47 protein-coding genes are annotated in these 47,356 nt (G+C 74.1%); 16 read left to right on the top strand and 31 right to left on the bottom strand.

What is annotated here, in order from left to right; genetic code table 11:
- Window positions 1–66: 66 nt before the first annotated feature.
- From ahcY to SM793_RS29560, 6 genes are all read right to left on the bottom strand, one after another.
- Window positions 67–1,515, bottom strand: a complete 1,449-nt coding sequence (ahcY, locus tag SM793_RS29535; protein ID WP_320441365.1) for an adenosylhomocysteinase — start codon at window positions 1,513–1,515, stop codon at window positions 67–69.
- A gap of 317 nt (window positions 1,516–1,832) precedes the next feature.
- Window positions 1,833–2,810 (bottom strand): cation diffusion facilitator family transporter, encoded by a 978-nt coding sequence (locus SM793_RS29540; RefSeq protein WP_320441366.1) that lies wholly within the window; start codon window positions 2,808–2,810, stop codon window positions 1,833–1,835.
- Window positions 2,811–2,934: 124 nt separating this feature from the next.
- On the bottom strand, window positions 2,935–4,242 hold the full coding sequence (locus SM793_RS29545) for an SIS domain-containing protein (RefSeq protein ID WP_320441367.1): 1,308 nt from the start codon (window positions 4,240–4,242) through the stop codon (window positions 2,935–2,937).
- Window positions 4,243–4,336: 94 nt separating this feature from the next.
- Window positions 4,337–4,519, bottom strand: coding sequence for a Trm112 family protein (locus SM793_RS29550; RefSeq protein ID WP_030398084.1), 183 nt, complete (start codon window positions 4,517–4,519; stop codon window positions 4,337–4,339).
- Between the two features lie 98 nt (window positions 4,520–4,617).
- On the bottom strand, window positions 4,618–6,000 hold the full coding sequence (locus SM793_RS29555) for a phosphomannomutase/phosphoglucomutase (RefSeq protein WP_320441368.1): 1,383 nt from the start codon (window positions 5,998–6,000) through the stop codon (window positions 4,618–4,620).
- 174 nt (window positions 6,001–6,174) lie between these two features.
- Complete coding sequence (locus SM793_RS29560; protein WP_266311404.1) at window positions 6,175–6,540, bottom strand: DUF3499 domain-containing protein; 366 nt, start codon at window positions 6,538–6,540, stop codon at window positions 6,175–6,177.
- A 164-nt stretch (window positions 6,541–6,704) separates the two neighbouring features.
- Here SM793_RS29560 and SM793_RS29565 point away from each other — a divergent pair, with 164 nt between their 5' ends.
- Window positions 6,705–7,157: a metallopeptidase family protein gene (locus tag SM793_RS29565; RefSeq protein ID WP_320441369.1), complete on the top strand. Its 453-nt coding sequence runs from the start codon at window positions 6,705–6,707 to the stop codon at window positions 7,155–7,157.
- Between the two features lie 39 nt (window positions 7,158–7,196).
- Here SM793_RS29565 and SM793_RS29570 read toward each other — a convergent pair whose 3' ends face one another.
- The 3 genes from SM793_RS29570 to SM793_RS29580 all read right to left on the bottom strand — a co-directional run bounded on the left by SM793_RS29570 (window position 7,197) and on the right by SM793_RS29580 (window position 13,360).
- Entirely contained in the window at window positions 7,197–8,921 is a 1,725-nt protein-coding gene (locus SM793_RS29570) for a DUF5719 family protein (RefSeq protein ID WP_320441370.1), read from the bottom strand.
- A gap of 6 nt (window positions 8,922–8,927) precedes the next feature.
- Window positions 8,928–12,830 carry a glycosyltransferase family 2 protein gene (locus SM793_RS29575; RefSeq protein WP_320441371.1) on the bottom strand — a complete coding sequence of 1,301 codons (3,903 nt, stop codon included), beginning with the start codon at window positions 12,828–12,830 and terminating at the stop codon, window positions 8,928–8,930.
- 260 nt (window positions 12,831–13,090) lie between these two features.
- Window positions 13,091–13,360, bottom strand: a complete 270-nt coding sequence (locus SM793_RS29580) for a WhiB family transcriptional regulator (protein WP_030310813.1) — start codon at window positions 13,358–13,360, stop codon at window positions 13,091–13,093.
- Between the two features lie 628 nt (window positions 13,361–13,988).
- On the opposite strand from SM793_RS29580, the gene SM793_RS29585 reads away from it, so the two are divergent.
- From SM793_RS29585 to SM793_RS29595, 3 genes are all read left to right on the top strand, one after another.
- Window positions 13,989–14,660, top strand: coding sequence for a cysteine dioxygenase (locus SM793_RS29585; RefSeq protein WP_413816059.1), 672 nt, complete (start codon window positions 13,989–13,991; stop codon window positions 14,658–14,660).
- Between the two features lie 63 nt (window positions 14,661–14,723).
- Window positions 14,724–15,734: a 2-phospho-L-lactate transferase gene (gene cofD / locus SM793_RS29590; protein ID WP_320441373.1), complete on the top strand. Its 1,011-nt coding sequence runs from the start codon at window positions 14,724–14,726 to the stop codon at window positions 15,732–15,734.
- Window positions 15,731–17,023, top strand: a complete 1,293-nt coding sequence (locus SM793_RS29595; protein WP_320441374.1) for a coenzyme F420-0:L-glutamate ligase — start codon at window positions 15,731–15,733, stop codon at window positions 17,021–17,023. The genes cofD and SM793_RS29595 overlap by 4 nt, the downstream gene beginning before the upstream one ends.
- Window positions 17,024–17,042: 19 nt before the next feature.
- On the opposite strand, the gene SM793_RS29600 is transcribed toward SM793_RS29595, so the two are convergent.
- The 3 genes from SM793_RS29600 to SM793_RS29610 form a co-directional block, all read right to left on the bottom strand.
- Window positions 17,043–17,486, bottom strand: a complete 444-nt coding sequence (locus tag SM793_RS29600) for a PIN domain-containing protein (protein ID WP_320441375.1) — start codon at window positions 17,484–17,486, stop codon at window positions 17,043–17,045.
- A complete protein-coding gene (locus SM793_RS29605) occupies window positions 17,483–17,734 on the bottom strand; it encodes a type II toxin-antitoxin system prevent-host-death family antitoxin (protein ID WP_320441376.1) in 252 nt (83 codons plus the stop codon). The genes SM793_RS29600 and SM793_RS29605 overlap by 4 nt, the downstream gene beginning before the upstream one ends.
- 70 nt (window positions 17,735–17,804) lie before the next feature.
- Window positions 17,805–18,854, bottom strand: coding sequence for a DNA-3-methyladenine glycosylase family protein (locus tag SM793_RS29610; protein WP_413816058.1), 1,050 nt, complete (start codon window positions 18,852–18,854; stop codon window positions 17,805–17,807).
- A gap of 6 nt (window positions 18,855–18,860) precedes the next feature.
- Between SM793_RS29610 and SM793_RS29615 the strand changes: the two genes are divergently transcribed.
- Window positions 18,861–19,352 carry an SgcJ/EcaC family oxidoreductase gene (locus SM793_RS29615; RefSeq protein ID WP_320441377.1) on the top strand — a complete coding sequence of 164 codons (492 nt, stop codon included), beginning with the start codon at window positions 18,861–18,863 and terminating at the stop codon, window positions 19,350–19,352.
- A 40-nt stretch (window positions 19,353–19,392) separates the two neighbouring features.
- On the opposite strand, the gene SM793_RS29620 is transcribed toward SM793_RS29615, so the two are convergent.
- Complete coding sequence (locus SM793_RS29620; protein ID WP_320441378.1) at window positions 19,393–20,580, bottom strand: peptidoglycan recognition protein; 1,188 nt, start codon at window positions 20,578–20,580, stop codon at window positions 19,393–19,395.
- 104 nt (window positions 20,581–20,684) lie between these two features.
- Here SM793_RS29620 and SM793_RS29625 point away from each other — a divergent pair, with 104 nt between their 5' ends.
- The 3 genes from SM793_RS29625 to SM793_RS29635 all read left to right on the top strand — a co-directional run bounded on the left by SM793_RS29625 (window position 20,685) and on the right by SM793_RS29635 (window position 24,861).
- Window positions 20,685–21,476 (top strand): TIGR03089 family protein, encoded by a 792-nt coding sequence (locus tag SM793_RS29625; RefSeq protein WP_320441379.1) that lies wholly within the window; start codon window positions 20,685–20,687, stop codon window positions 21,474–21,476.
- Between the two features lie 36 nt (window positions 21,477–21,512).
- Window positions 21,513–22,979: an LCP family protein gene (locus SM793_RS29630; protein ID WP_320441380.1), complete on the top strand. Its 1,467-nt coding sequence runs from the start codon at window positions 21,513–21,515 to the stop codon at window positions 22,977–22,979.
- Window positions 22,980–23,196: 217 nt separating this feature from the next.
- Window positions 23,197–24,861, top strand: coding sequence for an LCP family protein (locus SM793_RS29635; protein ID WP_320441381.1), 1,665 nt, complete (start codon window positions 23,197–23,199; stop codon window positions 24,859–24,861).
- A 36-nt stretch (window positions 24,862–24,897) separates the two neighbouring features.
- Here the strand turns inward: SM793_RS29635 and SM793_RS29640 are convergent, their stop codons facing one another.
- Window positions 24,898–25,590 carry an acyltransferase gene (locus SM793_RS29640; protein ID WP_320441382.1) on the bottom strand — a complete coding sequence of 231 codons (693 nt, stop codon included), beginning with the start codon at window positions 25,588–25,590 and terminating at the stop codon, window positions 24,898–24,900.
- A gap of 147 nt (window positions 25,591–25,737) precedes the next feature.
- On the bottom strand, window positions 25,738–26,778 hold the full coding sequence (locus tag SM793_RS29645; RefSeq protein ID WP_320441383.1) for a glycosyltransferase family 2 protein: 1,041 nt from the start codon (window positions 26,776–26,778) through the stop codon (window positions 25,738–25,740).
- Between the two features lie 219 nt (window positions 26,779–26,997).
- On the opposite strand from SM793_RS29645, the gene SM793_RS29650 reads away from it, so the two are divergent.
- Window positions 26,998–28,698, top strand: coding sequence for an LCP family protein (locus SM793_RS29650; protein WP_320441384.1), 1,701 nt, complete (start codon window positions 26,998–27,000; stop codon window positions 28,696–28,698).
- Between the two features lie 194 nt (window positions 28,699–28,892).
- On the opposite strand, the gene SM793_RS29655 is transcribed toward SM793_RS29650, so the two are convergent.
- From SM793_RS29655 to SM793_RS36515, 4 genes are all read right to left on the bottom strand, one after another.
- The gene (locus SM793_RS29655; protein ID WP_320441385.1) at window positions 28,893–31,454 is read right to left on the bottom strand and encodes an ABC transporter permease; all 2,562 of its coding nucleotides are present in this window, start codon (window positions 31,452–31,454) and stop codon (window positions 28,893–28,895) included.
- A 22-nt stretch (window positions 31,455–31,476) separates the two neighbouring features.
- Window positions 31,477–32,265 carry an ABC transporter ATP-binding protein gene (locus tag SM793_RS29660; RefSeq protein WP_051741025.1) on the bottom strand — a complete coding sequence of 263 codons (789 nt, stop codon included), beginning with the start codon at window positions 32,263–32,265 and terminating at the stop codon, window positions 31,477–31,479.
- A 508-nt stretch (window positions 32,266–32,773) separates the two neighbouring features.
- Window positions 32,774–33,328: an NADPH-dependent FMN reductase gene (gene ssuE / locus SM793_RS29665; RefSeq protein ID WP_320441386.1), complete on the bottom strand. Its 555-nt coding sequence runs from the start codon at window positions 33,326–33,328 to the stop codon at window positions 32,774–32,776.
- A 175-nt stretch (window positions 33,329–33,503) separates the two neighbouring features.
- Window positions 33,504–33,590 (bottom strand): putative leader peptide, encoded by an 87-nt coding sequence (locus tag SM793_RS36515; protein ID WP_353612751.1) that lies wholly within the window; start codon window positions 33,588–33,590, stop codon window positions 33,504–33,506.
- A 273-nt stretch (window positions 33,591–33,863) separates the two neighbouring features.
- Here SM793_RS36515 and SM793_RS29670 point away from each other — a divergent pair, with 273 nt between their 5' ends.
- Together SM793_RS29670 and SM793_RS29675 are read left to right on the top strand one after the other, a co-directional pair.
- On the top strand, window positions 33,864–35,270 hold the full coding sequence (locus SM793_RS29670; RefSeq protein ID WP_320441387.1) for an LCP family protein: 1,407 nt from the start codon (window positions 33,864–33,866) through the stop codon (window positions 35,268–35,270).
- A gap of 144 nt (window positions 35,271–35,414) precedes the next feature.
- Window positions 35,415–35,936, top strand: coding sequence for a hypothetical protein (locus tag SM793_RS29675; protein WP_320441388.1), 522 nt, complete (start codon window positions 35,415–35,417; stop codon window positions 35,934–35,936).
- 22 nt (window positions 35,937–35,958) lie between these two features.
- Here the strand turns inward: SM793_RS29675 and SM793_RS29680 are convergent, their stop codons facing one another.
- Window positions 35,959–36,597, bottom strand: coding sequence for a hypothetical protein (locus SM793_RS29680; protein ID WP_320441389.1), 639 nt, complete (start codon window positions 36,595–36,597; stop codon window positions 35,959–35,961).
- 241 nt (window positions 36,598–36,838) lie between these two features.
- Between SM793_RS29680 and SM793_RS29685 the strand changes: the two genes are divergently transcribed.
- Window positions 36,839–37,372 carry an NUDIX hydrolase gene (locus tag SM793_RS29685; RefSeq protein WP_320441390.1) on the top strand — a complete coding sequence of 178 codons (534 nt, stop codon included), beginning with the start codon at window positions 36,839–36,841 and terminating at the stop codon, window positions 37,370–37,372.
- A gap of 69 nt (window positions 37,373–37,441) precedes the next feature.
- On the opposite strand, the gene SM793_RS29690 is transcribed toward SM793_RS29685, so the two are convergent.
- The gene (locus SM793_RS29690; protein WP_320441391.1) at window positions 37,442–37,741 is read right to left on the bottom strand and encodes a hypothetical protein; all 300 of its coding nucleotides are present in this window, start codon (window positions 37,739–37,741) and stop codon (window positions 37,442–37,444) included.
- Window positions 37,742–37,988: 247 nt separating this feature from the next.
- Between SM793_RS29690 and SM793_RS29695 the strand changes: the two genes are divergently transcribed.
- Window positions 37,989–38,396, top strand: a complete 408-nt coding sequence (locus tag SM793_RS29695) for a VOC family protein (RefSeq protein ID WP_320441392.1) — start codon at window positions 37,989–37,991, stop codon at window positions 38,394–38,396.
- Between the two features lie 6 nt (window positions 38,397–38,402).
- Here SM793_RS29695 and SM793_RS29700 read toward each other — a convergent pair whose 3' ends face one another.
- From SM793_RS29700 to SM793_RS29710, 3 genes are all read right to left on the bottom strand, one after another.
- Window positions 38,403–38,930 carry a barstar family protein gene (locus SM793_RS29700; protein WP_320441393.1) on the bottom strand — a complete coding sequence of 176 codons (528 nt, stop codon included), beginning with the start codon at window positions 38,928–38,930 and terminating at the stop codon, window positions 38,403–38,405.
- 1 nt (window position 38,931) lies between these two features.
- Window positions 38,932–39,363: a ribonuclease domain-containing protein gene (locus SM793_RS29705; protein WP_320441394.1), complete on the bottom strand. Its 432-nt coding sequence runs from the start codon at window positions 39,361–39,363 to the stop codon at window positions 38,932–38,934.
- A 148-nt stretch (window positions 39,364–39,511) separates the two neighbouring features.
- Window positions 39,512–40,000 carry a SitI3 family protein gene (locus tag SM793_RS29710; RefSeq protein ID WP_320441395.1) on the bottom strand — a complete coding sequence of 163 codons (489 nt, stop codon included), beginning with the start codon at window positions 39,998–40,000 and terminating at the stop codon, window positions 39,512–39,514.
- Between the two features lie 145 nt (window positions 40,001–40,145).
- On the opposite strand from SM793_RS29710, the gene SM793_RS29715 reads away from it, so the two are divergent.
- Window positions 40,146–40,670: a peptidylprolyl isomerase gene (locus tag SM793_RS29715; protein WP_320441396.1), complete on the top strand. Its 525-nt coding sequence runs from the start codon at window positions 40,146–40,148 to the stop codon at window positions 40,668–40,670.
- 38 nt (window positions 40,671–40,708) lie between these two features.
- On the opposite strand, the gene SM793_RS29720 is transcribed toward SM793_RS29715, so the two are convergent.
- Complete coding sequence (locus SM793_RS29720) at window positions 40,709–41,275, bottom strand: TetR/AcrR family transcriptional regulator (protein WP_320441397.1); 567 nt, start codon at window positions 41,273–41,275, stop codon at window positions 40,709–40,711.
- A 116-nt stretch (window positions 41,276–41,391) separates the two neighbouring features.
- Here SM793_RS29720 and SM793_RS29725 point away from each other — a divergent pair, with 116 nt between their 5' ends.
- Window positions 41,392–41,832, top strand: coding sequence for a DoxX family protein (locus SM793_RS29725; RefSeq protein ID WP_320441398.1), 441 nt, complete (start codon window positions 41,392–41,394; stop codon window positions 41,830–41,832).
- A 153-nt stretch (window positions 41,833–41,985) separates the two neighbouring features.
- On the opposite strand, the gene SM793_RS29730 is transcribed toward SM793_RS29725, so the two are convergent.
- Window positions 41,986–42,480: a peptidylprolyl isomerase gene (locus SM793_RS29730; RefSeq protein ID WP_320441399.1), complete on the bottom strand. Its 495-nt coding sequence runs from the start codon at window positions 42,478–42,480 to the stop codon at window positions 41,986–41,988.
- A 102-nt stretch (window positions 42,481–42,582) separates the two neighbouring features.
- Window positions 42,583–43,236, bottom strand: a complete 654-nt coding sequence (locus tag SM793_RS29735) for a class I SAM-dependent methyltransferase (RefSeq protein WP_320441400.1) — start codon at window positions 43,234–43,236, stop codon at window positions 42,583–42,585.
- 250 nt (window positions 43,237–43,486) lie between these two features.
- Here SM793_RS29735 and SM793_RS29740 point away from each other — a divergent pair, with 250 nt between their 5' ends.
- Entirely contained in the window at window positions 43,487–44,086 is a 600-nt protein-coding gene (locus SM793_RS29740; RefSeq protein WP_320441401.1) for a hypothetical protein, read from the top strand.
- A 62-nt stretch (window positions 44,087–44,148) separates the two neighbouring features.
- Here SM793_RS29740 and SM793_RS29745 read toward each other — a convergent pair whose 3' ends face one another.
- The 4 genes from SM793_RS29745 to SM793_RS29760 form a co-directional block, all read right to left on the bottom strand.
- A complete protein-coding gene (locus SM793_RS29745) occupies window positions 44,149–44,646 on the bottom strand; it encodes a GNAT family N-acetyltransferase (RefSeq protein ID WP_320441402.1) in 498 nt (165 codons plus the stop codon).
- A gap of 105 nt (window positions 44,647–44,751) precedes the next feature.
- Entirely contained in the window at window positions 44,752–45,999 is a 1,248-nt protein-coding gene (locus SM793_RS29750) for a beta-ketoacyl-[acyl-carrier-protein] synthase family protein (protein ID WP_320441403.1), read from the bottom strand.
- A 177-nt stretch (window positions 46,000–46,176) separates the two neighbouring features.
- On the bottom strand, window positions 46,177–47,043 hold the full coding sequence (locus SM793_RS29755; RefSeq protein WP_320441404.1) for an oxidoreductase: 867 nt from the start codon (window positions 47,041–47,043) through the stop codon (window positions 46,177–46,179).
- Between the two features lie 207 nt (window positions 47,044–47,250).
- The coding region (locus tag SM793_RS29760) for an acyl-CoA dehydrogenase family protein (protein WP_320441406.1) at window positions 47,251–47,356 on the bottom strand (106 nt) is incomplete at its 5' end.

Raw genomic sequence — 47,356 nt, forward strand, 5'->3', positions numbered from 1 at the left:
CCCGGGCCGGGCGGGGGCCCCCCCCCCCGGGGGGGGGGGCCCCCCCCACCGCCGTGGTTCGGGCGATCAGTAGCGGTACTGGTCCGCCTTGTACGGGCCCTCGACCGGGACGCCGATGTAGTCGGCCTGGTCCTTGGAGAGGACGGTGAGCTTCACACCCAGCGCGTCCAGGTGCAGGCGGGCGACCTTCTCGTCCAGGTGCTTCGGCAGCACGTAGACGCCGATCGGGTACTGCTCGGTCTTCGTGAACAGCTCGATCTGGGCGATCGTCTGGTTCGCGAAGGAGTTAGACATCACGAACGACGGGTGGCCGGTCGCGTTGCCCAGGTTCAGCAGGCGGCCCTCGGAGAGGACGATGATGGTCTTGCCATCGGCCTTGCGCCACTCGTGGACCTGCGGCTTGACCTCGGTCTTGACGACGCCCGGCAGCTGGGCGAGGCCGGCCATGTCGATCTCGTTGTCGAAGTGGCCGATGTTGCCGACGATGGCCTGGTGCTTCATCCGGGCCATGTGGGAGGCCATGATGATGTCCTTGTTGCCGGTCGTGGTGATGAAGATGTCGGCGGTCTCGACCACATCGTCCAGCGTGGCGACCTGGTAGCCGTCCATCGCCGCCTGCAGCGCGCAGATCGGGTCGATCTCGGTGACGATGACCCGGGCGCCCTGGCCGCGCAGCGACTCGGCGCAGCCCTTGCCCACGTCGCCGTAGCCCGCGACGACGGCGACCTTGCCGCCGATCAGGACATCGGTGGCGCGGTTGATGCCGTCGATCAGCGAGTGGCGGCAGCCGTACTTGTTGTCGAACTTCGACTTGGTGACCGAGTCGTTGACGTTGATCGCCGGGAACAGCAGCTTGCCGTCACGGTGCATCTCGTACAGGCGGTGGACACCGGTGGTGGTCTCCTCGGTGACGCCCTTGATGGTGGCGGCGACCTCGGTCCACTTGTTCGGGGTGTCCTTGAGGGTGCGGTTGAGCAGCTCCAGGATGATCCGGAACTCGTCGTTGTCCGCGGTGGACGGGTCCGGCGCGGCGCCGGCCTTCTCGAACTCGACGCCCTTGTGGATCAGCAGGGTGGCGTCGCCGCCGTCGTCCAGGATCATGTTCGGGGTCTGGCCGTTCGGCCAGGTCAGCGCCTTCTCGGTGCACCACCAGTACTCGTCCAGGGTCTCGCCCTTCCAGGCGAAGACCGGAACGCCCTGCGGGTTCTCCGGGGTGCCGTTCGGGCCGACGGCGATGGCCGCGGCGGCGTGGTCCTGGGTGGAGAAGATGTTGCAGGAGCACCAGCGGACCTCGGCACCGAGGGCGGTGAGGGTCTCGATGAGGACGGCGGTCTGCACGGTCATGTGCAGCGAGCCGGTGATCCGGGCGCCGGCCAGCGGCTGCGACGCGGCGTACTCGGCGCGGATCGTCATCAGGCCGGGCATCTCGTGCTCGGCGAGCTGGATCTCCTTGCGGCCGAACGGGGCCAGGGAAAGGTCGGCGACCTTGAAGTCACCGGTGGTGTCGGTCGACATGCGTCTGCTCCTCGCTGAGGGGTCGGGCGGGGCCAAGGTCCTGGGGTGCGTCACAACACGGCGGGCCGCAACGGTGTGCGGCGACGCCAGGGCGTCCGGCCCGCGGCCGGGTCCGGCGCGGTACGGCTGTCCTGTTGCTCGGCACAATCCGTCGGAGGACCTCTCTCCCTCGACCGGCGCGCCCCCGTGGGGGCGGGTCACCGATCGACCGCCATCAGCAGCGACGTTCTGGCTCTGGGGACGAATCTACACCGACGGCCCCGCGCGACGGCCCGGTACGGCCGTTTTTCGGCCTCCGGGCCGGGGCCCGCGCGGGCTCAGCGCGCCCCGCCGGGAACGGGTCCGCCGGGCGTCGCGTACGGGTCGTCGCCCGCCGCCGCCTTCTCCGCGCTGTAGATGTCCGGCTCCAGGTAGATGACCCGGGCGATCGGCACCGCCCGCCGGATCCGGACCTCGGCGGCGTCGATCGCCGCGGCGACCTCGGAGGCCGTCGAGTCGGCCGGGACGGCGATCTTGGCGGCGACCAGCAGTTCCTCCGGGCCGAGGTGCAGGGTCCGCATGTGGATCACCCGGTCCACGGAGTCGTGGTCGACCAGCGCGTCCCGGATCCGGGCCACCACCTCGGGATGGGCCGACTCGCCGAGCAGCAGCGACCTGGTCTCGACCGCCAGCACGAGGGCGATGACGATCAGCAGTACGCCGATGGACAGCGTGCCGATGCCGTCCCAGACCCCGTCCCCGGTGATCGCGGTCAACCCGACGCCGAACAGCGCCAGCACCAGGCCGATCAGCGCGCCGGTGTCCTCCAGCAGCACGACCGGCAGCTCGGGCGCCTTGGCCCGGCGGATGTACGCCGGCCAGCCGTGCGTCCCCTTGTCCTTGACGGCCTCGCGGAACGCGGTGAGGAAGGACCAGCTCTCCAGCGCGATGGCGAGGACCAGCACGCCCACCGGCCAGTACCAGTTGTCCAGCTCGTGCGGGTGGGCGATCTTCTCGTAGCCCTCGTAGACGGCGAACATGCCGCCGACGCTGAACAGCACGATCGACACCAGGAACGCGTAGATGTACCGCTCCCGCCCGTAGCCGAACGGATGCTGGGGGGTGGCCTCGCGCTGCGCCCGCTTGCCGCCGACCAGCAGCAGCACCTGGTTGCCGGAGTCGGCCAGCGAGTGGACGCCCTCGGCGAGCATCGAGGAGGAGCCGGAGAAGGCGAACGCGACGAACTTGCTCACCGCGATGCCCAGATTCGCGGCCAGCGCCGCGACCAGCGCCTTGGTACCGCCTTCGGTGCTCATTGCTCGGGGGGTCCCTCCGTCGGGGGCCGTCCGCGCGGCCCGTGACCGGTCGTCCGGTGGCCCGGTCGTCGTCGAGCGCATACGGTACCCGGCCGACCCGCCGCGGGCTCAGGACGCCGCCTGCTCAGGACTGCGCGGCGAGCCCCAGGTAGACGGCGGCGAAGTCGGTGAGCGCGATCAGCTCGACCAGCGCGTGCAGCGGCTCCGGGCGGCGGCTGGCGTACTCGGTCAGCCGGACGTCGTGGGCGGCCGCGAGCCGGTGCGCCCGGGTGGTGCCGAAGCTGCGCGGACGCGCGTCGTCGGCCGGGACCTCGGCCGGCCCGCCGTCCTGTTCTCCCGACGCCTCCCCGGCGCCCGGCCCGGCCTGCCCGGGAGCGGCGGGCGCCTCCTCGGCGGCCTGCCTCAGCAGCAGGACCTGGAGGTGCAGCGGGTCCGGCTCCTCGACCCGGTCGCGGAAGAAGTCGTCGGGGTCGGCGCCCGCGCCGAGCTGGCCGGTGAACATGCCGCGGTGCGCGGTCAGCACCTGCGGCAGCACACCCGCCAGGGCCGGGCGGCCGGCCCGCTCGGCGAGCTGGGCGGCGAACCGTCCGGCCGCGACGCCGGCGACCTGGCCCTCCGCCCAGAGCAGCGGGACGGTCCCGGCCAGCCGGGCGGCCAGGCTCTTCGCCGGGTTGGTGTACGCGGCGGCGTCCGGCCGGCAGCGGACGGCGGTGGCGTCCAGCAGGTCGGCGGTCTCCGCGAGCGCGTCGTACGGCAGCGGGGAGACGCCCAGCTTCTGGGTGAGCGCGAGCAGCGGGGCGAGGTGGGCCCAGAGCGCGGCCGGGTCCTCGGCGGGCAGGTCGGGCTCGGCGCTTCGGCCGCGTCCGCCGCCGCCGTCGTCCTCGGCGGGCGCGTCGGAGGTGTCGGCGGACGGCACGAACGGCAGTGGCAGCGCCCGGACCTGCAACGCGGCCTCGGCGAGCGGACTGCCCTCGGGGGCGGTGACCACGATCGCGCAGCCGCGCGCGTAGGCCTGCTCGGCGAGGGCGACCAGGCCGCGTTCGTCGCCGGCGGCGGAGCTGATCACCAGCAGGTCGAGCGGGCCGGCCCAGCCGGGGAGCTGCCAGGCCAGGCCGGCCGTGAAGGCGGCCGGGGCGGTGGCGCGGTCGGGGCGCGGGACGGGCGCGGCGTCGGTGGGCGGCAGCGGGGCGACCAGGCTCGCGGTGCCGGCCAGCGCGGCGAGCACCTCGCCGGCGGTCAGCGCGCTGCCGTGCCCGGCGACCAGGACGGCACGCGGCCGGCCGTCGGGCCGCAGCCGGTCCAGGCCGGCCGCCTCGGCGAGCCGGAGCGCGGTGCGGACCCGGGCGCCGGAGCCGGCCAGGGCGAGCAGGGCGCGGTCGTGGTCGGCGCGCCGGAGGGCGGCCGGGTCGTCGAGCAGGGTGTCGTCGAGCATGCGGCGGGCCTCCGGCTGCTGGCTGGGCGCTGAGGGCGGCGGACGAGCGGGGCGGCCGGCCCCGGTCGGGGACCGGGGAGGCCGAGCCCCAGGATCAGGCCGGGCGGCGGGCTTCGTCCACCAGCAGGACCGGAATGCCGTCACGCACCGGGTACGCCAGGCCGCAGGTCTCGCCGGCGCAGAGCAGCTCGGGCTGCTCCTCGGTGCCGCCCTCGGTGAGCGCGGACCGGCACTGCGGGCAGACCAGGATCTCCAGCAGGAAGGATTCGAGCTTCATGGGTTCGGTCTCCGGTCTCGGTACGGGTTCTCGGCCGTCGACACAGTGGTGCCCCGGCCGAGAGGAAACCCTACCGGCCGGGGTACCGGGGCCGTACGTCAGGCGCGGACGACCGCGAGCACGCCGTCGCGCAGTTCGGCCATCCTGGCCGGGTCCTCGGCCTCGACGTTGAGGCGCAGCAGCGGCTCGGTGTTGGAGGCGCGCAGGTTGAACCACCAGTCCGGGCCGGCCACGGTGAGGCCGTCCAGCTCGTCGACCTCGGTGCCCTCGACCGCGTAGGCGGCGCGGACGGCGGCGGTCCGGGCGGCCTGGTCGGCGACGGTGCTGTTGATCTCGCCCGAGGCGGCGTAGCGGTCGTACTCGGCGGTGAGCGCGGAGAGGGTGCCCGGCTGCCCGCCGAGGGCGGCCAGCACGTGCAGCGCGGCGAGCATGCCGGTGTCGGCGCGCCAGAAGTCGCGGAAGTAGTAGTGGGCGGAGTGCTCGCCACCGAAGACGGCGTCGGTGACGGCCATCTCCTGCTTGATGAAGGAGTGGCCGACGCGGGTGCGGACGGGCTTGCCGCCGAGCTCGCGGACCACCTCGGGGACGGTCCAGGAGGTGATCAGGTTGTGGATGATCGTCGGCTCGGCCTCGCCGGCGGCCCGGGCGCGGGCGATCTCGCGGGCGGCGACCAGTGCGGTGATGGCCGAGGGGGAGACCGGTTCGCCGCGCTCGTCGACGACGAAGCAGCGGTCGGCGTCGCCGTCGAAGGCGAGGCCGAGGTCGGCGCCGACCTCGCGGACCCTGGCCTGGAGGTCGACCAGGTTCTTCGGGTCGAGCGGGTTGGCCTCGTGGTTGGGGAAGGTGCCGTCCAGCTCGAAGTACATCGGGACGAGGTCGATCGGCAGGCCGTCGAACACGGTCGGCACGGTGTGGCCGCCCATGCCGTTGCCGGCGTCGACCGCGACCTTGAGCGGACGGATCGCGGTGAGGTCGACCAGGCCGAGCAGGTGGTCGGCGTAGCCGCGCAGGGTGTCCTGCTCGCTGAGGGTGCCGGCCGGCACGTCGCGGGCGGGGACGGTGACGGTGTCGTCGGCGGCGGTCCAGGACTCGACCAGCTCGCGGATCTCGGAGAGCCCGGTGTCCTGGCCGACCGGGGCGGCGCCGGCCCGGCAGAGCTTGATGCCGTTGTACTCGGCCGGGTTGTGGCTGGCGGTGAACATCGCGCCGGGCAGGTCGAGCGAACCGCTGGCGTAGTACAGCTGGTCGGTGGAGCAGAGGCCGATCAGCACCACGTCGGCGCCGTAGCCGGCCGCGCCCTCGGCGAAGGCCTGGCTGAGCGACGGGGAGGAGGGGCGCATGTCGTGGCCGACCACGATCGCGGACGCGCCGGTGACCTGCACGAACGCGGCGCCGAAGGCCCGGGAGAGGTTCTCGTCCCACTGGTCCGGGACGACGCCCCGTACGTCGTACGCCTTCACGAGCTGCTTGAGGTCGCGCACTGCGGCTCCACCCTGGTTCTGTGTCTGATCGGCGAACGCGCCGGCACCCTGGCCGGCGGACCGGTCGCCCCTGGTCACGGTAGGTCCGGGCGCGGCTGCGGCCGGTACCCGGTAGGGGGGCAGCGTACCCGGGCGGGCGGAACGGTCCGTGCCGGGGCGGGGGCGGTCCGCGGCTCAGTTGTCGGGCGAGCGGAGCACCCGGAGGTGGCCGCGGCGGCCCGCCTCGGTGGACTCGCCCTCGGGGGACCGGCCCTGACGCGGGGTCTGCGGGCGCGCGGCCTCGCGGACGGCGTTGGCGAGGGCCTCCAGGTCGTCACTGCTGCGGCGCAGCGGACCGGCCTCGGCGGCGAGCCTGACCACGTCCCAGCCGCGCGGGGCGGTGAGGCGCTCGGCGTGTCCGGCGCACAGGTCGTAGCAGTGCGGCTCGGCGTAGGTCGCGAGCGGGCCGAGGACGGCGGTGGAGTCCGCGTAGACGTACGTCAGCGTCGCGACGGCCGGACGGCCGCACGCGGTCCGCGAACAACGACGTACAGAGCTCACGAGGGTGGACGGTACCGCACTCCTTGCCGGGGAGCGAAGACCGCCTGTCCGGAAGGTGTTCCGTGTCGCTGTCCGCGCGCCGCCCGGGCGCTCCGCTCGCCCCGGGCGAACAGGTGCGGGGGTGGTCCACTTCCGGGCGTCCAAGGACTACTCTCGGCAGTGATATGGACAGCTCCGCACCGCAGTCATCGACGGGTCCCTCACGCCGCCCCCGGCACCGTGACCGGCACGGCAGGGGTCTCCGCGGCCCGCTGGCGCCGCCGCAGGTACCGATCTCGCTCACCCGCTCCGAGTTGTTCGACGACTATGTGCGCGAGTCGGTGGAGCGTCTCGAGCGGCGCTGGCCGCAGTTGATCGAGGTGGAGTTCGCCGTCCAGGAGGTGCCGCTGCACGAACCGGACGGCGCCGGCTCCGACGGCGGGGTGCCGCTGGGCCGGGTGTCGCCGGGTCAGCAGGGGCGCAAGAGCCAGATCGTGGTGTACCGCAGACCGGTGGAGATCAGGGCGAAGTCGCGCGAGGACCGCGCGGCGCTGGTGCACGAGATCCTGATCGAGCAGGTGGCGGAGCTGCTGGGGCTCTCCCCCGACGCGATCGATCCGCGGTACGACGAGGACTGAGACAGCACGGCGCTGTCGGCGCACCGCTCGGCACACCGCTCAGCGCAGGACCACGCCCGGGTCCTGGGATGCCTGCGGGACCTTGACGGTGGAGCGGTCGTCGCGCAGGGCCTGGACGGTGAACATCGGTACGTCCTTGCTGGGGAGCGCGAGCATCCGCGCGGCGACGACCGGGCCGCCGGAGACGGTCTCCACGGTCAGCGCGAAGCTGCCGTTCAGCCCGCCGGGCTCGGGCGCCGGGAGGGCGACGGTGCCGCCGGCCGGGAGCTGGACCTCCTTGGTGGCGGGGGTGCCGCCGCCGGTGCCGGCCGAGGCGGTGACCCGCACGGTGGCGGCCTCGCCGGTGGAGGTCAGGAAGAGCGTGGACGGCCCGCCGCCCCGGTTGTCGGCCACCGTGGCACGGGCCCCGACCGGCGCGGTGCCCGCCAGCCAGGCGGCGTCGGACTTGCCGTTCGCCCCGGCGCGGTCGACCCGCAGGCCGGCCACCACGGGGGTGGGGTGCTTGTCGTCGCTGGGCGACACCCGCAGGCCGGCGACCTCGTCCCGGGTCACCTTGCCGAGGTCCACCGAGGCCACCATGCCGGCCTTGACGTGGATGGACTCGTTCCCGGCTGGGACGAACCAGCCGTTCTTGCCGGAGAGCTCGATCCTGAGGTCCGCGTCGTCCTCCGGCGGGGCCCACACCACCAGGTGGGCGGCCGAGGTGTCGGCGGGCAGGCCGGGCATCACCTGGACCGGAGCGGGGTCGGCGGAGGCGGGCACCCAGTCGGCGCCCTTGCTGCCGTCGGCGGCGTGCAGGGCGGCGCCGATCCGGCCGGAGCGGGCGACCACGTGCACGGCGAGGTCGGCGACCTGGCCCTTGCTGATGGTGGGCAGCAGGACCGACTGGGAGCTGCCGGGGGCGACGGTGATGCTGTTGGCGGCGTCGTTCTCGATCAGGCCCTTGTCGCCGTAGAGCTTGATGTCGACCACGGCGGCCGTGGGCTCGGCGTTGACCAGGCTGACGTAGTCGGTGCGGCCCTCGGCGGTGGAGGCGCCCGCGAACCAGAAGCCGGTGCCGGACGGCGTGCAGGTGATTCCGGACAGGCCGAGGCCGCGCTGCTCGGTGACGGTGGTGGTCTGGGTGACGGTGAAGCCGGGGGCGAGCGCGCCGGTGGCGACGGCCCCGGTGCCGGGCGCCAGGTCGCCGTTGGCGGCGGGGGCGGACACCGGGGTGCCCGGCTTGGCCAGGATGAGCCGGGCGTCGGCGGGCGCGGCGTCCTTGTCGGCGGCGGCCGGGGCGGCCGGGGTGGGCGCGCCGGTGGCGGCCTGGGTCGCGGGGGCGGCCGGCGCCGCGGGGGCCGACGGCGCCGCTCCCGGGGCTGCGGCCGGCGCGGCCTCGTCGGAGATCCAGCCGGTGCCGTCGCCGGTGCCCGTGCCCGTGCCCGTGCCCGGCGGGGTGTACGCGGTGAGCGTGGTGGAGCCGGTGAGGCCCTGGAGCGGCTGCGGGCAGACCACGGCGGTCCGCTCGACCTGCGCCGAGGTGGCGGTGGCCCGGTCGGTGGCCGCCGGGGTGGCGGGCTTGCGGAGTTCGGCGATGCCGAACACCGCCGCCAGCACCACGGCGGCGGCCAGCAGCGACCGGGTGGTGCGGGCGGCGCCGGAGCCCCGGGGGGCCGCCGGGGCCGCTCCGGCCGGGGCGCCGTCGAAGGTGCCGGTCGTCCCCCCGGCCCCGCGGGCGGTGTCCGGGGCGCCGGACTTCTTCCTGAAGGCGGGCTTCTTCATCGCGGGTCAGCTCCCCGATCCGTGGTGGTGCGGGTACCGGCCCGGGCCGTGCGGGCTGTTCGGGTCGTGCGGGTGGTTCGGGTGGTTCGGGTCGTGCGGGTGGTTCGGGTCGTGCGGGTCCGGCTGTTCGTAGTAGGGCTCGCCCTGCTGCTGCCCCGGCACCCAGGGCTGCTGCTCGGGCTGCTGCTGGTACGGCTCGTAGCCGTACTGCTGCTGCTCGCCCTGGTAGGGCTGGTAGCCCTGCTGCTGGTAGCCGTCCTGGCCGCCGTACCCCTGGCCGCCGTACGGCGTGCCGGCCGGCTGCTGCGCGTACGGGTCGTAGCTGTACGGGTCGGCCTGCTGGTACGTCTGGTACGGGTCTGCGTACGGTTCGGCCTCCTGCGCGGCGGCGGCCGCCAGGACCGCTCCGGCCGACGGATCGGCCGACGGCGGACCGGTCACCGGGCCGGGCCTGGCCTGGTACACCCCGGCGTCCGGGTCGGCGGGCTCCGGGCCCTCGTTCTCGGCGCCCTCGCCCCGCTCGGCCATCCGGCGGGCCCGGCGGCTGCCGGGGACCGGGGCCTGCGCCTGGGCGGCGGCGGCCAGCTCGGCGGCGGCGACCACGTCCTCGGGCAGGTCGTCGTCCTTGTGGCTGCGCCGGCCGGGCAGGGCCAGCACCAGCACGGTCAGGCCGAGCAGCAGCTGGGCCCAGATCCAGCCGGTGTGCAGCAGGCTGCCCTCGCGGGTGAGGACCAGCTTGCCGCCGGTGGCGGGGAGCTTGAAGCCCTGCGCCCAGCCGTCGACGGTGACCCGCTCCAGGGCGGTGCCGTCCAGGGTGGCCGTCCACTCGGGGGCGGCGGACTCGGCGAGCCGCAGCACCCGGCCCTCGGGGCCGGCCGGCAGGGTGGTGTTGATGTCGCGCGGCCCGGACGGGACCACCACCGGGACGGCGCCCGGCGCGGTGATCAGGGCCCGGGTCGCCGGGGTGCCGTCGACCTGCCAGAGCGCGGCGGCACCGTCCTGGTTGGCCTTGACCAGGCCGGGCGTGGTGTCCAGAACGTCCTTGAAGGCGCCGATCAGCGGCTGGTCGACCAGCACGTAGGCGATGCCGTAGCGGGAGAGCGCGCCCGCCTGGTCGGCGCCGGAGCCGGCCAGCAGGCTGCCGACGGTCCGGTCCAGGCCGGCCGTGGTGCCGGTCTCCGGATCGACGGTGGACTCGGCCTGGCCGAGCGTCAGACCGGAGCCGCGCGTCACGGTGTACGCGACCGATCCGCCCTTCGGGTCGCCGGTGAGGACCAGGGTGCGGGAGCGGTCGGTGGTACTGGCCTGCTCGGCGATGAACGCGGGCACCTGGGCGCCGCGGCCCCGGTGCAGCGGACCGTCGGCGCCGGTGACGGCCCACCAGAGGCCGGTGCCCAGCGGGGCGAGCAGGGCGGCGGCCACCACCAGCGCGGCGACCGGCTGGCGCCAGCCGAAGGCGATGCCGGCGACCCGGGCGTTGGCGCCGTCGGCGCCGATCGCGGCGGCGGCCAGCAGGGCGACACCGGCCAGCAGGGTGGCCGGGCCGGACCACGCGGGCACGGCCGGACCGCCGGAGGCGGGGGTCACCGAGGTGCCGGCCACCGCGACCGCGAAGACCAGTCCGGCCCCGGCGGCGCCCCAGGCGGCCAGCACCGCGCGGCGGCGGTCGGCGCGCAACAGGGCGGCGAGCGCGGCCAGCACCACGCCGGCGGAGAGCCAGACCGGCGGCACCCCGGCGCCGCCGGGGTTGACCATCAGCAGCCCGGTCGAGGTCGGCCCGGAGCCGTGCAGGCCGGGCAGGCCGGCCTCCAGCAGCAGCCGCTGCGGGTCCGAGAGCACCTGCAATGACCAGGGGGCGAGCACCCCGACCGGCACCGCGAGGACCAGCAGGACACGCAGGCCGAGCAGCCGCAGCGCGGTGACGCCGGAGCCGAAGGCCCCGCCGCGGACCACGGCGGTGACCAGCATGGCCAGGCAGAGCGGCACGGCCAGCGCCCACACCAGCGGGACGAAGGCGGTGGCCAGGGTGAGCAGCAGGACCGTCATCCAGGCGGAGCGCCAGCCGGGGCGGGCGCCCTTGGCGGCGCTCTCCGCGCGGATGCCGAGTCCGGCGGTGACGGCGGCGGCGCGGGCCAGCGGCGGCAGCAGCACGGCCAGGACGGCGGTGCCGATCCGGCCCTGGGCGAGCGCGCCGGTGGCGGCGGGCAGCAGCGCGTAGGTGGCGCTGGCCCAGGCGCGGACCAGCTTGGAGTCGATCAGCGGCCGGGAGACCAGGTAGGCGCTCACGGCGGCGAGCGGGACGGCGAGCACGACCAGCAGGGTGACCGCGAGGTCGGCGTGGTCGAACAGCAGCCAGGAGAGGATCGACAGCACCGCGAGGTAGGGCGGCGCGGCGGCGGTGGAGCCGGTGCCGACGGGGTGCCAGGCGTCGGCGTACATCGACCAGAGCCCGGCCGCGCCGTCGGTGGCGGGCAGCAGGGCGCCGCCGAACAGGGCCCCACCGCCGAACAGGTCGCGGCAGGCGACCAGCGCGAACACCAGCAGGGCGGCGAACAGCACCGGCGCCGGGCGCCGGACGAGCTTCTTGATCAGCGCGAACTGCTCGACGACCAGGTCCTCGGAGTCCTCGTCGCCCGGTCCGGCCTCGACCGAGCCGTGCCGGCCGCCGGCGTCGTCACCGCCCCCGATGCCGAGCGAGCCGACGACGCCCTCGACGGCGAGCCGGGCGGTGGCGCCGGGTGCGGGGAAGAGCGTGCGGTCGTCCAGCGCGTCGGCGGAGCGGGTGCGGCGGCGGCGTTTGCGGGCCACCAGCAGCCGGGGCAGCCGGACGAGTTCGTGGCCGAGGCCGGCCAACTCGTCGAAGGCCTGCTTGGGGTCCTTGCCGAGCAGGTTGGCGACCACCCGCAGCAGGGTGCCGAGCACCAGCCGGAGCAGGACGTAGGGGAGGAGCGCGCCCTTGGAGTTGGCGAGCAGGGTGAAGGCGGCGCCGGCCTTGTCCACCCGGTGCGGGTGGGCGGGGCCGCAGTCGATGGCGCGGCGCTCACGGCTGGCGGCCTCGGCGTGCCGGAGCACGGCGTCCGGGGCGACGACGACGCGGTGGCCGGCGGCGTTGACCCGCCAGCAGAAGTCGGTGTCGTCGCGCATCAGCGGCAGCGCCCGGTCGAAACCGCCGAGCTCCTCGAAGACGTCGCGGCGCACCAGCATGCCGGCGGTGGAGACGGCGAGCACCGGGCGGACCTGGTCGTGCTGGCCCTGGTCCTGCTCGCGCCGGTCGAGCCCGGTCCAGCGGCGGCCGGAGCGGGCGATGCTGACGCCGACCTCCAGCAGCTGCCGGCGGTCGTACCAGCTGCGCAGCTTGGGGCCGACGACGGCGGCGCTGGGGGTGGAGTCGGCGACCTGGAGCAGTCGGCGCAGCGCGTCGGTCTGGGGCTCGCAGTCGTCGTGCAGCAGCCAGAGCCATTCGACCGGCGTGGTCTCCCGGGGGCCGCCCCGGCCGAGGTCGTCCTCCTCCCCGAGCGGGTCGCCGAAGTCGTCCCAGCCGCCGGTGACCGGGTCGTAGCCGGAGGGGTCGAGCCGGTAGGGCAGGTCCTCGGCGCGCAACGGCGCGCTGTTGGAGACCGCCTCGGCCACGGCGGTGCCGAAGCCGGCCCGGCGGCCGAGCACGGTCGGACCGCTGTCGGGGAGCCAGTCGGCGAGGGTCTCGGCGAGCAGGCGCCGGGAGTCGTCGGTGGAGCCGGTGTCGACCGCGAGGACACGCTGGACCTGGCGGTCCTGGCCGAGCAGGCCGGCGAGGGCCTGCGGCAGCCAGCGGGCTCCGTCGTGGGAGACGATCACGGCGGTGACCAGATGGCGCGGGTAGGCGGGCGGCCTGCTGGCGGAGGAGCCGCTCTGGTGGCTGTAGACGGTCATCGAGTGCGCGGGCCCCAGTTCTCGGTGGACACAGCCGGTGAACGGCAACCGGATGGCGCACCACACTAACGGCTCCGGGTGTCGGCTCGGTCCACGGTGTCCGCCCGGGAACGCGAAAGCGCCTCACCACAGGGGTGAGGCGCTCGGTCGCGGGCTGTTCGCGCGGACTGTTCGCGCGGGCCGGCCGGTCGGGGTGCCGCGGCCGGCGGATCCGGGGAAGCCCGCGGATCCGGAGGGTCCGGGGGATGCGGCCACCCCGGTCAGACGGCGCTCTTCTTGAGCCGACGGCGCTCGCGCTCGGAGAGGCCGCCCCAGATGCCGAAGCGCTCGTCGTTGGCCAGGGCGTACTCCAGGCACTCGGAGCGGACCTCGCACGCGAGGCAGACCTTCTTGGCCTCGCGGGTGGAGCCGCCCTTCTCCGGGAAGAAGGACTCGGGGTCGGTCTGGGCGCAGAGTGCGCGCTCCTGCCAGCCGAGTTCTTCCTCCTCCTCGATGCCGTCACCGATCAACAGCTCAAAGAGCTCGCTCATGTGGCGCGCCTCCTCTGCCCCTATTGGCGTCCCCGTGGTTGCCGTTGCCTCGTGCGGCCGACGACACGAGTGAAATTACAGTTGCGTCACTCTGGCCCAGTCAAGCCGAGCTCTGGTATTGGGGTCGGGATTCACTCCCTGGCACCAAGCCGTTACGAATAGTGTACATAACCGGACACATCAGACCTTTAGCCCGATTGCGCGCGAAGGTCGACGAACCATTCGCGACCGGGGGCCGGGTGACATGCAGTCACCGCCACAGGCCGGTCATCGCCCTGCCTTCCCGGCGATCTTCCCATCGAAACATAGAGGGTGATTTATCACTCCATCGGGCAGTTCATGGCCGATCTCACCCGAATGTCCGCTCTCTCCGAGTTGACACCGCCCCTGCGGATGCGTTGTCCTTTTCCCTATGTCAGAGTTCCTCGGCCCCCGGAGCGGTTCCACGCTCCGCCCTGCCGTGAACTCCTGTTGTCGCCTCTGTTCCTGCCGCTGTATCTAGGCGCCCGCCGTCCCGCCGCGCGCCGCCCAGGAAGCACAGAGGCCGCCCGCGATTCCCGTCCCAGGACATCCCGGACCCGGCTGACTCCCCTGACGAACCAGCCCTCCGAGGACGACTCCCGTGCGAATGATCCGCATCCGCAAGCGGAACCGCGACCGCAGCAAGCTCGCTCTCCACGGCCTCCGCGCCGCCACCACCCGACCCGTCGCGCCCTCCCCCGCCGCCCGGCCCGGCGGCCACCCGTGGGCCGACGGCCTCAGCGACGTCTCCATCGCCGGCGATCCGCTGGCCTTCCCGCACCTCGCCCGCACCGACCTGCCCGCCCACCCCACCACCGTCGCCGAGTACGCCCGGCTGGTCCGCGAGATCGCCGCCGACCGGGACCGCTGGGAGCCGCTGGTCCGCTACGACGCGCTCACCCGCTGGTACGCCCGGCTGGAGACCGGCCCCGGCTACGAGGTCTGGCTGCTCAGCTGGCTGCCCGGCCAGAGCAGCGGCTTCCACGACCACGGCGCCTCCTCCGGTGTGATGAGCGTGGTCCGCGGCGAGCTCGTCGAGCGCTCCCTCACCCTCCCCCAGCCCTCGGCCGGGGGGACCCCCAGCGGCTCGGGCTTCCGCGACCTGCGCCCCGGCGGGCAGCGGGTCTTCTCCCCCGGGTACCTGCACGAGGTGGTCAACGCCTCGCTGGAGCCCGCCGTCTCGATCCACCTCTACACCCCCGGCCTGACCGAGATGAACCAGTACGGCGCCGCCGCCGTCCCCGAGCAGCACCCGCAGACGTCCGCCGAGGCCCACTGAGGCTCCGGGCGCGGTTGTCGAGGGTCGGGCTGACGACCCGTCGGCGCGTGGCAGGATGGGCGCATGCGCATCGTGGCACTGGCAGGCGGGATCGGCGGAGCGCGTTTCCTGCGCGGACTCCGGGAGGCCATCGGACCCGAGGACGAGATCACCGTCATCGGCAACACCGGTGACGACATCCACCTCTTCGGGCTCAAGGTCTGCCCCGACCTCGACACCGTCATGTACACCCTCGGCGGCGGCATCAACGAGGAGCAGGGCTGGGGCCGGACCGAGGAGACCTGGTCCATCAAGGCCGAGATGAAGGAGTACGGCGTCGGCCCCGAGTGGTTCGGGCTCGGCGACCGGGACTTCGCCACCCACCTCGTACGCAGCCAGATGCTCACCGCCGGCTACACCCTCAGCCAGGTCACCGAGGCGCTGTGCGTGCGCTGGCAGCCCGGGGTGCGGCTGCTGCCGATGAGCGACGACCGGGTCGAGACCCACGTCCGGATCACCGACGAGCAGGGCACCCGGGCGATCCACTTCCAGGAGTACTGGGTCAAGCTGCACGCCGCCGTCGACGCCGAGGCGATCGTGCCGGTCGGCGCGGACACCGCCAAGCCGGCGCCCGGCGTGCTGGAGGCCCTCGCCGAGGCCGACGTCATCCTCTTCCCGCCGTCCAACCCGGTCGTCTCGATCGGCACCATCCTCGCCGTGCCGGGCATCCGGGAGGCCGTCGCCGCCGCCTCCGCCCCGGTCGTCGGACTCTCGCCGATCATCGGCGGCGCGCCCGTGCGGGGCATGGCCGACAAGGTGCTCGCCGCCGTCGGGGTCGAGGCCACCGCCGAGGCCGTGGCGCTGAACTACGGCAGCAGGAGGGCGCCGCGAAGCGGCGCGAGCGAGGGTGGTGGTGGGCGACGGGAGGGCCTGGTGGACGGCTGGCTGGTGGACACCGTCGACGAGGCCGCCGTGGCCGCCGTCGAGGCGGGCGGGATCGCCTGCCGGGCGGTACCGCTGCTGATGACCGACGTGGCCGCCACCGCCGGGATGGCCCGCGCCGCGCTGGCGCTCGCCGAGCAGGTGCGCCGGTGAGCCTGCGGATCCTCCCGGTCCCCGGGCTGCCCGAGATCGACGCCGACAGCGACCTCGCCGAGCTGATCGCCAAGGCCGCCGACTACGAGGACGGCGACATCCTGCTGGTCACCTCCAAGGTGGTCAGCAAGGCCGAGGGCCGGCTGCTGCACGCCGCCGACCGGGAGGCCGCGATCGACGCCGAGACCGTCCGACTGGTCGCCCGGCGCGGCCCGATCCGGATCGTCGAGAACCGCAACGGCCTGGTCATGGCCGCCGCCGGGGTGGACGCCTCGAACACCGCGCCCGGCACCGTCCTGCTGCTGCCCGAGGACCCGGACGCCTCGGCCCGCGCGCTGCGCGCCCGGCTCCGGCAGCTCACCGGGCGCCGGCTCGCCGTCGTCGTCACCGACACCTTCGGTCGGCCCTGGCGCAACGGCCTCACCGATGTCGCCATCGGCGCCGCCGGCCTGGCCGTCCTGGACGACCACCGGGGGCGCTCCGACTCGCACGGCAACGAGCTGTTCCAGACCGTCACCGCCACCGCCGACGAGCTCGCCGGCGCCGCCGACCTGGTGAAGGGCAAGTCCACCGGCACCCCGGTCGCCGTGGTCCGCGGCCTCGGCCACCTGGTCACCGCCGAGGACGGCGAGGGCGTCCGGCCGCTGCTCAGGCCCGCCGCCGACGACATGTTCCGGCTCGGCACCTCCGAGGCGATCCGGCAGGCCGTCACCCAGCGGCGCACCATCCGCGCGTTCACCGCCGAACCGGTCGACCCGGGCGCCGTCCGGCGCGCGGTCGCCGCCGCGGCCACCGCGCCCGCGCCGCACCACACCACGCCGTGGCGGTTCGTCCTGCTGGAGACCCCCGAGGTGCGGACCCGGCTGCTGGACGCGATGCTCGCCGCCTGGCGCCGCGACCTCGCCGAGCTGGACGGCTGGGACGAGGCGAAGATCGCCCGCCGCACCGCCCGCGGCGACGTCCTGCGCGCGGCCCCCTACCTGGTCGTCCCGTGCCTGGTGATGGACGGCTCGCACGACTACCCGGACGCGCGCCGGGCCGCGGCCGAGCGCGAGATGTTCACCGTCGCCGTCGGCGCCGCCGTGCAGAACCTGCTGGTCACCCTGGCCGGCGAGGGCTACGGCTCGGCCTGGGTCTCCTCGACGATGTTCTGCCGCGACACGGTGCGCGAGGTCCTCGACCTCCCGGAGCACTGGGACCCGATGGGCGCCGTCGCCGTCGGCCGCCCCGCCGAACCGCCCCGCACCCGCCCGGACCGCACGGCGGACGCCTTCATCGAGGTGCGGTAGCCGGTTGGGGACGGCGTGGTCAGCCGAGGTCGTCCGGCAGGAGCCGGAACGCCTCGTGGTTGGTCAGCGGCCGGATCGCGCGGAAGTGCCGACGGTCGACGGTCAGCACGGCGTCGGTGCGGAACTCGGCGGCGAGCGCGACGTTGATCGCGTCGGTCAGGCCCATGTTGAGCGTCGGGTACCTGCGCATCACAGCCCTGGCCGCGCCAAGGTGCGCGCCCACTTCGGGCACCTCGTAGCGACCGATGGCGCACTTGTCGATCACGTCGTCGAGGATGCGCATGGCCCCGTCGACCCCAAGTGACTTGGTGGCCAGGTAATCCAGTTCAGCAAGGACCAGCGGAGAGACCACGAGGTGTCCGACCGTGCGCAGTGCCGCCCGACAGGCATCGTGCTCCTTTTCCGTCGGCGAGTAGCAGGAGAGCAGGGCCCCGGTGTCGCCCACAACAGCAACGGCGCTCACTCTCCGAACCCTTCCATCGCGCTGTCCAGATCGTCGAGAATCCGGCGGCCACCGCTGATGACCGGCATGTCGTCGATTTCGTCACCCATCGGGTCCGTCCGGAACGGGTAGTGGGGCTCAGCGAGGTCCGGCGGCAGGATGGTGGCCACGTGGCGGCCGTCCTTGGTGACGGTGACGGTCTCGCCGCGCTCGACGGCTCCTATCACCTTGGCCGTCTGCTGGTTCAGCTCCCGCATGGTTGCTTCCATGCGGCCAGCCTACGCTACGTACTACACGGTAGTACGCCGACGACCGCACAGTTCCCCCGAACGGGTGGTTTCAGCGGCGGCGGTGGTCGTTGGGGGCGAGGCGGGGGCCGAAGCGGGGGGCGTGGGTGCCGGTGGACAGGAGGATCCGGCACAGGCGGTGGCGGTGCGGGCGGTAGGGCTCCAGGAGGGCCAGCATCTGGGCGTCGTCGCTGCGGACCCGGCCGGCCAGCGCCCAGCCGACCGTGTTCGGCAGGTGGAAGTCGCCGACCGAGACGGCGTCCGCGTCCCCGTTGCTGCGCTGCAGGGTCTCGGCGGCCGTCCAGACGCCGACGCCCGGGACGGCGGTGAGGCGGGCGAAGGACTCCTCGTGCCCCATCGCGGAGGCCTCCTCCAGCCGGGGGGCCAGCCGGACGGCCCGCTGCACCGTCGCGGAGCGCTTCGGGTCGACGCCCGCCCGGTGCCACTCCCAGCTCGGCACCAGCGACCACTCACGGGCCGAGGGCGCCACCCAAAGACCCTCGGCCGGGCCCGGCGCCGGGGTGCCGAAGGCGCGCAGCAGGGTGTACCAGGCCCGGTACGCCTCGCCGGTGGTGACCTTCTGTTCCAGGATCGCCGGCACCAGGGACTCCAGGACCAGGCCGGTCCTGGTCAGCCGCGCCCCCGCCGCGCCGCGTTGCGCCTCGCGCAGCGGGCCGGCCGGCAGGACCAGGCCCGCCGGGTCGTCCTGGGCACCGAGCAGGCCGGGCAGCCCGTCGAGCAGCCACTGCGCGCCGGGGCCCCAGGCGGTCGCCTCGACCACGCCCTCGGACGGACGGGCCAGCACCCGCAGGGTGCCGATGCCGCCCGGGGTGCGGGAGGCCCGCCAGAGGGCGCCGTCGGCGGTCCTCCGGTAGGACGGGTCGGCCGGGCCCCGGCGCAGTGGCAGCAGGGTGCGGGCCACGTCCAGCGGGAAGCCGGGCCGCCAGCGGCGGACGGCTCCGGCGTCGGGGTTCCCGGCGTCCGGGCTCCCCGCGCCGGGGCTCCCGGGGCCGGGCACGTCCGCGGGTACGGCCCGGGGCACGCGCCCGCCCGTCGACGTCCCGCTCACCGCCGTGCACCTCCTGCGCCGTCCGCCGACCATGGGGATATGAACGATACGCGGGTGCCGGAGCTGTCCGCCGGTGACGAGAGCGCCGTGCGCTCCCTCTACCACCGGGTACTGGAGGGGTGGAACCTGCGGGACGGGGCGGCCTTCGCCGGGCCGTTCGCGGTGGACGGCGAGCTGATCGGCTTCGACGGGACCCGGCACGGCGGCCGGTCGGTGATGGCCGCCGAACTCGGACGGATCTTCACCGGCCGACCGACGCCCGAGTACGTCGCCAAGGTGCGGCGGGTGCGGGCGCTGGGATCCCGGGTGGCGCAGCTGGACGCGGTCGCCGGCCTGGTGCCGGACGACATGGAGGACCTCGATCCCGCGCTGAACGCGCTGCACACGGTGATCGCGGTCGACGCGGGCGCCGGCTGGCGGATCGCGCTGCTGCAGACCACCCCGGCCCGGTACGACCAGCGGCCGGACCTCGCGCGGGCGCTGACGGCCGAGCTGCGGGCGCTGATCGGACGCGGGCCGGGCCCGGAGTAGGTCCTGCCTCCGGGATCCCTGCCGGGGCGGGTCCGGGGGGTCAGCGGCCCTGGAGCCGCGCCGCCTCGGTGCGCAGCTCGGGGAGCTTCGGGTAGAGGGCGTCACCCGGGCACTCGGTGTTGAAGGCGTCCCGGTGTCCGGAGACGGCCTGGAAGACCACGCCGGTGCCCGCCGGGTAGAGGCTGCCGTTGGAGCCGGAGACCAGCCGGGTGCTTCCGGCCGCGTCCTGCTCGGTGAGGCCGAGCTTCCAGGCCGCGATCCGGGCGACCCCGCTCAGCAGGGGCGCCGGGGGGATGTCCGTGACGAAGGTGCCGATCGCCGCGACGCCCGCCGAGTCGGTGTTGAAGCCCAGCGTGTGCGCGCCGTGCACCGGCAGGTCGGTGCCGCCGGCCCGGCCCTCGTAGACGGTGCCGCAGCGGTCGACCAGGAAGTTGTAGCCGATGTCCCGCCAGCCGTTGCTCAGCACGTGGTACTGGTAGATCGCCCGGATCAGCCGGGGCGCGTCGGAGCACGCGTACTCGGTGGCGGTCGCGGTGTGGTGGACGAAGACCACCCGGACCGGCCCGGTGTACTCGAAGTCGGGCTCGCGGATCGACTCGTCCGCACCCCAGCCGGCCCGGGTGACGACCTCGGGACGCGGGGCCTGGTGGTGGCCGACCCGCCTGCCGCCGTCCGCCGGTTCGGCCGGGGTACTCCGCGCGCCGGCGGAGCGGACGCCCTCCCCCGGGTCGACCAGCTCCACCCGCAGCCCGGGCGGCGGTCCGGCCGGACCCGGCGTCACCTCGACGGCGACACCGTCGCTCGGGCCGGTCCACAACGGGGCGGTGGCGGAGCGCGGCGCACGGCCGGCGACGGCGGCTGCCCCGGTGTCCGGACCGTCCTCGCCGTCGGTCTCCAGCTCGTGCCAGCCGCTCCAGGCGCCGGTGGCCGCGTCCCGGGTGCGGACCTTGACGGTGCCCCCGGCGAGCGCCCCCGCCGGCCCGTCCCAGCCGACGCCGAGCAGGTCGAACCGCCGGGCGGTGCGCCCGGCCAGGAGCCGCCCCCCGGTCAGCGGGAGCGAGGTGACGGAGCCGCCGCCCGCCGAAGCCCGTACCCCCGGCCGGTCCGGCGGCGCCCCACCCCCGGCCCGGGCCTCGGCGGGGGACGGCGGGAGCGTCAGGACGGCCGCGCAGACGGCGAGCAGGACGGCGGGCGGGCGGCCTCGGAGGGCACGGGGAGAGATGCGCATATTCCGGATGTACACGGGATTCCGACCGGGGCGCCACGCCACCCCGCGACCCTTCCGCCACCCCTCCCGGAGGTCCACCCGAAGGCCGTAGGCTGGGGCGCACCATGACTTCGCCTTTCGCTGCCGATGCCCGTACCCCCGTCGAGCTGCTGCACGCTTACCTGCGAGGTGGCACTCCCTCGGTCGACCCCGCGGCCCCACTGGTCACCTTCTACGACGACGCCACCGGCGAACGCGTGGAGCTGTCCGCGAGGACCTTCGACAACTGGGTGGCCAAGACCGCCAACCTGCTCCAGGACGAACTCAACGCCGGTCCGGGCGACCGCGCCGCGCTGCTCCTCCCGGCCCACTGGCAGAGCGCCGTCTGGCTGCTCGCCTGCTGGTCGGTCGGGGTGGCGGCGGTCCCGGCCGGTGCTCCGGCCGACGCCGACCTGGTGGTCAGCGGCCCGGACGGTCTGGAGGCCGCCCAGGCCTGCGAGGGCGAGCGGGTGGCGCTCGCCCTGCGGCCGCTCGGCGGGCGGTTCCCCCAGCGTCCGGACGGCTTCCTGGACTACGCGGCCGAGGTGCCCGGGCAGGGCGACCGGTTCGCCCCCTACTCCCCCGTCACCCCGGACGCCCCGGCGCTGGAGACCGTGGTGGACGGCCTGCCGTTGAAGCTGACCGGGGACCAGACCGTCCAGCTGGCCCGCGAGGGCGCCGCCCGGCTCGGCCTCGGACCGGGCGACCGGGTGCTCTCCACCCTCTCCTTCGACGACTGGTCCGGGCTGGAGGCCGGACTGCTGGCGCCGCTGGCGGCCGGCGCGTCGGTGGTGCTCTGCCGCAACGCGGACGGTCTGGACGCCGAGCAGTGGGAGAAGCGGGTCGAATCCGAACGGGTGACACTGCGCCTCGGGTAACCCCCGGCCCCGGCCGGGCGGGTAGGGATCCCCGCTATGGCCGAGGACGACACCGAGCACCCCCCGACCGACCACTCCCCGACCGAACACCCGCCCGCCGGGCGGACGCCGAACGGACAGGCGCCGAACGGGCAGGCGCCGAACGGACCAGTGCCGACGGAACCGCCGCCGGGCGGACCGGACGGCGCCGCCGGGGCGGGCGGCCCGGGGGACCCGGAGTCCCCCGGTACGGCCGGCGCCCCCGGTGCGCCCGGCGGAGGCAGACGCCGGCGCCGGCGGTGGCTGATCGTCACCGCCGGCGTCCTCGCCTTCCTGCTCGTCGGCTGCGGAACGCTGCTCTGGGTCGCCTACCGCAAGCTCGACGGCAACATCCGCACCGACTCCACCACCGACCAGCTGCTGGCCCGGCTGGAGGCCGAGCGCCCCAGCCGGACCGCCGGGGCCCGGGGCGCCGAGAACCTGCTGCTGATCGGCAGCGACGACCGGACCGGCGCCAACGCCACCTACGGCGCGGCCGGCGGCCAGCGCTCGGACACCACGATCCTGCTCCACCTGGCCGCCGACCGGCGGCACGCGACCGCCGTCTCCATCCCGCGCGACGTCATGGTGAGCGTCCCGGCCTGCGAGAAGCCGGACGGCAGCCGCAGCCGGCCGACGCTGATGCAGTTCAACGCCGCCTTCGAGACCGGCGGCCCGGCCTGCTCGATCCGGACCGTGGAGCAGCTCAGCGGCATCCGGATCGACCACTACGTGATCGTCGACTTCGCCGGCTTCAAGCGGATGGTGGACGCCGTCGACGGGGTCGAGGTGTGCGTCCCGCAGCCGATCCACGACAAGGACGCCAAGCTGGACCTCGCGGCCGGGCGGCAGACCCTGCACGGCGAGCAGGCGCTCGGCTTCGTCCGGGCCAGGGAGACCCTCGGGGACGGCAGCGACACCCAGCGGATGGGGCGCCAGCAGCAGTTCCTGGCGGCACTGATCCGCAAGGTGCAGTCGCAGGACGTGCTGCTCAACCCGACCAAGCTGTGGCCGGTGCTGGATGCCGCCACCTCCTCGGTGCAGGCGGACAGCGGGCTGTCCTCACTGGGCGAGCTGTACGACCTGACCCAGGACCTGCGCGGGATCCCGTCCTCGGACGTGACCTTCCTGACGGCGCCGCGGCGGGCCTACCGGTTCGACTCGGACCGGGACGAGTTCGTTCAGCCGCAGACCACCCAGCTGTTCGCGGCGCTGCGGGACGACCGGCCGGTGGAGGTGCGGCCGCCGGGGTCGAGCCCGTCCGCCGCCCCGCTGGGGACGAGGCCGACGGCGGCGCCCTCGTCCGCGGCGGCCTCGTCCGCGGCGGCCCCGGCGTCCGCCTCGGCGTCGGTGTCCGCGCCGGTGTCCGCGTCGGCGTCGGCGTCCGCGTCGGCGTCCATGTCCGCGTCGCCGTCACCGGGCGCGAGCGGCCCGTCGGCCTTCGAGGGGCGGACCGCCGACGTGGACGCCTGTGCGGTGCATTGAGCCTGGACATGATCACTGTTCCGCACACGGATCATGATCTTGGAAGGGCTCTGCCCGGAAATCACCGGCCCCGCATTCGGCCGCGGAATTCCCTCCGGAAACCATGGCAGAGATCACACCCGGAACAATTCCCTCATCCGGCTCGTCTAGGGTGTCCGAGTCGGTCGTGCAATTCACGCACCGGGCCGAGGACCGGCCGGAGGGAGGGGAAGCACCCGTGCAGCAGGACATCCACGACGGAGGGCCGGGCGCCGACCGGCACCCCGCCGACCCCGCCCGGGGCATCCCCGTCCCGCGCCGGCAGACCCCGGCCGAGGCCGCGTCCGAGCCCCCGCACCCCGGCGGCCGGGCCGCCCGGCGCCGGGCCGTCACCGCCCGGCGCGCCCGGCGCCGGCGGGTGCTGAAGTGGACCGGCGGCCTCGCCGCGTTCGCCCTGGTGGCCGGCTGCGGCGGCGCGTACTACGCGTACCAGCACTTCAACAACAACATCACCGCCGTCAAGGTGCAGCTGGGCGACGAGGCGGAGCGGCCCAAACCGGTCGACGACGCCCTGAACATCCTGGTGATCGGCACCGACAGCCGGGAGGGCCTGGGCCGCGAGTACGGCGACGAGGGCAGCACCGGGCACGCGGACACCACGCTGCTGTTCCACATCGCCAAGGACCGCAGCAACGCCACGGCGCTCAGCATCCCGCGCGACCTCATGGTGCCCGTCCCGGAGTGCCGGACACCGGACGGGAAGGCCATCCCCGGGACGGCGCGCACGATGTTCAACAACAGCCTCGGCCAGGAGGGCCGCGATCCCGGCTGCACCTGGAAGACCGTCGAGAAGGTCACCGGGATCCGGGTCGACCACTTCGTGATGGTCAACTTCGACGCCGTCAAGACGCTCTCCACCGCCGTCGGCGGCGTCGAGGTGTGCGCGGCCAAGGACATCAACGACCCGGACTCGCACCTGCGGATGAGCAAGGGCAGGCACGTCGTCCAGGGCGACGAGGCACTCGCCTTCGTCCGTACCCGGCACGCCGTCGGGCTGGGCGGCGACCTCACCCGAATACCGCTGCAGCAGCAGTTCATCGGCTCGATGATCCGCTCGATCAAGAGCAGCGACACACTGACCAACCCGGCCAAGCTGTGGAAGCTCGCGGACTCCGCCACCAAGGCGCTCACCGTGGACTCCGGGATCGGCAGCGTGGACAGGTTGAAGGACCTCGCGCTGGACCTGAGCAAGGTCGACGCCGGGAAGATCACCTTCGCCACCGTGCCGGTGCTGGACGACCCGGCGGACGAGAACCGGCTGGTACTCAAGCAGCCGGACGCCGCCCAGCTGTTCTCGATGGTCGGCGGTGACCGTTCGCTGACCGGGCCGGCGGCGGGGGCCCCGGAGACCCCGGCGGCGTCCGCTCCGGCCGCTCCGGCGGCCACGTCCGCTCCGGACGCTCCGGCCGCTCCGGCCGCCCCCGGGGGTGCGGCGTCGACCGCCGCGGCCCCGGTCGACGCGAAGGACCTGCGGGTGACGGTGCGCAACGGCACCGGGACGCCCGGACAGGCGCAGCAGACCGTCGACCGACTGGTGGCGAAGGGCTATGCCAGGGCCGCCACCGCCGCCAACGTGCCCGCTGCGGCGACCACCTCGATCGCCCACCCGGCCGGGAAGGCCGCCGAGGCGGCGGCGCTGGCCACCGCGCTGGGCCTGCCCGCCGGCGCCGTCAAGGCCGACCCGAAGCTGGGCGCCCGGGACGGGCTGGTGCTGGTGCTCGGCAAGGACGCTCCGGCGTCGACCGCCGCCGGGGCCGCCGCGACGCCGGCCCCGGTGCCGAGCGAGGCGCCGAAGGACCTCCAGCGGGTCCAGGGCGACGACATCGACGCCTGCGCCAAGTAGGCGCTTCCCGGGGATTCGGCCAGGAACTGGCCGGGGTCAGGACCCGGCCGGGGGTCGGGGCTCGACCGGGGACTGGGGCTCGGCCGGGGACTGGGCCTCGACCGGGGCGAGCAGGCCGTCGTGCTCCCGGTACTCCTCGCCGGTGCGCGGGCAGACCCAGCGGTCCGCTCCGACCGGCCGCAGCGGTTCGCCGGCCCGGCCGACCCACTTGATCCGGCGGGCCGGGACACCGGCCACCAGGGCGAAGTCCGGGACGTCCCGGTGCACCACCGCGCCGGCCGCGACCAGGGCCCAGCGGCCCACCGTCACCCCCGCGACCAGGACGGCGCGACCGCCGATCGAGCAGCCCCGGCGGAGCGTCACCCCTCGGGCGTGCCAGTCCTCGCCGCGCTTGAGCCGACCGTCGACGTCCACCGAGCGCGGGTAGAGGTCGTTGGTGAGCACCGCCGCCGGTCCGACGAAGACGCCGTCCTCCAGCACCGCCGGCTCGTAGACCAGGGCGTGGTTCTGCAGCTTGACCCGGTCGCCGATCCGCACCCCCGGGCCCACGTAGGCGCCGCGGCCGATGATGCAGTCCGCGCCGATCACCGCGTCCTCGCGGACCTGGGCGAGGTGCCAGACCGTCGTCCCGGCGCCGAGCACGGCGCGCCCGTCGACATCGGCGGTGGGTTCGATCCGGGCCCGGGAGCCCTCGGAAACGGCGGCGGACCCGCCCTCGACTGTCCCCATGGCGCCCGACGATAGCGTCGGGCGCGGGAACGGGAGGGCGGGTCCGCCGGATTGGCCGGATGGCGCCTCGGCCGCGCCGGGCCGCGTTCAGCTGCGTTCAGCTGCGTTCAGCTGCGTTCAGCTGCGTTCAGCCGCGCCGAGCCGTGTTCAGCCGCGCTCGGCCACCACGTCCGCGCCGGACGGGGCGCGGCTGCCGATGACCCTGCGGGCCAGCGATCGCGGCGAGGTGAGGAAGCCGAAGCCCCAGCTGAGGTGCATGGTCGCGAAGGCCACCGCGAGCAGCGCCTTCGCCTTGAGCGACAGGCCGCGCCCCTCCTTCACCGCGCCGCCGGCGATGCCGACCAGGTAGAGACCGGGCAGGGCGAGGAAGGCCGGGTGGACGGCCAGGCCGAGCAGCAGGCCGAGTGTCACCCCGGCGAAGGCGGTGGGGGGCGCGAGGTAGCGCAGGTTGACCGAGCCGCGGTGGTAGCGGGTGACCACCCGGCGCCAGCGGCCGTAGTCCTTGTACTGCTTGGCCAGGGCCTTGATGGTGGGCCTGGGCCGGTAGGTGACGCGCAGCTGGGGGGTGAACCACACCAGGCCGCCGTCCTGGCGGATCCGGTAGTTGAGCTCCCAGTCCTGGGCGCGGACGAACTCCTCGTTGTAGCCGCCGAGGCGCTCCAGCACCTCGCGCCGGAACACGCCGAGGTAGACGGTGTCCGCCGGGCCGGCCAGGCCACCGGTGTGGAAGGCGGCGTTGCCGACACCGATCTTGGAGGTCATCGCCGCCGCGACCGCGTGCTCCCACTCGGTCTCGCCCTCGGCGTGCATGATGCCGCCGACGTTGGCCGCCTCCATCTCGCGGAGCAACCGGACCGCCGTGGTGATGTAGCCGGGGGTCAGCAGGCCGTGGCCGTCGACGCGCACCACTATCGGATGGCGGGAACCCCGGATGGCGGCGTTCAGCCCTGCGGGAGTGCGCCCTGTGGGGTTCTCCACCGTCCGGACTCTGGGGTCCTCGGCGACGAGTTCGGCGGCGATCTGCGCGGTGCGGTCGGTGGACGGACCGAGGGCGATCACCACCTCCATCGACCCGGCGTAGTCCTGTTCCAGGATGTGCCGGACGGCCGTGCGCAGGTGTCGTTCCTCGTTGAGCACCGGCATGATCACGGAGACCGCCGGCAGCTCCTCAGCAGCCTTGGTGTTCATCGGGGCCAACCGTACCGGTGCGGGCGGGGTGTCGTCTTGTCCCGGTCTGGGGGTCTCCGCCCGGGCGGGAAGGGGGTGTGCGAAGGACCGTCGCAGAAGTTCTCCGGGGTCGCCCGTGGGGCGCACGGAGGAACGTTTCACCGGTCGGGGCCCACCGTACTCCCCGGTCACGGCGCGCCCTCACCCGGCCCGGCCGAGGGCGCCCCTACCATCCGAGAGATGCCCGTCTTCCCCCGCTCCGCCCAGCCCGAAGACCCGACCGGCGACCCGCTCGAACAGTCCGCCGACCCGCTCGACCGGTCCGGTGAGCCGCTCGACCCGTCCGGCGGCTCCTCGGAACGGCGCCGCTTCTGGCCCCGTCGACTGGCCGCCGGCATCGCGTTCAGCGTCCTCGTCACCTCCTGCGGAGGCTGGGCGGTACTGCACGGGATCGGGTCGATCGACCGCGTGGACGCTTTCAGCAACGACCGGGCACGACCGGCCGACGACGGCTCCACCACCTTCCTGGTGGTCGGCACCGACGAGCGCGACGGAGTCCCGGAGAAGACGCTCAAGACCGTGCTGCACGCCGGGGGGGAATCCTGCCACTGCACCGACACGATGATGATCGTCCAGCTCTCCGGGGACGGCTCCCGGGCCGGCGTGGTCAGCATTCCCCGCGACTCCTACGTCGACATCCCCGCCCACCGGGACCCGGCCACCCGGCGGGCGGTCCCGGCCGGCAAGGGCAAGATCAACGCCGCGTTCGGGATGGGCGGCCCGCAGCTGACCGTCGCCACCGTCGAACAGAACACCGGGCTGCGCATCGACCACTACCTGCAGGTCGACTTCGCCGGGTTCGTCTCCGCCGTGGACGCCGTCGGCGGGGTCCGGGTCTGCACCGCCAAACCGCTCAAGGACGAGTACTCGGGCCTCGACCTGCCGGCCGGCACCAGCACCCTGGACGGCGCCGGCGCGCTCAGGTACGTACGGGCCCGGCATGTGGACGGCACGGCCGACCTGGGGCGGATGCGCCGGCAGCAGAAGCTGGTCGCGCAGCTGCTGCACCAGGTGACCAGTGGCGGCACCCTGCTCAACCCGGTCCGGCTGGCCCGGGCGGCCGACAGCCTGCTCGCCTCGGTCAAGGCCGACAAGGAACTCTCGGCGGACGACCTGATCACGCTGGCGACCCGGATGAAGGAGCTGACGACCGGGCGGACCGACTTCGTGACCGTGCCGCTGGCCTCGGTGGACCACCCGGTCGCCGGCTGGGGCTCGACGGTGCTCTGGGACACCGAGCGGGCCCGGGCCCTGTTCGACGCGTTGCGGGAGGGGCGACCGCTGGCGGCGGGGGACGGCGGGGCGGGCGGGACCGGAAGCGGAGCGGGAGGGGCGGAGCCTTCGGCGGTTCCGACAGCGGGGGCCGGGGCCGGAAGTGCGGGGGCCGGGACTGCCGGGGCTGCGGCGGGGGTGGGGGCGGGCAGCGTCGCTCCGGAGCAGGTGCACGTCCAGGTCTTCAACGCGGCGGGTGCGGCCGGTCTCGGTGCCCGGGTCGACGCCGAGCTGCGGCGGGCCGGGTTCGCCACCACCGGGGCGCCGTCCAACGCCCCGGCCGGCACACCGGCCGGTCGCACCGTGATCCGGTACGACCCGCACTGGGCCGAGTCGGCGCGGACGCTGGCCGGCGCGGTTCCGACCGCCGAGCTGACGCCCGTCCCGGGGCTGGGGGCGGTCCTCCAGGTCTACGCCGGGGCGGACCACCCGGCCGCGGGGTCGACGGCCACGGCGGCCGGTCCGTCCGCGACGGCGGTCGCGGTGCCCGCCCCGCCGCCGCCTCCGGCGCCGTCCGGCCCGGCCCCGGAGGCGCGCGCCGAGAGCGTGGCGGGCGGGGGCGCGGCGGGGGCCGGGGCCGAGCGGGCCAGCGACATCATCTGCCCCTGAACCGGCCCGTGGATCCGCCCGCCACACACCAGGGGCAGGGTGCGCATGCACCCTGCCCCTTCCTTTTCCCCGTCCCCCCGTCCCCCGTCCCCCCGTCCCCCGTCCCCCTGCCCCCCTGCTCCCGGGACCGGGCCTCTCCTTCTCCCGGTCGCCCGACGCGGCCCCCGGTCCCCCGATCCGGGGGCCGCGTCCGGTCAGTCCGTCGCGATCGCCGCGAGGACGTTCATCCGCCCGGCCCGGAAGGCCGGCACCAGAGCGGCCAGCAGACCGATGACCACCGAGGCACCCAGCGTGAGGATGATGGTCGTGGTCGGGACGGCCAGCGTCTCCAGGCCCTGGGTCCGCAGCACCTGCTGCCCGGTGATGCCCCAGGCGAGACCGAGCGCGGTGCCGAGGACGGCGCCGAACAGGGCGATCACCACGGACTCCAGCCGGATCATCCGGCGCAGCTGGCGGCGGGAGAGCCCGATCGCCCGCAGCAGACCGATCTCGCGGGTCCGCTCCACCACCGAGAGCGCCAGGGTGTTGACGACACCGAGCACCGCGACCACGATCGCCAGCCCGAGCAGGCCGTAGATCATGTAGAGCAGGGTGTTGACCTGCTCCTGGACGAGGTCCTTGTAGCCGGCCTGGTCGCGGACGGAGGCCTGCGGGTACTGCTTGAGCGCGTCCTCCAGGCCGGTGAGCGTCCTGGCGACGTCCGCCCCGGCGGCCGCCTTGCCGAACAGGATGGCGTCCACCGGCTGGTCGGCGGCCGGCACCGCCTTGGTGACGGCGTCGAGCGAGGCGAAGGTGTTGCCGTCGAAGAGCTGGTTGCCCTTGGTCATGACGACGCCGACCGGCAGCGACTGGACCTGCCCGTTGCCGTAGTCGACCTTGATCGGGTCGCCGAGCTTGAGGCCGTGGTCCTTGGCGAAGTCCTCGCCGATCGCCACCGCGCCCTGCTTGAGGGAGTCCGGCGCGCCCTCCTTGACCGGCAGCCGGAAGTCCTCGGTGAACCGCGCGGTGACGGCGGATATGCCGTTCTCCTCGGTCTTCCCGTCCGGCGTGGTGAAGTACGCCGGGAGGTACTTCTGCCCGGTGATGTGGTCCACGCCCTGGACCTTCCCGACGGCGGCGGCGATCTCCGGGGAGACCCCGTTCTGACCGGCCGAGATGATGTAGTCGGCGCCCACCGAGCGGTCGATCTGGTCGTTGGTGGACTCGATCACCGAGGAGGTGAAGACCGAGGCCCCGATCACCAGCGCCAGTCCGATCATCAGTGCGGCAGCCGTGGCACCCGTACGGCGCGGGTTGCGCATCGCGTTGCGCTGGGCGAGCTTGCCGGACGGGCCGAACAGGGTGGGCAGCAGCGCGCCGAGCACCCGGACCACGGTGGTGGCCAGCAGCGGGCCGAGGACGACGAAGCCGACCAGGGTCAGCAGCACGCCGAGCCCGATGAACTGGCCCCCCGTGGCCGCCTTCTCCGCCTTGGCGGCCAGCACCAGCAGACCGCCGCCGCCCGCCGTGAGCACCAGGCCGATGATCGCCCGGACGGTGTTGGAGCGGGCCTCGGCCGGGGTCCCGTGGTCGCGCAGCGCGGCGATCGGTGCGATCCGGCTCGCCCGGCGGGCCGGGATCCAGGCCGCGAGCACGGTGATCACGACACCCACCGCGTACCCGGCGACGAACACGTCCGCGCCGATCTTCAGGTCCGAGGCGTCGAGGTTCATCCCGGCCGCGTTCATCAGCTGGATGAGCCCGACCGCCAGCCCGAGACCGGCCGCGATGCCGATCGTGGACCCGGCCAGGCCCAGCAGCAGCGCCTCCACCAGCACCGAGCGGTTGACCTGCTTCCGGCTGCCGCCGACGGCCCGCAGCAGGCCGATCTCCCGGGTGCGCTGGGCGACCAGCATCGAGAAGGTGTTGATGATCAGGAAGCCGCCGACCAGCAGCGAGATGCCGGCGAAGCCGAGCATCGCGTACTTCATGAAGTCGAGGAAGGAGCCGACGCTCTTCTGGCCGTCCGCCTTCTGCTCGGCCGCCGTCTTCGCCTCGAAGCCGCCGCCCAGCCCGGCCAGCGCGTCGGACTTGAGCTGCTCGTCGGACCGGCTGCCGTCGCCGTACACCTCGACCGAGGTGTAGGCGGACGCCCCGAGCAGCACGCTCTGCGCGGTGGCGGTGTCCACGAAGGCCAGCGCCGCACCCGGGTTGGTGGTCTTGAACGCGGCGATGCCGACGATCGTGAAGTCGTGGTGGTCGTTGATGATCACCCGCAGCTTGCCGCCCAGGCCGAGCTTGGCCTTCTTCGCGGTGTCCGCGTCGAGCACGACCTGGTCGGGGCCCTGCGGTGCGTGACCGGAGGTGATCTCGACCGGACTGCGCGGGGTGTCCGTCCAGTTGCCGACGATGGTCGGGGCGCCGCTGGTCGGGCCGACCTTCTTGAGGGTCGCCGGGTCCGCCAGGGTGGCGTTCTCCACCGTGACCTGACCGATCGCCGTCCTCACCCCGGGGAGCGCGGCGACCTTGCGCACGCTGTCGACGGGGATCGTCCGCGTCTTCGCGCGGGCGTCCTTGCCGCCGATCTCCGGCTCGGCGGGCCCGACCGAGACGTCGGAGGCGGTCGAGGCGAAGAGTGTGTCGAAGGTGCTGGTCGCGGTGTTGGAGAACACCAGCGTCCCGGACACGAAGGCGACCGAGAGTACGACCGCGACCAGGGAGAGCGCCATCCGCCCCTTGTGGGCGAAGAAGCTCCGAAGTGATGTCTTGAGCAACATGGTCCTGTTAGCTCCCGCCCGCTCAGCTGGTGCGCTTGCCGTCGAAACGGCGCATGCGCTCGAGGACGGAGTCGGCCGTCGGGGCGTGCATCTCGTCGACCATCACGCCGTCCGCGAGGAACAGCACGCGGTCGGCGTAGCCGGCCGCGACCGGGTCGTGGGTGACCATGACGATGGTCTGGCCCAGCTCGTCGACACTGCGGCGCAGGAAGGAGAGCACCTCGGCACCGGAGCGCGAGTCGAGGTTCCCGGTGGGCTCGTCACCGAAGATGATCTCGGGCCGGGCCGCCAGTGCCCGGGCCACCGCGACGCGCTGCTGCTGGCCGCCGGAGAGTTGGGTCGGCCGGTGCTTGAGCCGGTCGGACAGCCCGACCGTCTCCACCACCCGGTCCAGCCAGGCCTGGTCGGGCTTGCGACCGGCGATGTCCATCGGGAGGGTGATGTTCTCCAGCGCGTTCAGCGTCGGGAGGAGGTTGAAGGCCTGGAAGATGAAGCCGATCTTGTCCCGGCGCAGCCTGGTCAGCTGCTTGTCCTTCAGACCGGTGATCTCGGTCTCGCCGATCCAGATCCGCCCCTCGGTCACCGTGTCCAGACCGGCCAGGCAGTGCATCAGGGTCGACTTGCCGGAGCCCGAGGGGCCCATGATCGCGGTGAACCGGCCCCGCTGGATGTCGACGTCCACCGCGTCCAGGGCCGTCACCCTGGTCTCACCGGCTCCGTAGGACTTGGTCACCTGGCGGGCCGAAGCGGCGACGGCGGGGGCACCGCCGGGAAGCTGGGGGTCGTACACGGCTGCTGCTGCCGTCGTCACTGTCGTCTCCTAAGAAGTGGTCCCACCCGTTGCCCCCAGCCTGCTCCGTCCCACCCACTCGGCGACATCGCGCAGGGGATAGTTTTCGACCGGGAGTCAGCCCCACCCTCCCGGTGAACCGGGGACCCGGACCCGACCGGAGCGGGTCCGCCTCGGACGGGCGGGGATGTGAACCACGTTAGGAGCCGGGACCACTTCTCCTCGTCATCCGACGGGAGGAAGCGGCCCAACCGGAGTTGTACGGGGTGGGTCGCCCCTCCCCCTAGGGGTCGGCCCGGCCACCCTCAGGGACCCCCCTTACGGAGCCCCGGCGCGGCGGCGCGGCAAGCGGCCCACGGGTGCTCCCCGAGCGGGGCCGGAACGCCCGTCGGCCCCCTCGGCCACCCCTCGCCGGATCGCCCGCGAGGGCCGGCGCGAGGACGCGCGAGGGGGCCGACGAGGGGTCGACGACAGCCCGACGAGACTGGTACGGACGGGAGTTGACCCGGCGTCGGGCCGGGCCGGGCGGTCAGACCGTCAGGACCGGGGCGGCGAGGCGCTCCAGGGTGCCCGCGAAGGCGTCCACCACCGGTCGCAGCAGCACGTCCGTCTCGCGCTCCAGCACGGTCGTGCCGTCCTCCCGGACGGTGATGTGGCGGTCCAGCACGAACCAGCCCCGGGTGATGTGGTCGGCGCCCATCGAGCTGAGCACCGGCCGGAGCGCGTAGTCCACCGCCAGCACGTGCGCGGTGGAACCGCCGGTGGCGAGCGGCAGGACGGCCTTGTCCCGCAGCGCGTACTGCGGCAGCACGTCGAGCAGCGTCTTCAGCAGCCCCGAGTAGGCGGCCTTGTAGACCGGGGTGCCGATCACCACGCCGTCCGCCTCGGCGAACAGCTCCAGGGCGGCCGCCAGTCGCGGATGCGACAGGTCGGCGGTCAGCAGCGCGTGCGCGGGCAGGCTGCGCACCTCGAAGGGGACGACGCGGTGGCCGCGCTCCTCCAGCTGCGCGTCGATCAGGCGCAGCAGGCGGGTGGTGCGGGAGGTCGGGGACGGCGAGCCGGAGACGGACAGGACGGTGGCCATGGATTCACCTCGGGGAGGAAGCGGGGACGCCGCTTCGGCAGCGCTCGGCACCGACCGCGGGGCGCGTCGGCCGGCCCGGCGGAGGCCGGGCGGCGACGGTCAGCGGTGGGCACGCCGCGCGGGCAGCGGCGGAACGGGGGAAGAGGAGGAGTGGTGGGGGTTCGACGGGCGAGCGTCAGCCACAACAGAGCGAACAGGACACACGCTGCAGGTCGACGTGCCGCCGACGCGTGAGAGTCCATCGCTGATCCATGGCAGTCATGCAAACACGCAGCGTTCGGGACGGTCAAGGATCGTCCCGAGAACCGAACACCAGGTGAGACGGACGGTGAGACGGTGGACCGGCAGGGTGACCGGACGGACGGCGGTCGGACGGCGGTCGGACGACGGTCGGGTGGCCGGACGGACACGGGGCGTGCGCCCGCCCGGCCCCATGCGGCGGAACGATCCGGCGCGTGCATCAAAACTGCTACAAGGGCCCTGGTAGGGACCCCGGGGGGAGTCACCGGCGCCCGCGTCGGGCATCCTCTCCCACATGAACACGTGGCAGGAGGGCCGCCCGGGCGGCGGCGGGAACCCGTACGGCGGCAACGGTGGCGGTGGCGCCGCGTACGGGCCCGGTGACGGCGGCACGGCCGCCGAGCCGCCGCTGCCCGCCGGGCTGAACCCGCGCGGGCCGGGCGCTCCGGCGCCCCGGCAGCCCCGGTCGCAGCCCCAGTCGCAAGGGCAGCCGCAGGGACAGCCCCCGCAGGGCCGGCCGCCGCAGGCGCCCGGCTACGGCCCCGCCCAGGGGTACGGGCAGCCCGGGCAGGGCTACGGCCAGCCCGGCGCGCGCCCGTCGGTGCCCGCGCAGGGCACGCCGGGTGGCGCCGGCCGCCCCGGCGGCCCGGGCTCCGCGCCCGGTGGGCCGATAGCCCCCGGCGGGCCGCAGTCGCCCGCCGCCGCCCGCCCCGGCCGCTGGCCGCGGCGCCGGATCGTCAAGTGGTCGGTGTTCGGCGTGCTGATCGCCCTGATGGTCACCACCGTCTCCACCTGGTTCTGGGCGGACTCCAAGATCAACCACGAGAACGTGCTCACCGACTACCCGGGCCGCCCGGCCGCGGGCAAGGGCACCAACTGGCTGATCGTCGGCTCGGACAGCCGCAACGGCCTCTCCGACAGCCAGGAGGAGGACCTGCACACCGGCCACGCGGGCGGCAAGCGCAGCGACTCGATGATGATCCTGCACGTCGGGGACAACGGGAACACCCTGATGAGCATCCCCCGCGACTCCTGGGTGCCGATCCCCGAGCACGCCGGCGAGAACGGCAAGCCCGTCAAGGCGGCCACCTCGAAGATCAACTCCGCCTTCGCCTCCGGCGGCGGCAAACTGCTCACGCAGACCGTGGAGACGAACACCGGCATCCGGATCGACCACTACGCCGAGATCGGCTTCGCCGGTTTCGTCGGCATCGTCGACTCGGTCGGCGGCGTGGACATGTGCATCGAGCAGGACGTCCAGGACAAGGACTCCGGCCTCGACCTCAAGGCCGGCTGCCAGAGCCTCGACGGCACCCAGGCGCTGGCCTTCGTCCGCCAGCGCCACCAGATGGCCGACCAGGACCTCGGCCGGATGCGCAACCAGCAGAAGTTCCTCGGCGCGCTGGCCAAGCAGGCCGCCTCGCCGGCCACCGTGCTCAACCCGTTCACCTTCTACCCGCTGGTGTCCTCCGGCCTCGGCACGCTGATCGTCGACGACGACGCCGGGCTGACCGACCTCGGCTCGCTCTTCCTCGCCATGAAGGACGTCAACGGCGGCAGCGGAAAGAGCATCACGGTGCCGATCGCCAACCCCGACTTCAAGACCAACACCGGCGAGTCGGCGGTCAAGTGGGACGCGGCGAAGGCCAAGCAGGTGTTCGACGCCTTCAAGAACGACACCGCCGTGCCGGACGTGAAGTAGTCGGACCCGAACCAGCCTGACGAGAAGCAGCCGGGCCCGAAGCAGCCCGACGCGGAGCGGCCGGAGTCGGAGCGGCCGCTCCGCCGCCACGGGCGACCCGCACACCTGCGTGACTCCTTGTAACGTCGTCGACACAATGGGTGGATGTCACTCGTCACCGCGCTGATCTACCGCCGTCGCCACCGCCTCCTGGGCCGCCTGGTCCAGGAGCTGCTCGCCGTCTACGGGATGGAGGTGCCGCCCGCCGCCGAGATCGGGCCGGGGCTCGTCGTGTTCCACCGGGGCTTCGGCACCGTGCTGCATCCGTACACCACCCTCGGCGCCGACGTGACGCTGTACAACGGCGTGACCGTCGGCCGGGCCGACCCCTGGGTGCCGCAGGGGGCGAGCGCGATGCGGCGGGTGGTGGTGGAGGACGGCGCGGTGCTGTGCGCGGGCGCCAAGGTGGTCTGCAAGGCCGGGGTGCTGACGGTCGGCGCCGGCACCGTGGTCGGCGCCAACGCCGTGCTGACCCGCTCCACCGGGCCGGGCGAGATCTGGGCCGGCGCCCCCGCCCGGAAGGTCGGGACCCGGGCGGACTGGCCCGACGGCACGGCGGTGGCGGGCGTGGGTGCGGGCGTGAGTGCGGGTGTGGGCACGGTGACCGCGGCCGAGCCGCGTACCTGAGGTGCGCGGCCGGGGTGCCCCGTCAGCCGACGGCCACCCCCGGCAGGTGCCCCGTCGCACACTCCGCGTACCGGTGGACGGCCGCTCCGCGCCGCCCTTCACCCGGCCGCCCGCCCGGGCCCTCCAGCTCGCCCGCCAGACCGTGGTGGATCGTCCGGCCGCCGCGACCGCCCGACCACCAGGCGTCCGACAGATGGACGACCAGGGTGGCCGGGTGCTGCGGCTCGGGGCGTTCCAGGACGAGTTCGCACCGGGCCTCCCCCGCCGGGAAGGTCACCACGGCCTCGCTGGTCCGCAGCCGCGCCCGGCGCGGCTCCCGCTCCACCGCCCAGTACGCCGACACCTTCACGTCCAACCGGCCGCCGAGACCGCCCTCGCCGGGCCGGACGTACTCCTCGTCCGGCACCCAGCGGGCGTGGTTGCGGATGTCGTCCGGACCGAACCACTCCGCCCAGCTGATCCAGTAGCCCGCGACCCGCTTGATCGTCATGGCCTCCCGGAGGATCCGGACCGGGATGCGGGTCAGGCTGGCGGGCTCGCTCATCAGCAGGACGCGGCCGTCCTCGTCGACCCGGGCCTCGGCCTCGGGCTCGAAGGAGAGGACGGTCACCTGCTCGCAGGTCACCTCACCGTCGTCCTTGCGCCGACTCGTCTGCCTCATGGGTGAACCACCTTGCCGGGGTGCGGAGTTCGTCGAATCGCGGCCGCTTCCCGGACGCCGGGCCGACCACGCCCGCGCAGCTTACGGTGCCCGCTCGACCACGGCGAACGATTCCGGCGAATCCTCCCGGAGCGGGCGATGCACGGCTATTCTGCGCGTGCACACGATGCCGTCCGCGCCCACGGACGTCCGGACGCGCCGCCACGGGCGCCCGCGCGACCGTACGGAAGGAGCCCGCCCGATGGGCGACGCACACTGGCGGGAACTCCACCGCGAGCCGATCCACAGCGCCTTCGGGCGCGGCACCGACCGGGTGACCTTCGCCATGCCGGACGGCCGCGAGGAGGTCTACCACCTCGGCAACGAGTACTCCTGCGCGGCCGTCGTCGCGTTGACCCCGGACCGGCGCATCGTGCTCACCCGGCAGTTCCGGCCCGGACCGCAGGCCCTGCTGTACGAACTGCCGGGCGGCGTGATCGACCCGGGCGAGTCCCCCGAGGACGCCGCCGCGCGCGAACTCGCCGAGGAGACCGGCTACCGGGGCAGGGTGGAACACGTCACCGCCGTCTGGCACGACGCCTACTCCAACGGCGTGCGCCACGCCTGCGTCGCCACCGACTGCACCCCGACCGCCCGGACCGCGCACGACCGCAACGAGTTCATCGAGGTGGTGCTGATGGACCTGGCGGAGTTCCGCGAGACCGTGCTGCGCCGCGGACTGCTCTCCGACGCCGGCCCGGCCTATCTGGGCCTCGACCACCTCGGCCTGCTGTAGCGGGGCCGTCCGGGGCGCGGGGAGGTCGGCGGGGCCGACTTCCCGCGCGTCCCCGGGAGGGTCGGCGCGTCAGGGGACGAGGACGCTGCGGCCACCCAGTGCCGCGTAGGACTCGCCGGGGACGACGATCTTCTCGACCGGGCCCTGGCAGCTCGTCCCGGCCCGGACCTGGACCACCGAGTCCGTGTAGTTGGTGACCACCGGCTGGACGAAGTCGCCGAGTGTGAGGCACCCGCTCGGATCCTGGTACGCGGCGCCGTCGACGATCAGGATCCCGTGGGCCGCGTACGCGGTGTCCGGGACCGCGACGGCGAGGGCGGCGGCCGCCAGCCAGGCTCCGAGAACGGTTGCCGTGCGTCGCTGCTTCATGCGTCCACATTCCTTTCGGCCGGAGCGGAGCGGCCCTGCGCGACCCCGCCGGTGCGGCCCAAAGTAACCGGGCGGTGACGCGGCGTCGGGGACGGGGCGGCGTGGCGGCCGGGTGCGGAGTGGGAAGTCGGACGGGTCGACTTTTCCTGCGGAAGATTCATGGCCCCCGGCCGTCACAACCGGGCCACCCGGATCCGTCAGGGAGGCGGAGCGGCATCACCGGCCGCCGGACTGAGAGGACAGCACCATGCTCACCAGGGTCATGTACGTCACGGTCTACGTCACCGACCAGGACCGCGCGCTGCGGTTCTACACCGAACAGCTGGGGCTGGAGAAGCGCATCGACTACCCCGGTCCGGACGGCCGCTTCCTCACCGTGGGCGCCGAGGGCCACCCGTTCGAGATCATCCTCTGGTCGCACGCCTCGGCCGCCGGGCAGCCGCCGCGGGCGCGGGAGGTGTCCGCGCCCGGTCCGGTCGTCCTGGAGTCGGACGACCTGAGGAAGGACTTCGAGATCTGGCGCGAGCGCGGCGTGGAGTTCGACGGGGCCGAGCCCGAGGAGTACCCGTTCGGCTTCCGCATCGAGGCCCGGGACCCGGACGGCAACCAGATCTCGCTGCGCCAGCAGCGGCCCGTGGTGACCAACCTGGGCTGACCGGGCTCAGTCGGTCGGGCCGGCCGCGCGGAGGCGGGCCTCGGCGGCTCCGGCCCCGGGCGGGTCCGCGACGAAGAGGACGCGGAGGGCGCGGTCGGCGGCGGGCCGGCCGGCCACCGCGTCCAGGATGCCGAGCAACAGGGCGAGTTGGGCGGGCGGCTCGTCCGCGAGGAGGGCGTCGGCGTCCGCGACGAGGACGAGGAGGCGGGTGGCGGTGGCCCCGGCCGCCCCGGTCGATCCGGCCGATCCGGCCGCCCCGGCCACCCCGGTCGATCCGGCCGCCCCGGTCGACTCGGTGCCGGGCGGGAGGAGCGCGTCGTTGAGGCACTCCTCAAAGGCGTCCCAGTTGTGGCCGAAGTAGCCGGGGAACGCGAGCGCCCGCGCCCACTCGGCGAACAGGGCCGCCCTGGTGCGGCAGTTCGCGCCCCGGACGAGGCGGAGGCGGTCCGCGCCGGCGGTGAAGCCCGCCCAGGTCCGGCCCGGCAGGAGGTCCCACCGGGCCGGACCGAACGGGGACTCGGGCGCTGCGGGCACGTCAGCAGCCTTCGGAGATCTCGCGGAAGTCGGCATAGTGGTTGTCGGTGTACCAGGTCTGCTCGGTGCGCTCGTCGCGGACCACGCGCTCGGCGTCCCGATGGGTGGTGGGCGTCGGGCGGGGGTTGACGTCGTACTCGTGGTACGCGCCGCCCGCCGGAAGGTCCCCGCTCCGGTTGCCGTACGGGTTGCCGCCCCGGACGAACTCCGGGCCGGGAATCCGGAAGTCGACCGGGCGCGGGCCGGTGGGCCACCCGATGCCCTTCCAGATCCGGCAGGCCCGTTCGACCTGCGGCGGGAAGTCCTCGACGGGGAGCGGGGGCCGGACGACCGCCCGGACGGCCGGAGCGGCGGCCAGCGCCGGGGCGGCGGGAACGAGCGGGCAGGCCAGGGCGAGGACCAGAACGGCCCGCGCCAGTCGGCGGAGAGTCATGGGGGTTACCCGATTCCGTGCGGGAGCGTGTGCAGGGAAAGGCGTACCGCGCACACGCCCGACACCCCGGCGACCACGCCGCAGCCACCCCCGCCCCCACCCGTCCGAGTGACCCCCGAAGCCCGGCGGTGTGATCCGAAGCCCCTGGCTAGTCCCCGAAGTCGAACTCGTGCGTCCGGCGGCCGAACGGCAGCGGCACCGAGGCGAGCCGCGCCGCCGGCCACACGTCGGAACGCTCGCTCAGCGTCAACCCGCCGCCCAGCCGCGCCAGCCAGACCTCCTCGAAGTCGAGGTGGAGCGCCGCGTCCCCCTCCACCGCCGACAGCACGCCCGCCACCACCCGCACCATGTCGTCCTGCTGACCGGCGATGTCGGCCCCCTTGTCCAGCCGGAAGACCGCGGAGACCGTCGGGGCGAAGACAGCACCTCCGAGCAGCGGGCGGCCCCACGGGAACCGCCCCGCCGGCACCACCCGGACCCAGGTGCCCCGCACCGTCACCGCCCCGTCCCCGAGCAGCCGCCCGACGCTCTCGCAGGGAACGAGGACTCCGAGATCGCGGGCGACCTCGAGGATCCGCCGTCCCGCTTCGGGGACGGTCAGGAGGGTGGCGATCTGAAAGCTGTACGAGAGTGCCATGTACTTCTCCTGGACAGGTTCACGAATCGATCGAAGGACGCTCCCGGCCCTGCCGGTCACCGCCCCGCTCCGTCCGGTCCGGGGACGGGGTGGCGTGGGAGGATCGGGCGGGTCCGGTTGATTCGTCGAAAGGTGTCTTCCGTCCATGGGCTCGCAGTACTACGCCGTCCTCAAGACCAACCACGGCGACATCACCGTCAAGCTGTTCCAGTTCCACACACCGAGAACCGTGCGCAACTTCGTCGAGCTGGCCGAGGGCCGGCGGGAGTGGACCGACCCCGTGACCGGGGAGGCCACGACGGCCCCGCTGTACGACGGGACGACCTTCCACAGGGTCGTTCCCCACTTCATGATCCAGGGCGGCGACCCGCTGGGGGACGGCACGGGCGGCCCCGGTTACGAGTTCGCCGACGAGTTCCACCCGGAACTCTTCTTCACCGAGCCGTACCTCCTGGCGATGGCCAACGCGGGTCCGAACACCAATGGTTCGCAGTTCTTCATCACCACCCGGGCCACCCCGCACCTCAACCGGAAGCACACCATCTTCGGGGAGGTCGCGGACGCGGCCGGCCAGAAGGTGGTGGACTCCATCGCCGGCAGCGCGACCGGGCCGGCGGACCGTCCGGTGGAGCCCGTGGTCATCGAGTCGGTCACCGTCGAGATCCGCTGAGCCGTCCCCCGGAGTAGGGAGTCGGTCCGGTCGACTTCCTACTCCGCTCCGCCGAACACCACCCGCAGTACCTCCCGGGCCAGTTCCTCCACGTCCGCCCCGGTCCCGCTCTCCGGCAGGGCGCCGTTCAGCCAGAGGCTCGCGAAGCCGTGCGCCAGCGACCAGGCGGCGATGGTCGTGGTCCGGTCGGACCGCTCCCCCCGGGACAGCTCACGGCCGCTGGCCGCGAGCACCGCCCCCGCGCGGTCACGGGCCGCCGCCATCCCCGGGTCGTCCGCCCGGTACAGCTCCGGCCGGAACATCACCTCGAAGTACGGCCGGTGGTCCACCGCGAACCGCACATAGGCCACCCCCGAGCCGTACGGATCCCCCGCCGCCCGCTCCAGCGCGTCCGCGAACAGCTCGAAGCCCTCCGCCGCCACCGCCGTCAGCACTCCGGCCTTGTCGCCGAAGTGGTGCGCCGGCGCCGCGTGCGACACCTCCGCCCGGCGCGCCAGCTCGCGCAGGCTCCAGCCCGACGGTCCGGACTCCGCGATCGCGGCGATCGCGGCGTCCAGCACGGCCCGCCGCAGGTTTCCGTGGTGGTAGCTCTCGGCCCTGCCCATGGCACATCCCTCTCGTCGGCGACCCCCCGAGCATATCTAGGCATTGACAAGTTCGCTCGCCCAGGCCAATCTTTCCAGTGACAAGATTACCCGGTGACAAGCTTGGAGAGTCCCCCATGGCCCCGCTCATCGCCCTCCTCGGCGGCTTCGCCGTCCTCCGCCTGCTCGGGTTCCTCGCCGTCGACACCCTCGACGCCTGGCAGCCCGCCGTGCGCGGCGCCCTCGCCCTGATGTTCGTCACCACCGGCGTGCCGCACTTCCTGCCCGCCTTCCGGCGCGACTTCGTCGCGATGGTCCCGCCGGCGCTCCCCCGCCCGGAACTGCTCATCACGCTCACCGGCGTCCTCGAACTGGCCGGCGCCGCCGGGCTCCTCGTCCCGCCGCTCGCCCCGTACGCCGGCGCCGGGCTCGCCCTGCTGATGCTCGCGATGTTCCCCGCCAACGTGCACGCCGCCCGCACCGGCGGCACCCTCGCCGGGAAGCCCGTCACCCCCCTGCCCGCGCGCACCGCGCTGCAGGTGCTGTTCCTCGCGGCGGCGGTCGCGGCGGCGGTCTGAGCAGCGCGCCGCCGTGCCCTACCGCAGTTCGGCACCGGGGCACCACGCCGGGCACCACGCCGGCGCCCCGGGCCGGACCGGCGCCGGAAACGCGCGGACGCGGCCCGCTCGAGTTGCGGGCCGCGTCCGAATGCGGGGAAAGGGGTGCGCCCTTTACTCCACGATGCCGGACTTGGCGATGGTGACCTTGGCCTTGGTGCGGCCGCTCTGCGAGCCGAGGCCCTCGATCTTCTGCACCAGGTCCAGGCCCTCGACGACCTCGCCGAAGACGACGTGCTTGTTGTCCAGCCAGTCGGTGACGATGGTGGTGATGAAGAACTGCGAGCCGTTGGTGTTGCGGCCCGCGTTGGCCATCGAGAGCTGGCCCGGCTTGGTGTGCTTGAGCTGGAAGTTCTCGTCCGCGAACTTCTCGCCGTAGATGCTCTTGCCGCCGGTGCCGTCACCGCGGGTGAAGTCACCGCCCTGGAGCATGAAGCCCGGGATGACGCGGTGGAACGACGAGCCCTCGTAGCCGAAGCCGTGCTGGCCGGTGGCGAGCTCGCGGAAGTTCTGCGCGGTCTTCGGGACGACGTCGTCGAAGAGCTTGAAGACGATCCGGCCGGCCGGCTCGTCGTTGATGGTGATGTCGAAGAAAACGTTGGAACCCATGCAGGGATCATGGCATGCCGGGCGGGCCGTCGCGCGGCACACCCCCCGACGGCCCGCCCGGGACCGGATCGCCCCGACCGCGGCGCCGGGCGCCCGGGCCCGCTACGCCGCCCGGTGGGCCAGCAGGTACGCCTGCGGGGTCCGCTCGTCGGGTTCCGGCTCGCGGACCAGGCGGGTGGTGACCCTCAGGCCGGCCGCCTCGGCCAGCGCCTCGATCCGCTCCGGCCGCCCGCGGCGGAAGTCCAGGGTGACGGGACGGCCGAAGGGGCGGTCGAGCCGCAGGACGTCGTCGCCCACCTGGAAGGCCAGCAGGAGCGGGGCTCCGGCGGCCAGGACGCGGCGGAACTCCGCGAACACCCGGGGCAGCTCCCCGGCCGGGGTGTGGATGATCGAGTACCAGGCGACGGCGCCGGACAACTCGCCGTCACGGTAGGGCAGATCGAGGAGGGAACCGGTCTCGAAGGGGATCGCGGGGTGGGCGGCCCGGGCCAGTTCGACCATGCGCGGGGAGAGGTCGAGGCCGCAGACGTCCAGTCCGAGGTCCGCCAGGTGGCCGGTGATCCGGCCCGGACCGCAGCCGAGGTCGGCGACCCGGCCGCCGCCGGCCGCCGTCACCAGTTCGGCGAGCACGCCCAGCAGGGCGCGGTCCCAGGGCATCGCGGCCAGCGCGTCGCGGTAGCGGTCGGCGTAGTCGGCGGCGACGGCGTCGTAGAACGTCCGCGTGGCGGTGAGGAATTCGGGCTCGGCGGTGGTCACGGCGACCGACCCTACCGGTGGCGCTGCGCCAGCCGCGGCAGGGGTGGCGGCGGCGATCGACCCAGCCGGACCGGAGGAATCACGCGGGGCCGATTAGACGGTCGGCGGCGGAACGATCAACTCGAGCGAATCGTCGGGATGGCGGCCCGCCGTGCGTGCTAGAACCGTCGGCGACAGTGAACGCTCACCCGCGATCGCCGTCACCCCCGCACCGTGCACCCACCGGCCACTCCTCCACCGAAGGAGAACCATGTCCGTCGCACGAACCGTCCGTACCGTCCGGAACGCGCTGTTCGCGGCCCTCGCCGCTCTGGCGCTGATGCTCTCCGGCGCCGCGACCGCGAGTACCGCCTCCGCCACCACCACGGGACTGGACGGCGTCTGGGCCTGCTCCGTCCCGGCCGGCTACGTCTACGACCAGGTGTCCATGAACCGCAGCTGCAGCGGCGGCGGCACCTGGAACTCGCCGCAGTTCCACCTGCGCACCCCGGTCGACGGCCTGACCGCCTGCATGAGCGCGCCGGGCTTCGTCTACGACTACATCAGCTGGGGCAGCGCCTGCAGCCAGCAGCCCGGCGTGACCTCCAACGCCTACCACCTGCGCGTCCCGTACGACGGCCTCACCGCCTGCATGGGCACACCCGCCTTCACCTATGACTACGTCAGCTACACCTCCGGGTGCAGCCTGAACCAGGGCGTCCAGGCCACCACCTTCCACCTGCGCACGCCGGTCAACGGCATGTGGGCGTGCGACGTGCCCCGCGGCTGGACCTACAGCACCACCACCTCGAACCTGGACTGCGCCAGCATCCCGGGCGTGCCGACCACCAAGTTCCGCCTGGTCGGCTGAGCCGGTCCCCCGGTGAACGGGTGGGCGGCCCGGCGGCGGCCGGGCCGCCCACCCACGTCCGTTCAGGACAGGTCCAGCTCCGCGACGGCCTGGTCCCCGCTGAACTCGCCGGTCGGGCGGAAGCCGAGGCGCTCGTAGAACCCCGCCGGACCGCCCTCCCCCGGCACATAGCTGACCGTGACCCGGCGGCCGCCGCGACGGCGGATCTCCGCGGCGACCTGCTCCACGGCGAAGCGGCCGTAGCCCCTGCCCTGGGTGCCGGCGGCGATGTTGAGGCGCCAGAGGCCCGAGCGCGGCAGGTCGCCCGGCCGGTCCGGGTAGAAGGTGATGTCGAAGAAGGCCATCACGAAGCCGACCGGGCGGTCGCCGTCGTAGACCAGCCTCGGCCAGGCCGCCCCGCCGTGCGCGTACGCCTCGGCCAGCGACTTGACCACCGGGGAGACCAGGTGCTCCTGGTCCGGGCGGACCTTCAGCTCCAGCGCGGCGTCGATGTTGGCCGGGGTGACCGGTTCGAGCCGCAGCGCGGCCGGGGCTGGGGACAGCGCGGATTCCGTGGACATGCCGGTCAGGGTAGTGAGTGCCCGCCCGCCGGTCTCCCGGTTTTCCCGACGGCGCCCCGGCACCCCGGCACCACCACCGCGGGCCGCCTCAAGGCGCGGGCCGCCTCAGGGCGCGGGCGTGAACACCAGCGAAGCGTTGTGCCCGCCGAAGCCGAAGGCGTTGGTGAGCACCGCCCCGACCGGCCCCCGGCGGGCGGCACCCGTGACCACGTCCAGCCCGACCGCCGGGTCCTGCCGCTCCAGGTTGCGGGTGGGCGGCACCGTCCCGTCCCGCAGCGCGAGGACCGAGGCGAGCGCCCCCAGCGCGCCCGCCGCGCCGAAGAGGTGGCCGGTCATCGACTTGGTGGCGGTCACCACCGGGTGGGTGCCGATCGCCGCGGTGACCGACTCCGCCTCGGTCAGGTCGCCCAGCTGGGTGGAGGTGGCGTGGGCGTGGACGAGCCCGATGTCCAGCGGTGACAGCCCCGCCCCGGCCACTGCCCGGCGGATCGCCCTGACCTGACCCTCGGAGGCGGCCGCGGTGATGTGGTGGGCGTCCGAGGTGACGGCCGCGCCGGCCAGCACGGCGTGGGCGCGGGCCCGGCGCGCGGCGGCGAAGCCGGCCCGCTCCAGCACGACGACGGCCGCGCCCTCGCCGATCACGAAGCCGTCCCGGTCGACGTCGAACGGCCGGGAGGCCCGGCCGGGTTCGTCGTTGCGCAGCGAGTGGGCCCGGGCCTGGGCGAAGCCGGCCAGGGTGAGCGGGCAGACGCACGCCTCGGCGCCGCCCGCCACCACCACGTCGGCCCGGCCGAGCCGGATGAGGTCCAGGCCGAGGGCGATCGCCTCGGCCCCGGACGCGCAGGCGCTCACCGGGGTGTGCGCACCGGCCCGGGCGCCGAGTTCGATGGAGACCCAGGCCGCCGGACCGTTGGCCATCAGCATCGGCACGGTGTGCGGGGAGACCTTCCGGACGCCGGAGGTCTCCAGGACGTCGTCCTGGCCGAGCATGGTGAGCGCGCCGCCGGTGCCGGTGCCGATCACCACGGCCAGCCGCTCGCCGTCCACCTCGGGACGGCCGGCGTCGGCCCAGGCCTCGCGGGCGGCGATCAGCGCGACCTGTTCGCAGCGGTCGAGCCGCCGGGCCAGGACCCGGTCGAGGACCTCGGTCGGCTCGACCGCGAGCTGCCCGGCGATCCGGATCGGGAGCCGGGCGGCCCAGTCGGCCGGGATCGGCCGGATGCCGGTCCCGCCGGCCAGCATCGCCGCCCAGGTCGAGGGGACGTCGCCGCCGAGCGGGGTGGTCGCCCCGAGGCCGGTGACCAGCACCGGCTCGGCGGCGAAGGCGCGGGACGCGTGGTTGTCGGTACCCATCGAAGGAACTCCCTGGCTTCTGTAGGACTGTGGGGTGACCACAACTCCCCGCACCGGCGGGCACGGGGAGCTCTGGTCACATCAGCCACACTGCCACGGCCCTGATGGGCGCTCAGGTGCGTCGGCCCACCGATTCGAACACTGTGGAGTTATAGGAATCCCACATAAACGCCCGGGTCACCCCTGGGCGTCGAAGTCGGTGGATCGGCCCACCGACTCCCAGGTCCGAAGCTCCTCGACGGACGCCTCCAGGCTGCCGAGCACGGCGTCGACGGCGTCGCTGCCGAGCAGCAGCCGCAGCGGGGTGTGCTCGGCGTCCAGGGCGGCCAGGATCGCGGCGGCCGCCTTCTCCGGATCGCCGAGCTGCTTGCCGGCGCTCTCCGGGAGCCCGTCGCGGACCGGCCCGACGATCCCGTCGTAGGCGGGCAGGGCGGTCGTGAAGGCGAGCGCGCTCCGCTCGGCGAAGGAGGTCCGGAAGGCACCCGGCTCGACGATCAGCACCTTGATGCCGAAGCCCGCCACCTCCTTGGCCAGCGCCTCGGACAGGCCCTCCAGGGCGAACTTGGTCGCCGAGTAGGCCCCGACGCCGGGGAAGGTGAAGCGGCCGCCCATGCTGGACATCTGGACCACCGCGCCCGAGCCCTGCTCCCGCATGTGCGGCAGGACAGCCCGGGTGAGCGCGGCCGGGCCGAAGAAGTGCAGGTCCATGAGGTCGCGCAGCTCGCGGTCGGTGTACTCCTCGACGGCTCCGATCAGGCCGCGGCCGGCGTTGTTGACCAGGACGTCGATCCGGCCGTACCGCTCCACGGTGTCCGCCACCACGGCGGCTATCCGGTCGTGGTCGGTGACGTCCAGCCGGACGGGCACCAGTCGCCCGGGATGTGCCCCGGCCGCCTCGGCCAGGGTCTCGGGCCGCCGGGCGGCGGCCACCACGGTGTCGCCGGCGGCCAGCGCGGCCTCGGCGAGGGCCAGGCCGAAGCCCGAGTTGGCCCCGGTGATCAGCCAGACCCGGCCGTCGGGGATATCGGTCGACTTGTCGTCCATCAGCGCGTTTCCTCCCGTAATCGTCTTCCCCGCAGGGAAGTTGACGATCACTTCTATGGCACCGGCGGGCGGGGCGTCCAGGGGATATCCGTCCCGGCCGGTCCGGCGGCCGCAACGCCGGGAGCCCCCGGCCGAGTCGTGCTCGGCCGGGGGCTCCCGGGGTGTCCGCGCGGGCGGGCGCGGACCGTGCCTTCCGGAGGGTCCGGGCTACGGCAGGTTGCGGGCCATCACGATGCGCTGGATCTGGTTGGTGCCCTCGTAGATCTGCGTGATCTTCGCGTCCCGCATCATCCGCTCCAACGGATAGTCCCGG

Source organism: Kitasatospora purpeofusca, assembly GCF_034043715.1.
Lineage (GTDB): Bacteria > Actinomycetota > Actinomycetes > Streptomycetales > Streptomycetaceae > Kitasatospora > Kitasatospora purpeofusca_A.

Excerpts from the sequence above, each read along its gene's own strand:
- SM793_RS29685 (WP_320441390.1), top strand. The coding sequence starts at position 36,839 with ATGGGCGACGCACACTGGCGGGAACTCCACCGCGAGCCGATCCACAGC.
- SM793_RS29640 (WP_320441382.1), bottom strand. The coding sequence starts at position 25,590 with ATGGGGACAGTCGAGGGCGGGTCCGCCGCCGTTTCCGAGGGCTCCCGG.
- SM793_RS29580 (WP_030310813.1), bottom strand. The coding sequence starts at position 13,360 with ATGAGCGAGCTCTTTGAGCTGTTGATCGGTGACGGCATCGAGGAGGAG.
- SM793_RS29695 (WP_320441392.1), top strand. The coding sequence starts at position 37,989 with ATGCTCACCAGGGTCATGTACGTCACGGTCTACGTCACCGACCAGGAC.
- SM793_RS36515 (WP_353612751.1), bottom strand. The coding sequence starts at position 33,590 with ATGACTGCCATGGATCAGCGATGGACTCTCACGCGTCGGCGGCACGTC.
- SM793_RS29725 (WP_320441398.1), top strand. The coding sequence starts at position 41,392 with ATGGCCCCGCTCATCGCCCTCCTCGGCGGCTTCGCCGTCCTCCGCCTG.
- SM793_RS29575 (WP_320441371.1), bottom strand. The coding sequence starts at position 12,830 with ATGACCGTCTACAGCCACCAGAGCGGCTCCTCCGCCAGCAGGCCGCCC.
- SM793_RS29630 (WP_320441380.1), top strand. The coding sequence starts at position 21,513 with ATGGCCGAGGACGACACCGAGCACCCCCCGACCGACCACTCCCCGACC.
- SM793_RS29540 (WP_320441366.1), bottom strand. The coding sequence starts at position 2,810 with ATGAGCACCGAAGGCGGTACCAAGGCGCTGGTCGCGGCGCTGGCCGCG.
- SM793_RS29550 (WP_030398084.1), bottom strand. The coding sequence starts at position 4,519 with ATGAAGCTCGAATCCTTCCTGCTGGAGATCCTGGTCTGCCCGCAGTGC.
- SM793_RS29680 (WP_320441389.1), bottom strand. The coding sequence starts at position 36,597 with ATGAGGCAGACGAGTCGGCGCAAGGACGACGGTGAGGTGACCTGCGAG.
- ahcY (WP_320441365.1), bottom strand. The coding sequence starts at position 1,515 with ATGTCGACCGACACCACCGGTGACTTCAAGGTCGCCGACCTTTCCCTG.
- cofD (WP_320441373.1), top strand. The coding sequence starts at position 14,724 with ATGCGCATCGTGGCACTGGCAGGCGGGATCGGCGGAGCGCGTTTCCTG.
- SM793_RS29745 (WP_320441402.1), bottom strand. The coding sequence starts at position 44,646 with ATGTCCACGGAATCCGCGCTGTCCCCAGCCCCGGCCGCGCTGCGGCTC.
- SM793_RS29655 (WP_320441385.1), bottom strand. The coding sequence starts at position 31,454 with ATGTTGCTCAAGACATCACTTCGGAGCTTCTTCGCCCACAAGGGGCGG.
- SM793_RS29570 (WP_320441370.1), bottom strand. The coding sequence starts at position 8,921 with ATGAAGAAGCCCGCCTTCAGGAAGAAGTCCGGCGCCCCGGACACCGCC.
- SM793_RS29690 (WP_320441391.1), bottom strand. The coding sequence starts at position 37,741 with ATGAAGCAGCGACGCACGGCAACCGTTCTCGGAGCCTGGCTGGCGGCC.
- SM793_RS29675 (WP_320441388.1), top strand. The coding sequence starts at position 35,415 with ATGTCACTCGTCACCGCGCTGATCTACCGCCGTCGCCACCGCCTCCTG.
- SM793_RS29610 (WP_413816058.1), bottom strand. The coding sequence starts at position 18,854 with ATGGTCGGCGGACGGCGCAGGAGGTGCACGGCGGTGAGCGGGACGTCG.
- SM793_RS29545 (WP_320441367.1), bottom strand. The coding sequence starts at position 4,242 with ATGCTCGACGACACCCTGCTCGACGACCCGGCCGCCCTCCGGCGCGCC.
- SM793_RS29715 (WP_320441396.1), top strand. The coding sequence starts at position 40,146 with ATGGGCTCGCAGTACTACGCCGTCCTCAAGACCAACCACGGCGACATC.
- SM793_RS29605 (WP_320441376.1), bottom strand. The coding sequence starts at position 17,734 with ATGGAAGCAACCATGCGGGAGCTGAACCAGCAGACGGCCAAGGTGATA.
- ssuE (WP_320441386.1), bottom strand. The coding sequence starts at position 33,328 with ATGGCCACCGTCCTGTCCGTCTCCGGCTCGCCGTCCCCGACCTCCCGC.
- SM793_RS29585 (WP_413816059.1), top strand. The coding sequence starts at position 13,989 with ATGATCCGCATCCGCAAGCGGAACCGCGACCGCAGCAAGCTCGCTCTC.
- SM793_RS29620 (WP_320441378.1), bottom strand. The coding sequence starts at position 20,580 with ATGCGCATCTCTCCCCGTGCCCTCCGAGGCCGCCCGCCCGCCGTCCTG.
- SM793_RS29730 (WP_320441399.1), bottom strand. The coding sequence starts at position 42,480 with ATGGGTTCCAACGTTTTCTTCGACATCACCATCAACGACGAGCCGGCC.
- SM793_RS29720 (WP_320441397.1), bottom strand. The coding sequence starts at position 41,275 with ATGGGCAGGGCCGAGAGCTACCACCACGGAAACCTGCGGCGGGCCGTG.
- SM793_RS29755 (WP_320441404.1), bottom strand. The coding sequence starts at position 47,043 with ATGGACGACAAGTCGACCGATATCCCCGACGGCCGGGTCTGGCTGATC.
- SM793_RS29670 (WP_320441387.1), top strand. The coding sequence starts at position 33,864 with ATGAACACGTGGCAGGAGGGCCGCCCGGGCGGCGGCGGGAACCCGTAC.
- SM793_RS29645 (WP_320441383.1), bottom strand. The coding sequence starts at position 26,778 with ATGAACACCAAGGCTGCTGAGGAGCTGCCGGCGGTCTCCGTGATCATG.
- SM793_RS29625 (WP_320441379.1), top strand. The coding sequence starts at position 20,685 with ATGACTTCGCCTTTCGCTGCCGATGCCCGTACCCCCGTCGAGCTGCTG.
- SM793_RS29740 (WP_320441401.1), top strand. The coding sequence starts at position 43,487 with ATGTCCGTCGCACGAACCGTCCGTACCGTCCGGAACGCGCTGTTCGCG.
- SM793_RS29705 (WP_320441394.1), bottom strand. The coding sequence starts at position 39,363 with ATGACTCTCCGCCGACTGGCGCGGGCCGTTCTGGTCCTCGCCCTGGCC.
- SM793_RS29710 (WP_320441395.1), bottom strand. The coding sequence starts at position 40,000 with ATGGCACTCTCGTACAGCTTTCAGATCGCCACCCTCCTGACCGTCCCC.
- SM793_RS29565 (WP_320441369.1), top strand. The coding sequence starts at position 6,705 with ATGGACAGCTCCGCACCGCAGTCATCGACGGGTCCCTCACGCCGCCCC.
- SM793_RS29615 (WP_320441377.1), top strand. The coding sequence starts at position 18,861 with ATGAACGATACGCGGGTGCCGGAGCTGTCCGCCGGTGACGAGAGCGCC.
- SM793_RS29650 (WP_320441384.1), top strand. The coding sequence starts at position 26,998 with ATGCCCGTCTTCCCCCGCTCCGCCCAGCCCGAAGACCCGACCGGCGAC.
- SM793_RS29750 (WP_320441403.1), bottom strand. The coding sequence starts at position 45,999 with ATGGGTACCGACAACCACGCGTCCCGCGCCTTCGCCGCCGAGCCGGTG.